Source organism: Ramlibacter sp. WS9 (assembly GCF_003797765.1).
Lineage (GTDB): Bacteria > Pseudomonadota > Gammaproteobacteria > Burkholderiales > Burkholderiaceae_C > Ramlibacter.
Genome location: NZ_RKMB01000038.1, coordinates 1 through 43,782, shown reverse-complemented (window position 1 = coordinate 43,782; position 43,782 = coordinate 1). Strand labels below are relative to the sequence as shown.

Annotated in this window: 36 protein-coding genes and 1 pseudogene; 19 read left to right on the top strand and 18 right to left on the bottom strand. The window is 64.9% G+C overall.

Annotated elements, in window-relative coordinates; genetic code table 11:
• Nucleotides 1–778, bottom strand: a 778-nt coding sequence (locus EEB15_RS30315; protein WP_141513716.1) for a hypothetical protein, incomplete at its 3' end; no start/stop codon positions are given.
• 105 nt (nucleotides 779–883) lie between these two features.
• Between EEB15_RS30315 and EEB15_RS30310 the strand changes: the two genes are divergently transcribed.
• Nucleotides 884–1,249, top strand: coding sequence for an SPW repeat protein (locus EEB15_RS30310; RefSeq protein WP_141513715.1), 366 nt, complete (start codon nucleotides 884–886; stop codon nucleotides 1,247–1,249).
• 31 nt (nucleotides 1,250–1,280) lie between these two features.
• On the opposite strand, the gene murB is transcribed toward EEB15_RS30310, so the two are convergent.
• On the bottom strand, nucleotides 1,281–2,321 hold the full coding sequence (gene murB / locus EEB15_RS30305; RefSeq protein ID WP_141513714.1) for a UDP-N-acetylmuramate dehydrogenase: 1,041 nt from the start codon (nucleotides 2,319–2,321) through the stop codon (nucleotides 1,281–1,283).
• Between the two features lie 110 nt (nucleotides 2,322–2,431).
• On the opposite strand from murB, the gene EEB15_RS30300 reads away from it, so the two are divergent.
• From EEB15_RS30300 to EEB15_RS30285, 4 genes are all read left to right on the top strand, one after another.
• Nucleotides 2,432–2,917, top strand: a complete 486-nt coding sequence (locus EEB15_RS30300) for a YajQ family cyclic di-GMP-binding protein (protein ID WP_141513713.1) — start codon at nucleotides 2,432–2,434, stop codon at nucleotides 2,915–2,917.
• A 161-nt stretch (nucleotides 2,918–3,078) separates the two neighbouring features.
• Nucleotides 3,079–3,642, top strand: coding sequence for a TIGR02281 family clan AA aspartic protease (locus EEB15_RS30295; protein ID WP_141513712.1), 564 nt, complete (start codon nucleotides 3,079–3,081; stop codon nucleotides 3,640–3,642).
• A gap of 89 nt (nucleotides 3,643–3,731) precedes the next feature.
• The gene (locus EEB15_RS30290) at nucleotides 3,732–5,252 is read left to right on the top strand and encodes an MFS transporter (RefSeq protein ID WP_233259687.1); all 1,521 of its coding nucleotides are present in this window, start codon (nucleotides 3,732–3,734) and stop codon (nucleotides 5,250–5,252) included.
• A 156-nt stretch (nucleotides 5,253–5,408) separates the two neighbouring features.
• Nucleotides 5,409–5,708, top strand: coding sequence for a hypothetical protein (locus tag EEB15_RS30285; protein WP_141513710.1), 300 nt, complete (start codon nucleotides 5,409–5,411; stop codon nucleotides 5,706–5,708).
• Between the two features lie 17 nt (nucleotides 5,709–5,725).
• Here EEB15_RS30285 and EEB15_RS30280 read toward each other — a convergent pair whose 3' ends face one another.
• The 5 genes from EEB15_RS30280 to EEB15_RS30260 all read right to left on the bottom strand — a co-directional run bounded on the left by EEB15_RS30280 (nucleotide 5,726) and on the right by EEB15_RS30260 (nucleotide 12,010).
• Nucleotides 5,726–7,246 (bottom strand): ankyrin repeat domain-containing protein, encoded by a 1,521-nt coding sequence (locus EEB15_RS30280; RefSeq protein WP_141513709.1) that lies wholly within the window; start codon nucleotides 7,244–7,246, stop codon nucleotides 5,726–5,728.
• A 22-nt stretch (nucleotides 7,247–7,268) separates the two neighbouring features.
• The gene (plsY, locus tag EEB15_RS30275) at nucleotides 7,269–7,901 is read right to left on the bottom strand and encodes a glycerol-3-phosphate 1-O-acyltransferase PlsY (RefSeq protein ID WP_141513708.1); all 633 of its coding nucleotides are present in this window, start codon (nucleotides 7,899–7,901) and stop codon (nucleotides 7,269–7,271) included.
• A 22-nt stretch (nucleotides 7,902–7,923) separates the two neighbouring features.
• On the bottom strand, nucleotides 7,924–8,415 hold the full coding sequence (locus EEB15_RS30270) for an aminoacyl-tRNA deacylase (RefSeq protein WP_141513707.1): 492 nt from the start codon (nucleotides 8,413–8,415) through the stop codon (nucleotides 7,924–7,926).
• A gap of 5 nt (nucleotides 8,416–8,420) precedes the next feature.
• A complete protein-coding gene (locus EEB15_RS30265) occupies nucleotides 8,421–9,482 on the bottom strand; it encodes an aldo/keto reductase (protein WP_141513706.1) in 1,062 nt (353 codons plus the stop codon).
• 782 nt (nucleotides 9,483–10,264) lie between these two features.
• A complete protein-coding gene (locus EEB15_RS30260) occupies nucleotides 10,265–12,010 on the bottom strand; it encodes an acyl-CoA synthetase (RefSeq protein WP_233259686.1) in 1,746 nt (581 codons plus the stop codon).
• 128 nt (nucleotides 12,011–12,138) lie between these two features.
• Here EEB15_RS30260 and EEB15_RS30255 point away from each other — a divergent pair, with 128 nt between their 5' ends.
• The 6 genes from EEB15_RS30255 (at nucleotide 12,139) to EEB15_RS30230 (ending at nucleotide 19,857) form a co-directional block, all read left to right on the top strand.
• Nucleotides 12,139–13,047 (top strand): alpha/beta fold hydrolase, encoded by a 909-nt coding sequence (locus tag EEB15_RS30255; RefSeq protein ID WP_141513705.1) that lies wholly within the window; start codon nucleotides 12,139–12,141, stop codon nucleotides 13,045–13,047.
• A 114-nt stretch (nucleotides 13,048–13,161) separates the two neighbouring features.
• Nucleotides 13,162–14,079 carry a DUF2927 domain-containing protein gene (locus tag EEB15_RS30250; RefSeq protein WP_141513704.1) on the top strand — a complete coding sequence of 306 codons (918 nt, stop codon included), beginning with the start codon at nucleotides 13,162–13,164 and terminating at the stop codon, nucleotides 14,077–14,079.
• A gap of 54 nt (nucleotides 14,080–14,133) precedes the next feature.
• A protein-coding gene (gene prfB / locus EEB15_RS30245) for a peptide chain release factor 2 (RefSeq protein ID WP_141513703.1) occupies nucleotides 14,134–15,238 on the top strand; the annotation gives its coding sequence in 2 pieces (ribosomal slippage) (nucleotides 14,134–14,214 and nucleotides 14,216–15,238; 1,104 coding nt in all).
• Nucleotides 15,238–15,903 carry an HAD family phosphatase gene (locus EEB15_RS30240; RefSeq protein WP_141513702.1) on the top strand — a complete coding sequence of 222 codons (666 nt, stop codon included), beginning with the start codon at nucleotides 15,238–15,240 and terminating at the stop codon, nucleotides 15,901–15,903. Before prfB ends, EEB15_RS30240 begins: the two co-directional genes overlap by 1 nt.
• Entirely contained in the window at nucleotides 15,896–18,574 is a 2,679-nt protein-coding gene (gene pepN / locus EEB15_RS30235) for an aminopeptidase N (RefSeq protein ID WP_141513701.1), read from the top strand. The genes EEB15_RS30240 and pepN overlap by 8 nt, the downstream gene beginning before the upstream one ends.
• 20 nt (nucleotides 18,575–18,594) lie before the next feature.
• Nucleotides 18,595–19,857, top strand: a complete 1,263-nt coding sequence (locus EEB15_RS30230; RefSeq protein WP_141513700.1) for a 6-phosphofructokinase — start codon at nucleotides 18,595–18,597, stop codon at nucleotides 19,855–19,857.
• 738 nt (nucleotides 19,858–20,595) lie between these two features.
• Here the strand turns inward: EEB15_RS30230 and EEB15_RS30225 are convergent.
• Genes EEB15_RS30225 through EEB15_RS30205 form a run of 5 tightly spaced genes read right to left on the bottom strand, consistent with a single transcriptional unit; the run spans nucleotide 20,596 to nucleotide 27,947 of the window.
• A complete protein-coding gene (locus tag EEB15_RS30225; RefSeq protein WP_141513699.1) occupies nucleotides 20,596–22,386 on the bottom strand; it encodes a DUF885 family protein in 1,791 nt (596 codons plus the stop codon).
• Nucleotides 22,383–24,203, bottom strand: coding sequence for a S8 family serine peptidase (locus EEB15_RS30220; RefSeq protein WP_141513698.1), 1,821 nt, complete (start codon nucleotides 24,201–24,203; stop codon nucleotides 22,383–22,385). Before EEB15_RS30220 ends, EEB15_RS30225 begins: the two co-directional genes overlap by 4 nt.
• 8 nt (nucleotides 24,204–24,211) lie before the next feature.
• A complete protein-coding gene (locus tag EEB15_RS30215; RefSeq protein ID WP_141513697.1) occupies nucleotides 24,212–25,894 on the bottom strand; it encodes an ABC transporter ATP-binding protein in 1,683 nt (560 codons plus the stop codon).
• Nucleotides 25,895–25,908: 14 nt separating this feature from the next.
• Nucleotides 25,909–27,012 (bottom strand): ABC transporter permease, encoded by a 1,104-nt coding sequence (locus tag EEB15_RS30210; protein ID WP_141513696.1) that lies wholly within the window; start codon nucleotides 27,010–27,012, stop codon nucleotides 25,909–25,911.
• On the bottom strand, nucleotides 27,009–27,947 hold the full coding sequence (locus tag EEB15_RS30205; RefSeq protein WP_141513695.1) for an ABC transporter permease: 939 nt from the start codon (nucleotides 27,945–27,947) through the stop codon (nucleotides 27,009–27,011). Before EEB15_RS30205 ends, EEB15_RS30210 begins: the two co-directional genes overlap by 4 nt.
• Before the next feature lie 120 nt (nucleotides 27,948–28,067).
• On the opposite strand from EEB15_RS30205, the gene EEB15_RS30200 reads away from it, so the two are divergent.
• The 7 genes from EEB15_RS30200 (at nucleotide 28,068) to EEB15_RS30170 (ending at nucleotide 37,323) form a co-directional block, all read left to right on the top strand.
• On the top strand, nucleotides 28,068–29,885 hold the full coding sequence (locus EEB15_RS30200; RefSeq protein WP_141513694.1) for an ABC transporter substrate-binding protein: 1,818 nt from the start codon (nucleotides 28,068–28,070) through the stop codon (nucleotides 29,883–29,885).
• A 2-nt stretch (nucleotides 29,886–29,887) separates the two neighbouring features.
• Nucleotides 29,888–31,699 carry an ABC transporter substrate-binding protein gene (locus EEB15_RS30195; RefSeq protein ID WP_141513693.1) on the top strand — a complete coding sequence of 604 codons (1,812 nt, stop codon included), beginning with the start codon at nucleotides 29,888–29,890 and terminating at the stop codon, nucleotides 31,697–31,699.
• 30 nt (nucleotides 31,700–31,729) lie between these two features.
• Complete coding sequence (locus tag EEB15_RS30190) at nucleotides 31,730–33,349, top strand: peptide ABC transporter substrate-binding protein (protein ID WP_141513692.1); 1,620 nt, start codon at nucleotides 31,730–31,732, stop codon at nucleotides 33,347–33,349.
• Nucleotides 33,350–33,358: 9 nt separating this feature from the next.
• Complete coding sequence (gene oppB / locus EEB15_RS30185) at nucleotides 33,359–34,279, top strand: oligopeptide ABC transporter permease OppB (RefSeq protein ID WP_141513691.1); 921 nt, start codon at nucleotides 33,359–33,361, stop codon at nucleotides 34,277–34,279.
• 2 nt (nucleotides 34,280–34,281) lie between these two features.
• A complete protein-coding gene (locus EEB15_RS30180; protein WP_141513690.1) occupies nucleotides 34,282–35,193 on the top strand; it encodes an ABC transporter permease in 912 nt (303 codons plus the stop codon).
• Nucleotides 35,194–35,296: 103 nt separating this feature from the next.
• Nucleotides 35,297–36,307, top strand: a complete 1,011-nt coding sequence (locus EEB15_RS30175) for an oligopeptide/dipeptide ABC transporter ATP-binding protein (protein WP_141513689.1) — start codon at nucleotides 35,297–35,299, stop codon at nucleotides 36,305–36,307.
• Complete coding sequence (locus EEB15_RS30170; RefSeq protein ID WP_141513688.1) at nucleotides 36,304–37,323, top strand: dipeptide ABC transporter ATP-binding protein; 1,020 nt, start codon at nucleotides 36,304–36,306, stop codon at nucleotides 37,321–37,323. The genes EEB15_RS30175 and EEB15_RS30170 overlap by 4 nt, the downstream gene beginning before the upstream one ends.
• Before the next feature lie 45 nt (nucleotides 37,324–37,368).
• Here EEB15_RS30170 and EEB15_RS30165 read toward each other — a convergent pair whose 3' ends face one another.
• Together EEB15_RS30165 and EEB15_RS30160 are read right to left on the bottom strand one after the other, a co-directional pair.
• Nucleotides 37,369–37,776: a type II toxin-antitoxin system VapC family toxin gene (locus EEB15_RS30165; RefSeq protein ID WP_141513687.1), complete on the bottom strand. Its 408-nt coding sequence runs from the start codon at nucleotides 37,774–37,776 to the stop codon at nucleotides 37,369–37,371.
• Nucleotides 37,773–38,024, bottom strand: a complete 252-nt coding sequence (locus tag EEB15_RS30160; RefSeq protein ID WP_141513686.1) for an AbrB/MazE/SpoVT family DNA-binding domain-containing protein — start codon at nucleotides 38,022–38,024, stop codon at nucleotides 37,773–37,775. Before EEB15_RS30160 ends, EEB15_RS30165 begins: the two co-directional genes overlap by 4 nt.
• A 218-nt stretch (nucleotides 38,025–38,242) precedes the next feature.
• Between EEB15_RS30160 and EEB15_RS30155 the strand changes: the two genes are divergently transcribed.
• Entirely contained in the window at nucleotides 38,243–39,490 is a 1,248-nt protein-coding gene (locus tag EEB15_RS30155; protein ID WP_233259685.1) for an MFS transporter, read from the top strand.
• Between the two features lie 39 nt (nucleotides 39,491–39,529).
• Here the strand turns inward: EEB15_RS30155 and EEB15_RS30150 are convergent, their stop codons facing one another.
• From EEB15_RS30150 to EEB15_RS30135, 4 genes and pseudogenes are all read right to left on the bottom strand, one after another.
• Entirely contained in the window at nucleotides 39,530–39,790 is a 261-nt protein-coding gene (locus tag EEB15_RS30150; RefSeq protein ID WP_199236670.1) for a hypothetical protein, read from the bottom strand.
• 5 nt (nucleotides 39,791–39,795) lie between these two features.
• A complete protein-coding gene (locus EEB15_RS30145; protein ID WP_141513683.1) occupies nucleotides 39,796–40,008 on the bottom strand; it encodes a hypothetical protein in 213 nt (70 codons plus the stop codon).
• 240 nt (nucleotides 40,009–40,248) lie between these two features.
• On the bottom strand, nucleotides 40,249–43,161 hold the full coding sequence (locus EEB15_RS30140) for a TonB-dependent receptor (RefSeq protein WP_141513682.1): 2,913 nt from the start codon (nucleotides 43,159–43,161) through the stop codon (nucleotides 40,249–40,251).
• A 317-nt stretch (nucleotides 43,162–43,478) separates the two neighbouring features.
• Nucleotides 43,479–43,782: pseudogene (locus tag EEB15_RS30135) on the bottom strand (energy transducer TonB); the annotation flags it as partial.

The following is a 43,782-nucleotide window of genomic DNA, read 5'->3' as shown; positions in this document are numbered from 1 at the left end:
CGCCACCGCCGTCCCCGCCACCATCGCTTGACGAGGATTCGGCGCCGCCGAAGTCACCGGCATCCCCGCTCGCGGAGCCGTCCGAGAAGCTGGTGCCGCAGTAGGCACCGGCCGTGGCGTCGCCGCCCTGCTCGTTCTTGCGCGCAATGTCGTGGCAGTCGGGCACGTAGCGAAAGCCATTGGCGATCTCCAGCTTGCCGTCCAGCGCGAACAGCAGGGGAAGGCGTGACGGCAAGCGGGGGTTGATGGCCTCGTCCTTACAGCACCAGAACCACGCCCGACGCAGCCCGTCGTTGTGCGTGGCCTTCGTGCCCAGGGCCTCGGCCGGCGTGTGGTGCAGGAAGCGCCCGAGGGCCAGGTCGCACCAGTCACGGTAGGCCTGGGTGTGCAGGATGAACTCGTGCCACATGGCGTCGACGGCGCGGGACGGCATCGCGACGAACCGCCTCGGGCTCCGGTGACACGCCATGAAGAACTGCCGCAGGCCGCGCTCCACCAGTTCGGCGTCCTTGATACTCAACTGGGGATAGGTCTGGCGCAGCTTGCGCTTGAGGAATTGCGGCAGTGGCGCTTCGCGGATGTGGCGGTCGCGCTGCCAGCGCGCCCAGCCCGCGACCAGCAAGGCCGCGACGGCCGACGCAAAGATGAGTCCCAGCCAACTGCCCCGTACCCGCCAGGCACCGGTAAAAGCGCCAGCCAGGGCCACGGCCCAGCCAAGGAACAACAACCACTTGAACCACGCCGCGTGGCGCAGCGCGAAACGGTACCAGGCCGCCATCGGAACCCCTCCTCGTTCGCCAATCCTAGACGACACCCTGGGGCGGCGCGGAACAAAATTTCAGGCCGCCGATCCAACTGACTGTCAACCTGAAAGGAGGTCGATATGAAGCAGTTGAAGCATTGGCAGGACCCGGTCAGCGTGCTGCTCGGCGTCTGGTTGATCGTTTCGCCGTGGCTGCTCGGTTTCCAGAACGAAAGCACGGTCATGTCCAACTTCGTCGTGGTGGGCATCGCGCTTGCCGCCTTGGCACTGGGCGCCGTCTTCCTGCCCCAGGCCTGGGAAGAGTGGACGGAAGTCGCATTGGGCGTGTGGCTGGCCGTGTCGCCCTGGGTGCTGAATTTCGCGGCGCTGGAGGCCGCCAGATCCAACGCGATACTGGTGGGCGCGGCTGTTCTGGTGCTGGCGCTCTGGGTCCTGTTCAGCGACAAGGACTACGGCCTCCTGCGCGACAACGAGCGCCCCGCCTGACGAACGGGCGGCGCCGGCAGCCCGGGGCCGCTCAGACCACCACCGGCTCCGGCTCCAGCCGGATGCCGAAACGCTCGTACACGCTGGTCTGGATCGCGCGGGCCAGCGTCACCACCTCGCCGCCGGTCGCACCACCGCGGTTGACCAACACCAGCGCCTGCTTTTCGTAGACGCCCGCGTTGCCGACCGACTTGCCCTTCCAGCCGCAGGCGTCGATCAGCCAACCGGCCGCGAGCTTCACGGAACCGTCTGGCATGGGGTAGTGCACGATGTTCGGCTCGCGCGCGATGATGTCCTGGCACTGGTCGGGCGAAACCGTGGGGTTCTTGAAGAAGCTGCCCGCGTTGCCGATCACGCGCGGGTCGGGCAGTTTGACGGTGCGCACGGCGCAAACCCAGTCGTAGATCTGCCGTGGGGAAGGGTTGGCAATGCCGGTTTCCTGGATCTTGCGCTGCAAGTCCGCGTAGCCCAGCACCGGCTTCCAGGGTTTGGGCAGGCGAAAGCGCACGCGCAGGATCAACGCGCGGCCGCCCAGGCCGAAATCCCCCTCTTTCGCGGGCACGTGCTTGAACACCGAGTCGCGGTAGCCGAAGGCGCACTGCGCCGCGTCCAGTGTGAAGATTTTGCCGGTGACGAGGTCAATCGCGTCGAGCGACTCGAAGCGATCCTGCAGTTCGACCCCGTAAGCGCCGACGTTCTGCACCGGCGCAGCGCCGACGGTGCCGGGGATGAGCGCCAGGTTTTCCAGGCCGGCGTGGCCCTGGTCGAGCGTCCAGGTGACGAAGTCGTGCCAGTTCTCGCCGGCACCGGCCTCCAGCACGGTGAAGCGCGGGCCGTCTTCGACCACGCGCCGGCCCGGTACCTCGATCTTGAGAACGAGCGGCTTGACGTCGCCAGTCAGGACGATGTTGCTGCCGCCGCCCAGGACGAACTTGGGCACATGGCCGTGTTCAGGGTCGGCCATCAGCTGCAGCACGTCGGCTTCGCCATGCACCCGGACCAGCGCGCGGGCCTTGGCAACGATGCCGAAGGTGTTGTGCGCCTGCAGGGGTACGTTTTGCTCCACGATCATGGGAGAATTGTCGCATCAAGGTCCAGGAATACGAGCCCCCACGCTTCGCTGCCCCCCGAGGGGGCGCTTTTTGCCTAGGGGCGGCCCGTCGCCAAAAAAGGGAAAACACGATGCCGTCTTTCGATACCGTCTGCGAACCGAACATGGTGGAGGTGAAGAATGCCGTTGAGAATGCCGCCAAGGAAATCGGCACGCGCTTCGACTTCAAGGGCACCTCCGCCGCGATCGAGCTGAAGGACAAGGAAATCACGATGTTCGGCGACGCCGAATTCCAGCTCACGCAGGTGGAGGACATCCTCACCAACAAGCTGACCAAGCGCAGCGTCGACGTGCGCTTCCTCGACAAGGGGGACGTGCAGAAGATCGGCGGCGACAAGGTCAAGCAGGTGCTCAAGGTGCGCAACGGCATCGAGACCGAGCAGGCCAAGAAGATCACGCGGCTGGTCAAGGACAGCAAGCTCAAGGTGCAGGCCGCGATCCAGGGCGACGCGGTGCGCATCACCGGCGCCAAGCGCGACGACCTGCAGGCGGCCATGGCGCTGCTGAGAAAAGACATCACGGACGTCCCCATCTCCTTCAACAACTTCAGGGATTGATGATTCCCCCCCGAAGTGGCCTGCGGCCACCTCCCCCCCAGGGGGGCGCCACCAGCGGCCCGGCAAAGCCGGTTCCGCGGTGGCCCACGAATGTCGTGCTGGCGCTCGCTGTTTCGTTGGCTACGACTGCCGCTTTCGCGGATTCCGTCGCGCTGCAAGGCATGCTGGGCAACAGGGCCTTGCTGATCGTGAACGGCTCGGCCCCCAAGTCCGTCGCACCGGGCGAGACGCACCAGGGCGTCAAGGTCGTTTCCACCGCAGGTGACCAGGCAGTGGTCGAGATCGAAGGCAAGCGGCACACCCTGCGGATCGGCGATGCGCCCGCCAGCGTGGGCGGCAATGGCGGCACCGTCCGCAGCAGCCGCATCGTACTGCCGGTGGGCAGCGGCGGGCACTTCATGGCGCAAGGCGCGATCAACGGGCGGGCCGTGAACTTCATGGTCGACACGGGTGCGACGGCTGTGTCGATGGGCGTTTCCGACGCCGAGCGCCTGGGCCTGGACTACAAGACCGGCGAAAGAGGCATGGTGAGTACCGCCAACGGCAACGCGCCGGCCTGGCGCATCCGGCTCGCGTCGGTGCGGGTCGGCGACGTGGAGGTGTTCGATGTCGAAGCCATCGTCGCGCCGCAGCCCATGCCCTTCCTGCTGCTCGGCAACAGCTTTCTCAACCGCTTCCAGATGAAGCGCGACGCCGACCAGATGGTGTTGGAGCGTCGCTACTAGTGCCGGAACGCGACCCCGAAGGCGCCACGGCGCGCCCCTCCGACAACTCCCTCTCGGCCTTCGCGCCTCTGCGCAGCCCGGTGTTTCGCATGCTATGGCTGACCTGGATGGCGGCCAACACGACGATGTGGATGAACGACGTGGCGGCGGCCTGGCTGATGACGTCGCTGGCGCCGTCCCCACTGTGGGTGGCGCTGGTGCAGTCGGCGGGCACGCTGCCGGTGTTCCTGCTGGGCCTGCCCAGCGGGGCGCTCGCGGACATCCTGGACCGGCGCCGCTACTTCATGGTGACGCAGTTCTGGGTCGCGGCCATCGCGACGGTGCTGTGTGTCGTCATCCTGCTGGACTGGATGACCGCGCCCCTCTTGCTGGTGCTGGTCTTCGCCAATGGCGTGGGCCTGGCGATGCGCTGGCCGGTGTTCGCCGCCATCGTGCCCGAGCTGGTGCCGCGCCCGCAGCTGCCCGCCGCGCTGGCGCTGAACGGCGTGGCGATGAACGCGTCGCGCATCATCGGTCCCCTGGTCGCCGGTGCCATCATCGCCAGCGCCGGCAGCGCCTGGGTGTTCGTGCTGAACGCCGTGCTCTCCCTGGCGGCGGGCTTCACCATCATGCGCTGGCGCCGCGTGCACAAGGAAAGCCCGCTGGGCCGGGAGCGGCTGGGCAGTGCGATCCGCGTGGGCGTGCAGTTCGTGTGGCAGTCCAGCCGCATGCGCGCGGTGCTGCTGCGCATCGCCCTCTTCTTCCTGCATTCGACGGCGCTGCTGGCGCTGCTGCCCCTGCTTGCGCGCAGCCTGCCCGGCGGCGCGGCCGGCACGTTTACCGTCCTGCTGGCCGCCATGGGCTCGGGGGCGATCATCGCGGCGCTGCAGATGCCGCGCATCCGCGCGCTGCTGCCGCTGCAACGCCTGCTCTTCACCGGCACCACCGTGCAGGCGGTCGCCGCCGCGGTGGTCGCGTTCGCGCCCAACATCTATGTGGCGGTGCCCGCGATGTTCTTCGCCGGCATGGCATGGATCGCGGTGGCGAACTCGCTCACCGTGGCCGCGCAAATGGCCCTGCCCGATTGGGTGCGGGCCCGCGGCATGTCGATCTACCAGATGGCGCTGATGGGCTCCACCGCCGCGGGCGCCGCGCTGTGGGGCCAGGTGGCCAATTGGACCAACATCCACGAAAGCTTGGCTATCGCCTCGGTATCCAGCGTGGTGCTGATGGCGCTGGCCCAGCGGCTGGTGGCCGACCGCGGCATCGAGGAAGACCTGACGCCCTCGCACGTGTTCAAGGTGCCGCAAGCCGAGGCGCCGCCGGCGTCGGGCCGCATCCAGGTGAACATCGAATACCGCATCGACCCGGCCCGTGCAGACGAGTTCCTGGCGCTGATGCAGGAGAGCCGGCGCAGCCGGATGAGGCAGGGTGCGCTGGATTGGCAGGTGCTGCGCGATCTTTATGATCCCGCGCGATTTGTCGAGCAGATCACGGACGAGTCGTGGACCGAACACCTGCGCCGCTTCGACCGGGTGACCGCCGCCGACGTGCAACTGCGCGACCGCAAGGGGGCCTTTCACATCGGCGAAGAGCCTCCCCTCGTCACTCGGCTACTGATCGAACGGTAGAGCCAGCGGCCCGCAAGACGCCGGGTTGCGGCCGTACAGGCGATGGGGCGCCATTCCTACAGCTGCGCTGCTAGGCCCCGCCCAGAATTTCATTCAGCGCTACCCCAGGCCGAAAGCCGGGACCGCGCATGATCTTCATCAACACGGGAGCACCTCATGCACAAAACCATTCTGGCCACGGCCATCATCTCCATCGGCGCGCTGGGCCTCGCAGGCTGCGACGTCAAGAAGACCCAATCGGGCGATGTGACGGCGCCGAAGTACGAAGTCACCAAGACCCAGGAAGGCAACGTCACCGTGCCGAAGTACGACGTGACCACGCCCGACGTGAAGGTCGGCTCGACCGAGGCCACCGTCAAGGTTCCCACGGTCAAGACCGAAGAAAAGCAGGTTACCGTTCCCACCGTGGACGTGACCACCGGCAAGGAAAAGGCAGCCGCTGAAGGCAAGCGCTGAATAGGCGCCCCGCGGGGCTAGTGGGCGCCCGCGAACGGAACGAGGAGCATGGCCGCGGCGCGGCGTGCTGCTCGGCGAATGACGAAACCGCGATTCACCGTTCCTCCCTTGGATCGCAAGAAAGTCTCCGTTCCGGCATCGTCCCGATCGGAGGCTATCAGCGTGGAAGTGAGCCCGGTTAGCCCGTCTGCCGTGGCTTGTGCGTTGATTTCTGCGCCGCTCTCCACAAGGAAAACAACCATTGGCCTGAACCGTGCGTCAGCCGCCAGGTGTAGGGCAGTCATTCCGTTTGAGTCTGCATGTGACAGTGCCGCGCGCTTGGAAACCAGGAGCTTGGCGATTTCCAAGGCGAGTGCTTCAGCGCCGGGGGATTCGTTGCGCCGCGACAGAAGTTGTAGCGGTGTCAAGCCGTATTCGCCCCGCACATCCGCATTGGCCCCGCGCTCCAACAAGGTCGCGACGGCCTGTACGTTCAAGTGCCGCGTTGCCGCAGCCAGCGGCGTGTTGCCCGATTTGTCTGCCGCATCGATTGCGGCGCCACGCGCAATAAAGCTCTTCAATTCGTCAAGCGCGTCGGGCCTGGAAGCCCAGTAGACGAAATTGTCGGGCGTCAGTTCTTCGGCCATCCTTTCGAACCGCTCGCGCGACTTCACCATCAAGGCGATCTTGGACCGGTGCTCCGGCGCAAATTCCTCGATCGTCCGAGCGGTGAGCAGCGAACGGTTGAGCTTTGCTCGAGGGGACGCGAATCCGATCGCCTCGATCAGGGTCGCCAGACTCTCGTGGCGGTACCGCTCCGCGTTGGGCGAAAGGAAGCGGAGCTCGACCAGCCGGCGTACGGCAGCGTCAAGTGCCGATTGAGTGCCCAAGCCAAGGACGACGGGTGCAACGTTGCGCAACTCCCCAATCGAACTGAGAGACAACCAATCGATGAGCGCGCCCTCTGCCGGGAGGTATCTGCGGCTGACCAGAAACTTCGCGATGCAGCCCCGATGGTGGGGTACCACACGTGAAAGCACGGCAGTCAGCTCGGGCTCGATGTCCGGCAACCGCGTGCGCGTGATTGCACACACTATCTGCAAATAGTTCGACGCGTTCGCCTGGGGCGACGTGCCTGTCGTCATCGACACAGGGTTGGCGATATCGGACAGAAATACATTGAACAACTCCGTGGACTGATAGTCGCGAACGAGGCGCACGACGTCCACGCTGAGCACGGGATGGTTGCGGTTCTTGACGATGATCGGCGCGAGCTGCGCAGTCGTAGGCCCGGTAAAGGCGTTGGTGAAGTTATTGAATAGGAACGGGTCGCCCAATTCGATCAGGAAAGGGATCGCGTCATAGTTGTTCGCAGCCCCAAGTTTTGCGGCTAGACGAATCGCGTCCTGAACGGGTTGCCCGCTTGCGGGCTGGCGGCCCTTGCGCAAGACGTCCTGTTGCTGGACGGACAATGGCTGGGCCAGGGCCGAAGCAAAGGCGCAAGACAAGGCGGTTGCCAGTACGACCAGGCGGCTGTTCCAGGCCGAGCGAAGTTTCATGCGAAGGCCGGTTGCCGATTTTTTAGGCCTTCTTGGCGCCACCCAGCCTCGACTCCGTCCCCTTGAGCAGCCGCGAGATGTTCTCGCGGTGCCGCCATGCGAGCAGCATGCCCATGGCGGCGAGCACGAGGGCGACGCTGGCCTCTGCATACCACTGAATCTTGTCGCCCATCAGGTAGTACGCCGGAGCGAACGCCGCCGAAATGAGGGACGCGAGCGACGAATAGCGGAAGAAGAACGCGATGATCAGCCAGGTGGCGCCGGTCGCCACGCCCAGCAGCAAGTGGATGCCGAACACCACGCCGATGAAGGTGGCCACGCCCTTGCCGCCCTTGAACTTGAAGAACACCGGCCAGAGATGGCCGAGAAACGCGGCCAGGCCTACCAGCGCCATCGTACCGTCCCCGAGCCCGTAGCCTCCCCCGAACCATTTCACGGCCAGCACCGGCAGCAGGCCTTTCAACGCGTCGAGCAGCAGCGTGACGATGGCGGCCGCCTTGCTGCCGGAACGCAGCACGTTCGTCGCGCCGGGGTTCTTGCTGCCGAAGGTGCGCGGGTCCTGCAAGCCCATGGCGCGGCTGACGATCACCGCAAAAGACAACGAGCCGACGAGGTAGGCGGCCACGATGGCCAGGATCGAGTAGAGAGTTTGCAAGGCGGGGCTCCGTGGAGAGCGCCTATTCTGCCAGCGCGCAGTTCACCGGCTTCGCGCCGAGCAACTGGACGCACACCTGCGGGTCGATTCCCACCAGGTAGCCTCGCCGGCCGCCATTGATGGCGATGCGCGGCAACGCCAGGATCGTTCCCTCAACGTAGACTGGCATTTCCTTGCGCGTGCCGAAGGGCGAGGTGCCGCCCACCAGGTAGCCGCTGTGGCGATTCGCCACTTCCGGCTTGCAGGGCTCGACCGACTTCGCGCCGATCTGGCGCGCCAGGTTCTTGGTCGACACCTTGCGGTTGCCGTGCATCAGCACGATGAGCGGGCGGGCCTTTTCATCCTCCATCACCAGCGTCTTCACCACGGTGAACGGGTCGAAGCCGAGCACCTGCGCGCTGTGCTGGGCGCCCCCGTGCTCGAGGTATTCGTACGGATGCTCGGTGAACACCACCCTGTTCGCCTTGAGGAAGGCGGTGGCGGGGGTTTCGCTGATGTGGTCCTTCTTGGCCATCGCCCTTAAATCGCCGGATCCCTGATTTCCCAGCGAATCTTGTCGATTGCCGCCAGCACTTCGGGGGACAGTTTCGTGCCCCACGCGTCCAGGTCCTCGTCGAGCTGGGCGACAGTCGTCACACCGATGATCGTGCTGGCGCACACCCACCGGGTGTAGCACCAAGCCAGCGCCATCTGCGTCGGCGTCATGCCGTTGGCGCGGGCCAGCGCGTTGTAGCGGCGCGCGGCGGCCAGCGACTCGGGGCGGCCCCAGCGCTGTTTGCGCACCGACTCGAACTTGCCGATGCGCGCATCGCGCGGCGTGTTGGGCCCGTCGATGCCCGGCTCGTCGTATTTCCCGGTGAGCAGGCCGAACGCCAGCGGCGAATACGGGATCAGCGATACGTTGAGGCGGTGCATCGTTTCGTCGAGCCCGTTGTCCACCGCGCGGCTGAGCAGGTTGTAGACGTTCTGCACCGTTGCCACGCGCGGGAGTCCGTGCTGCTCGGCCAAGCGCACGAATTCATGCACGCCGAAGGGGCTCTCGTTCGACAAGCCGATGTAGCGAATCTTGCCCTGCTTCACCAGGCCGCCCAGCGCTTCGAGCTGCTCGTGGATCGAAGTCTGTGTGCGCTCGTGGGCCGGGTTGTAGTACATCTGGCCGAACATGGGCACGTTGCGCTCAGGCCAGTGGATCTGGTACAGATCGATCACGTCCGTCTTCAGGCGCTTGAGCGAACCCTCGCACGAGGCCGCGATGTCCTGCGCGGTCAGGCCGCCGCCCTCTCGCACCCAGGGCATGCCCCGCGACGGGCCGGCGACCTTGGTGGCGACCACGAGCTTTTCGCGGGCGCCCGGGTTCTTCGCGAACCAGTTGCCGATGATCGTTTCCGTGGCGCCGAAGGTTTCAGCGCGAGCAGGCACAGCATACATCTCGGCCGTGTCGATGAAGTTCACGCCCCGCTCCATAGAGCGCGACAGGATCGTGTGGGCCGTGGCTTCGCCCACCTGCTCGCCGAACGTCATCGTGCCCAGGCAGATGGGTGTGACGCGCAGGTCGCTATGGCCGAGTTGTACTTTTTGCATGGAAGAAATGACTGCGGGGGCTGAAAGAACTGCGCAGAATAATCGATTTCCCATCGCAGCGCGTCCGCCCCGAGACATGCCTGAAGGCCCGTCGATCGTTGTCCTCGAGGAGCAGGCCACCCCTTTCCTGGAACGCAAGATCGAACGGGTAGGGGGATGCGAGAGCTGCCCAAGTGCGGTACACGTAGAAGTTGCGCTCTGAGACCTCGCGGCAACGCCGTGCATGGCCGGGCCGCGGCGCGATGGCTACGGCGTCCGGCATCGCTTGCTCATCGCAAGCTCCTGCCGGAGTCCCCGCGCTGAACGGTCTTGCGGCCCACCGCGGGCGCCTGTGCTTTATTCGCGCCGCGGCCCGGCCATGCACGGCGTTGCAGTGACAGGGTGGCGTGCCAGCGGTGGCGCGCCGATGTGTTGGTGGACCCGTGAAGCGTTGGCACGCCACCGGTGGCGCGCCTCGATGGTTTGCGAAGCTGTGCGTGGGCGGGCTGCGGCGCGAATAAAGCCCAGGCGCTTGCGGCGGGTGACTCCGCGACCCAGCACGGCTTCAGCCGTGCGACCGTCTCATGCTCGCGAAAACTGTTTGACCGGAGCAAAGCGCAGGAAGTTTTTTCGCGCGGGTCGCGGGGTCTCCCGGCGCAAGGGATTCGGCTGGAGGTGCGAAGCACTGAAGCCGAACGCCGTAGCCATCGCGCCGCAGCCCGCCCACGCACAGCTTTGCCGCGAGGTTCAACGAACGCCTGAATTCGGGGTCATGGATTGCGAGTCAAGCCCGCCATGACAGCCTATTGCAACTTCGCGCGTTCCTCTTCCTGCAACCGCAGAACACGGCGCTGCACCTTGCCCGTGGTCGTCATCGGCAATGCATCGATGAACTCGATCTCTTTCGGGTATTCGTACGGCGCGAGCTTGCCCTTCACGTGCGCCTGCAGCTGCGCGATCAGCTGCGCATCGAAGTCGCCGGGGACGCCGCTCGCGCGCATGGCGACGAAATCCGGCGCCAGCACCACGAACGCCTTGACGAGCGCGCCGCGCTCCTTGTCCGGCTTGGGAACCACGGCAGCGTTGATCACCGCCGGATGCTTGACCAGGCAGTTCTCGATTTCGCTCGGCCCGATGCGGTAACCCGCGGCCTTGAACACATCGTCGGCGCGGCCCTGGTACCAGAGATAGCCGTCTTCGTCGCGCGTGGCGAGGTCGCCGGTGCGGCACCAGTCGCCTGTGTACTTGTTGCGCGTGGCGGCGTCGTTCTTCCAGTAGCCGAGAAAGAAGATCGGGTCGGGATCGCCATGCACGTCGAAACGGTTCACGGCCACGTCACCCGGGACGCCTACTGCGCATTCGTTGCCCTCTTCATCGATCACGGCAACACGATGACCCGGATAGCCCCGCCCCATGCTGCCGGGTTTGGCGGGCCAACCCATGCCGCCACCGGTCCGGCCGTTCATCGAACAGTTGCCGACGACGTAATTTATTTCCGTCTGCCCGAACATCTCGTTCACCGTCACGCCCAGGTGCTCGCGGCAGTATGCGAAGACTGCGTCGCCCACGGCCTCGCCCGCGCTCATCATGGCCTGCAGCTTCAGGGTGAACTGCTTTTCCGGCTCGGGGTAAGCCTTCATCATCGCCTTGAGCGCCGTGGGAAAGAGGAACGTGTGCGTGACGCCATGTTCCTGCATCAGCGTGAAGGCCAGCTCGGGGCTGAAGCGCCCGTTGTACGCGACGATGGAGCGGCCGAAATAGAGCGTCGGCAAGAGCGCGTCCATCAGGCCGCCGGTCCATGCCCAGTCGGCCGGCGACCAAAAGATGGCGCTTGTGTCCTTGTTCTTCTTGCCGTCGAAGCCGAACCAGTTCTGGCTGCACACGAAGCCCGGCAGGTTGCCGATCAACGCGCGGTGCGGGATCAGTGCGCCCTTCGGCGGGCCGGTGGTGCCGCTGGTGTAGATCAGCACCGCGCCTTCGTCGGCCTTTGTCTGCACGGGCGTGAACCCGGTGCGCTGACGCGCCAGTTCGAGCTCATAGCCCAGGTCCGCCTGTGCGGCGGCTTCACCCACGCCGATGAGGATGCGCAGCGCGGGGCATTGCGCGCGCACTGCCTGCACATTGGCAATGGAGCTCTCGTCGCAGATGGCAACGCCGGCTTCGCTGTCTTGCAGGCGGTATTCCAGCGCCTCCGGGCCGAACAGCATCGACAGCGGCATGGCCACCGCCCCCAACTGAAAGATCGCCATGTACGCGACCGCCGTTTCGAAGCGCTGCGGCATGACCACAGCCACGCGATCGCCCCGCTGCACGCCCAGGCCGGCAAGCACATGGCTGAGCGCGTCCGCGCGCATCTGCAGTTCGAGGTACGAGAGGTATTCGGCGCCCGACTTGACGCCGTGCGCCCGAATCGCTGTGCGCTCGATCGCATCGGCCCGCTCGGCCCAGTGCTTGCAGCAGACCTGCGCGATGTTGAAGTACTCGGGAACCTGCCAGCGAAAGCCCGCGTGCATGCGAGGGTAGTTGTCCCTGCCTTGACTGACGGCCATAGCCAAGTCCGCCGACGAGCCGCCTCTAGGCAGACTTGCACCCCCTCGGGGGGCAGCGAACGAATGTGAGCGCGGGGGCTTCATTTTGTTCCTTATGATGGGCCATCAATGTAGCAAGCTGCGCGCCGATGTACCAACCGAAAAGAATCCCCAGCAACCAGTTTGTCCCGATCCGCAACCTCAAGTACCACGTGCTCGTATGGGGCGATCCGGCGCCGGGCAAGGTACCGCTGGTGATGGTGCACGGCTGGATGGACGTGGCCGCTTCGTACCAGTTCGTCGTGGATGCGTTCGCGCACGATCACTACGTCATCGCGCCCGATTGGCGTGGCTATGGGTTGACCGAGACACCCGATACCGACAACTACTGGTTGCCCGACTACCTGGCCGACCTGGACTTTCTGCTCGATCACTATTCGCCCGATGCGCCGGTGCACTTGGTGGGCCACAGCATGGGGGGCAACGTGGCGATGCAGTACGCAGGCTCGCGGCCGGAGCGCGTGAGCAAGCTGGTCAACCTGGAAGGCTTCGGCATGGCCGTCACGCGGCCCAGCATGGCGCCCAAGCGATACGCCAAGTGGATGGACGAGCTCAAGGCCTTTCATCGCGGCGAGATGGAACTCAAGCCCTATGGCTCCGTGGACGGCGTCGCAAGCCGCTTGATGAAGACCAACAAGCGCCTGGGCCGCGACAAAGCCGATTGGCTAGCCCGCCAGTGGGCCCGGGAAGACAGCGACGGCAAGTGGCGCATCCTCGGCGACGCGGCCCACAAGATCACGAACGCCCAGCTCTACCGGGTGGACGAGGTCCTCGAAATCTACAAGGCCATCACCGCCGCCACACTGGCCGTGGAAGCCAGCGACGACAGCCTGGCCCAGTGGTGGCAAGGCAAGTTCACGCTCGACGATTACCACGAACGTTTACGAAGTGTTCCAAATGTTCGCATCGCAAAGATCGAGGATGCCGGCCATATGCTGCACCACGATCAGCCGGAACAATTGGCTCGGCTTGTCGAGGAATTCCTCGCAAGCCCTTGAAAATGCGAAAAATTACCGCTGGACTCAGCGGTAACGAGCCCAACAAGTAACAGCGCTTGAGGTAGGACGCGTCCTACTTCACACTATGGTCACCAAGTGTGTTCGAGGTGACGAATGCGTAGAATTTGTTGGGGACTGTTGCTGGCGGCCATGTGGCCCTTCGGCGCCATGGCCGATGAGTTCGACAACGGGCTCGCGACGCTGTGGGAGGTGCTGTGGCACCAGAGCGGCACGCCGACGCGCATCGTGCGCTGGGAAGGCGACATCCGTGTGCGGCTGCATGGCGTCAATATCGCCGCCCACCGCGAACACACTTTGCAAGCTCTGCGCGCGGTCACATCCGAGGCCGGCCTCAAGCTCATCGACGTGAGCGGCCAGCCCGAAGAGCTTACAGCGAACCTCACTGTCGAGATCACGGCCGACAACGCCCTGGAAGACAACCAGCCCTGCGTCACCTACCTCGACTTCAAGTCCGAGACCAAGATCGATTCCGCTGTCGTCCAGATGCGTTCCAAGGACGCATGGCGCTGCGCCTATCACGAAGCCATGCACGTTATGGGCGTGCGTGGCCACCCGGCCGGCCAGACCGTGCTGAGCTACTTCCCCTGGAAAGTCGACAGCCTGATGGCGCTGGACAAGGTGATGCTGCGCGCCTGGTATTCGCCGCGCATGCGCGGCGGCATGACGCCCTTCGAAGCCCTTCCGGTGCTGGCCGATGAACTCGTCGCCACCGCCCCCAACAAGACCCAGGCGAGCCAGGTCCGTGACCAGTTCTTCGCCATCACGGTGCAGCAGATGCACGCCTACGCCAATGGCCAGGGCGACGTGCCCGCCGTCGTGAAGCGCTCGGGCAAGGCCACGACCGAAGGCATCCGCTACGGCCGCGCCGAGATGAGCTACTTCCTGGGCATTGCCTACATGGAAGGCGTGACGACCCCGCGCGATTCCACGCAGGCCGTCCGCTGGCTGGAGCGCGCCGCCACCATGGGCAGCCGCGGGGCGCAGGCCAAGCTGGGCGCATTCAAGCAGTAGTCCGGCTGTCATCGCGGCTCGTGCGAGAATCTTCGCCTTCTAAGGATTCTCATCATGGAAGCAGAACGCACCAACCAGATCGGCACCCAACTGACCGATCTTTCCGCCCGCACCCAAGCCCTCCGGGGGTATCTTTGACTTCGATGCCAAATCGGAGCGCCTGAGAACCGTCAACGCGTCGCTGGAAGACCCGCAGGTCTGGAACGACCCCAAGAAGGCCCAGGAACTGGGCCGCGAAAAGAAGCAGCTCGACGGCGTGGTCGAAACGCTGTCCAAACTCACGAGTGAGCTGGCGGACAACCTCGAGTTGTTCGAAATGAGCAAGGAAGAAGGCGACGACGCCGGCCTCGCCACCATCGAATCCGAAGCCGCGAAGCTGGCCAAGGACGTGGAGGCACTGGAATTCCGCCGCATGTTCAACAAGCCGGCCGACCCGCTGAACGCCTTCCTGGACATCCAGGCCGGCGCCGGCGGCACGGAAGCCTGCGATTGGGCGTCGATGCTCCTGCGCCAGTACCTCAAGTACGCCGAGCGCAAGGGCTTCAAGACGACGGTCGAAGACGAGACGCCCGGCGACACCGCCGGCATCAAGAGCGCCACCATCAAGCTCGAAGGTGACTACGCCTACGGCCTGTTGCGCACCGAGACCGGTGTGCACCGCCTCGTGCGCAAGTCGCCGTTCGACTCCGCGGGCGGGCGCCACACCAGCTTTGCGAGTGTGTTCGTCTACCCGGAGATCGACGATTCGATCGAGATCGACATCAACCCGGCCGATGTGCGCGTCGACACCTACCGTGCCAGCGGCGCGGGTGGTCAGCACATCAACAAGACCGATTCGGCGGTGCGCCTCACGCACATTCCGACGAACATCGTGGTGCAGTGCCAGGATAGCCGCAGCCAGCACAGCAACCGCGACGTCGCTTGGAAGCGCCTGCGCTCGCGCCTCTATGACCACGAGATGCGCAAGAAGATGGAAGAGCAGCAGAAGCTCGAAGACACCAAGACCGACGTCGGCTGGGGCCACCAGATCCGCAGCTACGTGCTGGACAACAGCCGCATCAAGGACCTGCGCACCGGTGTCGAAATCTCGGCGATCCAGAAGGTGCTGGACGGGGACCTGGACCCGTTCATCGAAGCGTCGCTGAAGCAGGGCGTGTGATGAAGACTTCGGCCCTCATCTTCGACATGGACGGCACGATGATCGATTCGATGCCCTTCCATGCCAAGGCGTGGGTGGAGTTCGGGCTGCGTCGCGGCCTGGAGATCGACATTCCCGACTTCATGCGCCGCACCACGGGCCGCACCGCCTACGAATGCGCCTGTGAACTGATGGGGCGCGAGGTGACGCAGGCGGAGAGCGTGGACATCACTCACGAGAAGGAATCGATCTACCGCGAGTTGTTCGGCGCGCAGTTTCGCGAAGTCGCGGGCTTTGGCGAATTCGCCAAGGCGGCGGCCACGCGCGGCCTCAAGCTCGCCGTCGGCACCGCCGGCGACAAGCACAACATCTCGTTCGTCTTCTCCAACTTGAAGATGGAAACGCCACCGCAAGCCGTGGTGGGTGGCGACGAGGGCCTGCCCGGCAAGCCCGAGCCGGCGATCTTTCTGGAAGCAGCGCGCCGGCTGGGCGTGGAGGCCTCGCAGTGCATCGTGTTCGAGGATGCGCCTTTCGGCATCGAAGCGGCGCGCCGCGCCGGCATGCGCGCCGTCGCAGTGTGCACCAGCCACGAGGCCAGCGAACTGGCCGGACCCCATGTGGTTGCGCAGGTGCGCGACTACCATGAACTTGCAAAAACGAACTTCCTGGAGAGCCTTTATGCGTGAAGGACACAACAACGTCATCTACCGGTCCGACTACCAGGCACCCGCCTTCTGGGTCGACACCGTGGAACTGACCTTCGACCTCGACCCGGCGAAGACCCGTGTCTTGAACAAGATGAAAGTGCGGCGCAACGCGGACGTGGTGCCGCAGGCACTGCGGCTGGACGGCGAGGAGCTGAATCTGGCACGCGTGCTGGTCAACGGCCAGGGCACCAGCTTCAAGCTGGAGAACAACCAGTTGGTGCTGGAGAACCTGCCGGAGGGCTACGAGGCCTTCGACCTGGAGATCTTCACCACCTGCTGCCCCGCCAAGAACACCAAGCTGATGGGCCTGTACGTCAGCAACGATTCGTTCTTCACGCAGTGCGAGGCCGAGGGCTTTCGCCGCATCACGTATTTCCTGGACCGTCCGGATGTGATGGCCAGCTACTCGGTGCTGCTGCGCGCCGACAAGGCGGCGTATCCCGTGCTGCTGTCCAACGGCAACCTGGTGGAACAAGGCGCGCTGGAAGAAGGCCGCCACTACGCGCGCTGGATCGATCCGTTCAAGAAGCCCAGCTACCTGTTCGCGCTGGTCGCGGGCCAGTTGGTCGCGCGCGAGCAGCGCATCACCTCGCGCGCCGGCAAGGAACACCTGCTGCAGGTCTACGTGCGCCCCGGCGACCTGGACAAGACCGAGCACGCGATGAACTCGCTGATGGCCTCCGTGGCGTGGGACGAAGCACGCTTTGGCCTCTCGCTGGACCTGGAGCGCTTCATGATCGTCGCCACCAGCGACTTCAACATGGGCGCCATGGAGAACAAGGGCCTGAACATCTTCAACACGAAGTACGTTCTTGCCAGCCAGGCCACGGCCACTGACACCGACTTCGGCAACATTGAATCGGTGGTGGGCCACGAGTACTTCCACAACTGGACGGGCAACCGAATCACCTGCCGCGACTGGTTCCAGCTGTCGCTGAAGGAAGGCCTCACGGTCTTCCGCGACCAGGAGTTCAGCATGGACCTGGCCGGTGCGCCCTCGGCGCGCGCCGTCAAGCGCATCGAGGACGTGCGTGTGCTGCGTACCGCGCAGTTCCCGGAAGACGCAGGCCCGATGGCGCACCCGGTGCGGCCCGACCAGTACCTGGAGATCAACAATTTCTACACCGTGACGGTGTACGAAAAAGGCGCCGAGGTCGTGCGCATGATGCAGACCTTGGTCTCTACGAGACCATCCGATCCTTTGGGGCGTGAAGGTTTTGCTCGGGGCATGAAACTCTACTTCGACCGGCACGACGGCAGCGCCGTGACCTGCGACGATTTCGCGCAGGCCATCGCCGACGCCAATCCCGATTCCAAGCTCGCGCAGCTGCTGCCGCAATTCAAGCGCTGGTACAGCCAGGCCGGCACGCCGCGCGTCAAGGCGCAGGGCCACTACGACGCGGCGTCGAGCATCTACAACCTCACGCTGACGCAAAGCTGCCTGGCCACGACCGGCCAGGCCGAGAAGGAACCCTTCGTCATCCCGATTGGCCTGGGTCTCTTGGGGCTGGACGGCCGCGAGCTTACCAACGGGATGCACGTGCTCACCCAAGCGAGCGAGACGCTGAGCTTCCCCGGCCTGCAAGACGAACCGGTGCCGTCCATCCTGCGGGCTTTTAGCGCGCCGGTGATCCTGGAGTTCGACTACACCGACGCGCAGTTGCTCACGCTGCTGGCGCACGACAGCGACCCGTTCAACATGTGGGAGGCGGGCCAACGCCTGGCCGTCAATCGCGCGCTGTCCTTCATCGCGCAAGAAGGCTTGACCGCTGGCGACATCCGCCTCGATGCGCCGTACGTCGAAGCGATGCGCACCATCCTACGCCATCCCACGCTGGACGCGGCCTTCAAGGAGCTGGTGCTGACGTTGCCCGCGGAAACGTACCTGGCCGAACAGCTCGACGTGGTCGACCCGCAGCGCATCCATGCCGTGCGCGAAGGCATGCGCCAGCAGCTGGCAGAAGCGCTGTACGAAGATTGGCAATGGGTTTTCGAGGCGCATCGCGAGAGTGGCGCCTACCGGCCTGACTCAGTGTCGTCGGGCCGCCGCGCATTGACAGGCCTTGCACTCACGCACCTGTGCCTGGCGTCGCGTACGAGCGGCGACACGGTGTGGCCCGGCAAGGCCTACCAGCGGTTCAAGGATGCCGGCAACATGACCGACCGTTTCAACGCGTTGGCCGCCCTGGTGACCAGCGGCCACGCGCTGGCCGGCGACGCGTTGCAGCGCTTCCACGCGATGTTCAAGGACGAAGCGCTGGTGCTCGACAAGTGGTTCGCACTGCAAGCCGGGGCGCCGGACCGCGGCGGCAACGTGCTGCCCGCCGTCAAGCAGCTGATGAAGCACGCCGACTTCAACATCCGCAACCCGAACCGTGCGCGCAGCGTGATCTTCAGTTACTGCAGCGCCAACCCCGGCGGCTTCCACCGCGCCGATGCGGCCGGCTACGTATTCTGGAGCGATCGCGTGATCGAGCTTGACGGCATGAACCCGCAGGTCGCCGCGCGCCTCGCGCGTGCGCTGGACCGCTGGAAGAAGCTGGTGGAGCCGATGCGCAGCGCCGCGCGCGAGGCGATTGCCCGCGTCGCCGCCAAGCCGGACCTGAGCAACGACGTGCGCGAAGTCGTCACGCGCGCGCTGGCTGACTGACAACCTCACTTCATTCGAACATGGCCACCAAACCCAAGAACGCCTTCTACGCCCAGTCCGGCGGCGTCACCGCCGTCATCAACGCATCGGCCTGCGGTGTCATCGAAACCGCGCGCGCCCAGAAGGGCAAGATCGGCAAGGTCTACGCCGGCCGCAACGGCATCATCGGCGCGCTGACCGAGGACTTGATCGACACCACCAAGGAGTCGGCCGCCGCCATCGCGCTGCTGCGCTACACGCCGTCGGGCGCGTTCGGCTCCTGCCGCTTCAAGCTCAAGTCCCTGGAAGCCAACAAGCGCGAGTACGAGCGCTTGATCGAAGTCTTCAAGGCGCACGACATCGGCTACTTCTTCTACAACGGCGGCGGCGACTCGGCCGACACCTGCTACAAGGTGAGCCAGTTGTCCGAGAGCATGGGCTACCCGATCCAGGCGATCCACGTGCCCAAGACCGTCGACAACGACCTGCCCATCACCGATTGCTGTCCCGGGTTCGGGTCTGTCGCCAAGTACGTTGCCGTGTCGGCACTGGAAGCATCCTTCGACGTCCGCTCCATGGCCAAGACCTCGACCAAGGTCTTCGTACTGGAAGTGATGGGCCGTCACGCAGGGTGGATCGCCGCTGCGGGCGGGCTGATCGCCGACCACGGCATCCCGGTCGTGGTGCTTTTCCCCGAGATCGAGTTCGACCAGAAGAAATTCCTGGCGCGCGTGGACAAGCTGGTCAAAGAACATGGCTATTGCACGGTGGTCGTCTCCGAAGGCTGCCACTACCCCGACGGCAAATTCCTCGCCGAGCAAGGCACACGCGATGCGTTCGGCCATGCACAGCTGGGCGGCGCGGCGCCTGTCGTTGCCAACATGGTCAAGGACGCGCTGGGCCACAAGTTCCATTGGGCCGTGGCGGACTACCTGCAGCGCGCCGCGCGCCACATCGCATCGAAGACCGACGTGAAGCAAGCCTATGAGCTGGGCAAGGCTGCGGTGCAGTTGGCGATCAAGGGCCACAACGCCGTGATGCCGACGGTGGACCGCCTGAGCGACACGCCCTACAAGTACAAGATTGGCATGGCTCCGCTCTCGAAAGTGGCGAACGTCGAGAAGTTCATGCCGCGCAACTTCATCACGGCCGACGGCTTCGGCATCACCGAGCCGTGCAAGCGCTACCTGAAGCCGCTGATCCAGGGCGAGGACTATCCGAAGTACAAGGATGGGATGCCGGTGTTCGCGACGTTGAAGAATGTTGCGGTTGCGAAGAAGTTGCCGAAGTTCGACTTGAAGTAAGGGCTGTCATGCCGGACTCGATTCGGCATCCATGACCCAGAATTCATTCTTTGTGTTCTGAGGCCGCGCGGCAACGCCGTGCACGGCCGGGCCGCGGCGCGATGGCTACGGCGTCCGGCATCGCTTGCTTTCGCAAGCTCCTGCCGGATTCCCCGCGCTGAACGGTCTTGCGGCCCGCGCGGCACAACTCACCGCGCCTTGCGCGGTTCAAACAAGTGCCGCGAGCATGAGACGGTCGTGTCGCAAGCGACGTTGGGCCGCAAGACCGTCCACCGCGGGCGCCTGGGCTTTATTCGCGCCGCGGCCCGGCCATGCACGGCGTTGCAGTGACAGGGTGGCGTGCCAGCGGTGGTGCGCCGATGTGTTGGCGGACCCGTGAAGCGGTGGCACTCCACCGGTGGCGCGCCAACAATGTCTCTGCGAAGCTGTGCGTGGGCGGGCTGCGGCGCGAATAAAGCCCAGGCGCTTGCGCTGGGTGGCCCCGCGACCCAGCACGGCTTGCCGTGCGACCGTTTCATGCTCGCGAAAACTGTTTGACCGGAGCGAAGCGCAGGGAGTTTTTTCGCGCGGGTCGCGGGGTCTCCCGGCGCAAGGAATTCGGCAGGAGGTGCGAAGCACCGATGTCGAACGCCGTAGCCATCGCGCCGCAGCCCGCCCACGCACAGCTTTGCCGCGCGGCCTCAGAACACAACGAGAGGAGTCATGGATTGCGGGTCGAGCCCGCAATGACAGACCTGCCTACTTCACCGCTTCCGCGGCGATCCACTCGTCGATCACTCTTTCGAGCACGTCGAGCGGCAGGGATCCCTGATCGATCACGGCGTTGTGGAAGCGCCGGATGTCGAAGCGCGCACCCAGCTTCGCCTTGGCACGGTCACGCAGCTCGGCGATTTTCAGCGCGCCGATCATGTAGCCCAGCGCCTGGCCCGGCTGCGACACGTAGCGGTCCACCTCCGACGTGACGAAGGCGCGGTCCATGCCCGTGCGCTCCACCATGTAGTCGATCGATTGCTGGCGCGTCCAGCCCATGCTATGGATGCCGGTATCCACCACCAGCCGCGCCGCGCGGAAGATCTGCCACTGCAGGTGGCCGAACAGGCTGTAAGGATCGTCGTAGATGCCGACATCGCGGCCCAGCGTTTCGGCATACACGGCCCAGCCTTCGGCGAAAGCGACGTAACCGTCCTGCCGGCGGAAATTCGGCAGCGCACGCAACTCCGTGGCACGCGCGATCTGCAGGTGATGGCCGGGCACAGCCTCGTGCGCGGTGAGCGTGGCCATGCGCCAGATGGGCCGCGTTTTCCAGCCCAGGGCGTTTGCGTTGAAGTAGCCCGGGCGGCTCCCGTCCATCGCGGGGCCGTTGTAGTACTCGGCCGCATCGGGGCCGCGGAATGCGGGCATGGCGCGCACGCCGTAGGGGGCGCGCGGCAGTTCCGCGAACAGCCGTGGCATCTCGGCATCGATGCGCTTGGAAATGGCGCGGTAGCCGGCCAGCAGTGCGTCGCCGCTGGTGTGGAAGAACTTCGGATCAGTGTTGAGATGGTGGATGAACTGCGCGAAGTTGCCGGTCCACTTCACCTCATTCATCACGCCTTCCATCTCGGCGCGGATGCGCGCGACCTCGCGCTGCCCGATCGCATGAATCTGCGCGGCGGACAGGTTGGTGGTGGTCTGGTTCCGCACCAGCATCTCGTAGACGCGTGCGCCGTCCGGGTATCCGTGCAGTGCACCGTTCGCGGGCGCGCGCGGCAGGTATTCGTCGGCCACGAAAGCCCTGAGCTTGCGCATGGCGGGCACGACATGCCGTTCGATGGCGGCGCGGCCCGCGGCTTGCAGCGCCGCCTGTTCGGCCGATGGAATGCCGCTGCCCAGGCGCTTGAAGGGCACGTAGTACGGGCCGGCTTCCACGTCCGCGGGCAGTTGCGTGTCGATCTGCTTGAGCACGCGGTCCAGCACGTCACGTGACGAAACCCAGCCCAGCGCCATGCCCCGGCGCATCGCATCGATCTGCTGGTCCATCTGACGGGGGTAGGCCGCCATTCGCGACAGCATCTGCTCGACCTGCGCGCGGTTTTGCACCGGGCTGTTCTGCATCAGGTCCGCGAAATCGCTTTGCGCGCCGCCCAGTGCGCCCAGGTACAGGCTGCGGTAGCCCGGGAACGCTTGCTTGGCGACCCGCCGCTCGTGGTTGCCGATGAAAAGGTCCAGCGACAGGCGGACTTGCGCACTGAGCCGGTCACGCCGGAGCGTTTTCGCTTCGGCCAGCCAACTGCGGTTCTGCGCGTCGATGGCGGCGATGGCTTCAGCCGACTCGTCGGTCAGCCGGTCGTTGTAGCGCAAGTCGCCGCGGTAGGTGCTGCCTTCGGGGAAGCGGCGAGAGATATCTTCCCACTGCCGCTCGAACAACGCATGCAACGCCGCCGCCTCCTGCGCATCCGGGTCGGCCGCTCGTGCACCGACGCCGGCGCAACCCGTCGCGCCCAAGGCCAGGCACGCGGCCAGCGCGGGAACCAGCGTCCGGCGCTTCACGGCTGATAACCGGCCGCTGCGAGCGCCTTGGCCGGATGGATCAGCGTGCGGCGACCGTCCTCCGTGCGCTCGGCGGTACTGCGGATGATGGAGATGACCTCGGCCGGTTTGAGCGACGGCTTCACGGCCAGCATTTTTGCAGCGAGGTTCGCCACCTGCGGCGACGCCATCGAGGTGCCGGAGAAAGCAATGCGCCGGCCGCCCGGCACGAAACTGTCGACCTGATAGCCGTTGGCGTGCAGCAGCACCGTGGGGCCGTAGCTGGTGAACGACGCTTCGTCGCCGGCCTTGTCGACCGCGCCCACGGTCACCAGGTTGGGCAGCACGATGCTCGAGGGGTAGACGTCGTTGAAGGTCGCGTCGTTGCCCGAGTTGCCCGCCGCCGTGACGAACAGCACTTCCGGTGCCGATGCGATCGCGCGGGTCAGCGCCTTCAGGTGCAGATCGAAGTAGCCGCGCGCCAGCGTCTTGCGCTCCGCGGTGTCCTTGCCGATGCCGCATTGCTCCATCTCGACTTCGTATGAACGGAGGTCACCACCCCAGCTCATGTTGACTACACGCGCGCCGCTCTTGCGGATGAAGTCCACATACGCGCCGAACGATTCGGCGGCGCGCTGGTGCAGCTCGGGCGTCGGGCACGGGTCGGGCAGCAGGGTGTGGCCAAATTCGATGCGGGCGTTCGCGACGCGTGCATACGGATTGCCTGCCATCGCGATGCCGGCCACGTGCGTCCCGTGGCTGTACGAGCCGACCAGCCGCAGTTCTTCCACCGTGCCCTTGTACTGCGCGGGCGGCAGGTTCGACAGCAAGGCCTTGACCTCGGTGGCCTCGGCGCTCTCGATGTTCGACTGCAGGTCCGACATGCCCTTGCTGCGCGCCTGCAGGATCGGCATCTTCGACTGCAGATCGGCGGGCAGCGCCTTCAGCGCGTAGGGCGAGGGACGATTGTGCAAGTCGAACGCGATCATCGCGGGCTTGTCGCCCGTGGTGACCACGCGGCCGGGGAAGAGCTGCGTGTCCACGCCGCTGTCCCAGATGACCACGCCCACCGTGGCGTAATTGCGGCCGGCCGGCAGCGCGACGTCGCGCGCGGCCCAGATGTCGGGCTTGTCGACCTTGTTCGCGGCCAGGTAGCGGCTGTACGTCTCGACCAGGGTGGCCTTGAGCGGCAGCACGAACTCGAGCGCGTAGCGCGCGGAGATCATGTTGGGCACCAGGTCCGAGCTCAGTGCGCCGGTCTGCGTCGCAACCGGCTGCAGCACATTGCGCACGCGTCCCAGCGCGAGCGCTTCGCCGAAGGTTTCCATACCGCCCTTCGCGCTCTGGATGTCGTTGCGAATGACGAGGTAAGGATGCCTTGCCAGCTCTTCGGCGACGAGGCGGCCCACTTCGGATGTGTAGGCCGGCGAATTGCGTCCACCCGACCTCTTCGCCACGGCGGTGACGGCGCGCACAGTCAACCCGGAAAGCAGCTTGTCCGCCGGCTTTTCCTGCAGCTGCTGGACCTGCGCCGCACGCCGCAACGCGTCGTCGTAGCGGCCCTCCAGCATGTCCAGCTGCACCAATTGCCCCAGCAACTGACGGCGCGTCGCCGGATCGGTGATTTCGTAGCCGGCCAGCGTGGCCTCGATGTCGCGGCGCACCGACACGGCGAGCGCGTTGAAGCGTTGACCGTCCCGCACGATCGATTCGAGCTCGCCCTGCACGGGATAGCTGAAGCGCGGCAAGTCGTCGGCCTTGTCCACGCGCTTGGGGGTCTGCGCGAACGCGGCGGCAACGGCCAGGGCCGCCACCAGGGCGCAAATCGTCTTCTTCATTGTTGTTCTCACGTTTGCAGGGACGGCGCCGCGTAACCGCGCGGAATCGCGGCCAGCAACTGCTGCGTGTAGGGATGCTGCGGGCTCGAATAGATTTCGTCGGACGTTCCACGTTCGACGATCTCGCCGCGGTTCATCACGAGGATGTCGTCGGCCATGTACTTCACCACCGCGAGGTCGTGGCTGATGAACACGTACGTCAGGCCGAATTCTTCCTGCAGGTCCAGCAGCAGGTTGAGCACCGTGGCCTGCACGCTCACGTCGAGCGCGCTCACGCTTTCGTCGCAGACGATGATCTCCGGCTGCATGGTCAGGCAGCGCGCGATGGCGATGCGCTGGCGCTGCCCGCCGGAAAATTCGTGCGGGTACTTGCCGAAGGCCAGCGCCGGCAAGCCCACGCGCTCCAGCCAGCCCAGCGCGAGCCGCGCACGCGCATCGTCGTTCGCGCCGATGCTGTGGATGCGCATCGGCTCCATCAGGATCTGCCCGATGGTGAAGCGTGGATTCAGGCTGGCGTACGGATTCTGGAAGATGATCTGGATGCGCGGCCGATAGGGGCGCAGCTCGCCGGGCTTGAGCGCGGCCAGGTCTTTGCCTTCGAACATGATGGTGCCGCCGGTGGCGTCGGTCAGGCGCGTGAGCATCATGCCCAGCGTGGTCTTGCCGGAGCCCGACTCGCCCACCACGCCCAGCGTACGGCCCTTGTGCAGCGTGAAGTCCGCCAGCTTGACCGCGTCGATCACCTTGCGCTTGAACAAGCCGTCCTTCAGGCTGTACGCCTTGCGCAGGCCCTTGACTTCGATCAGCGCCGGGCCCTCGGCCGCGATGGGCTGGCGCTGCTCGGTGCTGACGGGGCGGTTGTTGACGACGTCGTCGATCACCGGAAGCCGGCGCGGGCGCGCATCCAAGCGCGGTCGGCAGGCCAGCAGGGCCTTGGTGTACGAATCCTGCGGGTCGTTGAAGATCTGGCCGACACGCCCCGCCTCGCGCACTTCGCCTTGCCGCATCACGATCACGCGGCTGGCCACTTCGCCGACCAGCCCGAGATCGTGGCTGATGAACAGCATGCTCATCTTGTGGCGCTCCTGCATGCGCGCGAGCAGGTCGACGATCTGCCGCTGCACCGTGACGTCCAGCGCGGTGGTCGGCTCGTCGGCGATCAGCAGCTTGGGCTCGCAGGCGATCGCCATCGCGATCATCACGCGCTGCTGCTGCCCGCCGGAAAGCTCGTGCGGGTACGCGTTCAGGCGCGCGCGCGGCTCGGGGATGCCGACTTCGTTCAGCAGTTCCAGCGTGCGATCTTGCACCGCGCGCCCGCTCATGGGCGTATGCACGCGCAGCACTTCAGCGATCTGGTTGCCCACGGTCAGCACCGGGTTGAGCGAGCTCATCGGCTCCTGGAAGATGACCGACATCTCCTTGCCACGCAGGCGGCGCATGTCCTCCTGGGGCAACTGCAACAGGTCGACGCCGTTGTAGAGGACGCGGCTGGCCGCATCGACCACGGCGTTGGGCGGCAGCAGCCGCACGATGCTCATGGCACTGACGCTCTTGCCGCTGCCCGATTCGCCGACCAGGGCGACGGTGGTGTTGGCGGGAATGTCGAAGCTCACGCCGCGCACGGCCTCGAATGTTTCCTTGCCCATGCGAAAACCCACGCGCAAGTTCTGCACTTCAATGAGTGAAGTCATTGTTTTGTTCCTGCTCAGCGGAGTTTCGGGTCCATCGCGTCGCGCAGAGCGTCGGTCAGGAGGGCAAAGGCGGTGACGAACGTGGCCATGAAGGCCGTTGCGGCGGCGAGCTGCCACCACTTGCCGAGGACCAGTTCGGTTTGCGCCTCGGCCAGCATGGTGCCCCAGCTGACCATGTCGATCGGCACGCCCAGGCCCAGGAACGACAGGATCACTTCGGCCTTGATGAAACTCACCACATGCAGGCTCAGTTGCACGAGCACCACGTGGCTGACGTTGGGCAGGATATGCCCGAACATGCGCGCCATGTTGCCGGCGCCGATCGCTTCCGCGGCTCGCACGTACTCGCGCGAACGGTGCTTGATGTACTCGGCGCGCACCAGGCGGTAAATGCCCGTCCAGCCGACGACGCCCAGGATGATGACGACGGGCGCGATGCTGCTGGAGAACACTTTGCCGAGCGGCCCGTACTTGAATACCGCGGCGAGCGCGAAGATCAGAAGGATGTACGGGATCGAAGTAAAAACGTTGTACAGCCACTCGAGGAAATCGTCGATCACGCCGCCGAAGTAGCCCGCGAAGGCGCCAAGCATGGTACCGATCAAGGTGGCCAGGAATGCCGCCGCGATGCCGACGAGGATCGACACCTGCGCGCCCTTCACGGCCTTGTCCAGCACGTCGCGCCCGATGCGGTCTCCGCCGACCGGCAAGGTTGTCGCGCGGACCGTGTCGACGGTCTTCACCTGCGCGGCCTTGGCCTCCCAATCCTTGTAGTAGGGTGCGAGTGGATCGATGTCGGAGAGGTCGACGTTCGGCAGCTTCGGCGCCTGTACTTCGGCCACCTGTTTTTCGTCCGCGCCAACGATGTGCGGCGGCGCGAACGGCACGCCGACTTCGCGCTGCCAGCCGTTGGCCAGCAGGCCGAGCTGGGCCAATGCGACCATCACGAGGAACACGCCGACGATCCAGAGCGAAATCATGCCGACGCGGTCGCCGCGCAGCCGGCTCCAGGCCTGGGCCCACACGCCGGGCGACTTGGGAATGGCGGCGAGAATCGGTGCCGCTGCCTCGGCGCCCGCGGCTTCGACGGGCGTGACGGTGGTGGAGGCCGCGGTCATTTCAGCACCACGCGGGGGTCGACGAACTTGTACAGCACATCGGTGATGAGATTGATGACCATGGTCAGCACGGCCAGGTAGATGGTCACGGCCTGGATCACCGGGAAGTCGCCGCGGCCGACGGCGGTGTAGACCTCGCGGCCGAGGCCGGGAATGGAGAAGAACACCTCGATGAGAAATGAGCCGATGAACACGCCGGGCAACTGCGTGGCCACGTTCGTGAGGATCGGGATCAGCGCGTTGCGCAGCACGTGCTTGAACAGGATGGTGTTTTCGGGCACCCCTTTGGCGCGCGCGGTGCGCACGTAATCGTGGCCGATCTCATCCAGGAAGAAGCTGCGGTAAAGACGGGTGTGCGGCGCCAGGCTCACCAGCACCGCCAGCATCACCGGGAGCGGCGCATACACCAGCAGGTTGGTGAGCGTGCTGTTGGTCCAGCCTTGCACCGGGAACCAGCCCAGCTGGAAAGCAAAGACGTACTGGCCGATGATCACGTAGACCAGGAAGCTGATCGACAGTGCCACGGTGCTGATGATCATCACCACGCGGTCCGTCAGGCTGCCCCGTACGTACGCCACGGCCATGCCGGCAACGATGGCCAGGCCGACCTCTAGCACCAGGATCGGCACCATGATGGTCAGCGTGGCGGGCAGGCGGGTCGCGAAGATGTTGGAAATCGTCTCTTTGGTGGTCCAGCTGGCGCCCCAGTCGAAGGTGACCACCTTCTTGACGAAGAGCCACAGCTGTTCGAGTACGGGCTTGTCGAGGCCGAGCTGCCTGCGGATCGAATCGATCTGCTCCTGCGTCGCCTGGAGCCCGCCCAGAATCTCCGCCGGGTCGTCGCCGAAGTACTTGAAGAGGAAGAATACGAGCAGGATGACCCCGGCCAGGGTCGGGATCATCTGCCAGATCCGTCGCAGGATGTATGAAATCATCGGTGGTAATCGCGTGTCGCGGTGGCGACTCGGGTTCTACTTGGGGAAACCGCTCGTGGCGGAAGGCTCGGCGCGCATTATGCTTGTGCACCGCGTTACCCCCACTAGGTGTTTCCTATCATGAACTTCCGAACCTGGGTACGGGCCATCAGCCTGTGCCTGGCGGTCGGTGCCCTCTTACCCGTTGGCGCCCTCGCAGCAAACCCTGAAAAAACCTTGCGCTATGCATTTCTCGGGCCCGAAACCGGGTTCGATCCAGCGCAAATCAACGACCTGTATTCGGCCGCCGTCATCGCGCACGTGCTCGATGCGCCGTACGAGTACGACTATCTCGCGAGGCCCGCGAAGATCAGGCCGAACCTCGCCGAGGCGATGCCGGAGGTTTCGCCGGATTTCCGCACCTGGACCTTTCGCATCCGACCGGGCATCTACTTCACGGACGATCCCGCGTTCGCCGGCAAGCCACGCGAAGTGACCGCCAAGGACGTGGTCTACACGTTCAAGCGCTTCTTCGACCCGAAGAACAAGAGTCCCAAGGTTGCCGGGTTCATCGAGGAGAAGATGATCGGCATGGAGGAACTGCGCAGGCAAGCGGAGGCTTCCGGCAAGTTCGACTATGACAGCGAAGTGGAAGGACTGCGCGCGCTAGATCGCTACACCGTGCAGATAAAGCTCGCCATTCCCAGGCCCCGCTTCCTTTACAACCTGGCCGACCCGGCCACGCTCGGCATCGTCGCGCGCGAAGTGGTGGAGAAATATGGCGAGGCCATCATGGAACACCCCGTGGGCACGGGGCCTTTCATGCTGCACGAGTGGAAGCGCGCATCGCAAATCACCCTGGTGCGCAACCCGACATACCGCGAAAAGATCTTTGATTCCGAGGGCGTCGACCCGTCCGGCGAAGCCATCGCCAAGCACTTGAAGGGCAAGAAGCTGCCGCTGGTGGACAAGGTGGTGGTTTCCATCATCGAGGAGCCCCAGCCCCGCTGGCTTTCGTTCCTGAACGGCGAGCATGACTTCATGGAACGCCTGCCGTTCAACTTTGCGAATTACGCCATCCCCAACAACAAGCTGGCTCCGAACCTGGCCAAGCGCGGTATTCAGATGGAACGCGTGCCGTTGTCGGACTTCACTGTCCTCTACTTCAGCATGGTCAACCCGATCCTCGGCGGGTATACGCCGGATAAGGTGGCATTGCGCCGGGCTATCGCGATGGCGATGAACAGCGGTGAGGAAGTGCGCCTGCCGCGGCGCAACCAGGCCATCGTGGCGCAGGGCTTCGTCATGCCCAACACCACGCTGTATGACCCCAACTACCGCTCCGAGATGGGAACGCATGACCGCGCCAAGGCGATCGCGTTGCTCGACATGTTCGGCTATACCGACAAGAACGGTGACGGCTGGCGCGACATGCCCGATGGCAAGCCGCTGGTGCTGGAGTACGACACACTCTCGCGCGCCGACTATCGCGAACTCGACGAGGTGTTGAAGAAGAACCTCGACGCGGTAGGAATCAAGATGGTCATGCGCGTCGGGCAATGGCCCGAGCAGCTGCGGATGTCCCGCAGCGGCAAGCTGATGATGTGGAACTTCGGCCAGTCGGCCACCACGCCAGACAGCGGCAGTCCCCTCGACATGGGGTACAGCAAGTCCGCAGGCCAGCAGAACCACTCGCGCTTTTCCAACAAGCGTTTCGACGAGCTGTACGAAAAGCAGCTCGTCATGGGCGACGGGCCCGAGCGCCGGGCCGCTATCAACGAGGCCCAACGCATCCTCATTGCCTACATGCCCTACAAGGTCAAGACGCATCGCATCGCGACGGACCTGTGGCAGCCGTGGGTGGTGGGCTACAAGCGGCACCCGTTCCGCCGCGACTTCTGGCAATACATCGACATCGATGCCGACAAGGCGCGCAAGAACGGCGCGCCGGCGATGTAGCCATGGCATTCTCACGCAGAATTTTGGCGCGATTCGCGCTGCTCGCGGCCGCGCTGTGCGCCCTCGCTCCGGCCGCCGCCCTCGCCGCGACCGAGAAGGTGCTGCGCTACGCCTTCCCCGTCGCCGAAACCGGGTTCGACCCGCCGCAGCTGTCGGACCTGTACTCGCGCATCATCACCGCGAACATCTTCGAGAACCTCTACGGCTATGACTACCTGGCCCGGCCCGCCAAGGTCCGTCCCGTGCTCGCCGCGGCCTTGCCCGAGGTCTCGGGCGACTTCCGCACGTTCACGATCAAGGTCCGGCCCGGCGTGCGCTTCGCGGCCGACGCCGCGTTCGAAGGCAAGGGCCGCGAAGTGACGGCTGCGGATTTCGTCTACTCGCTCAAGCGGGTGATGGATCCGAAGACCAAGAGCCCGCAGGTCTCGAGCTACGAAGAGGAAGGCATCCTCGGCTTCTCCGAGCTGCGCAAGAAGGCGCTGGCCTCCGGCAAGTTCGACTACGACACCGAGATCGAGGGCCTGCGCGTGCTCGACAAGTACACGCTGCAGTTCAAGCTGGCGCAACCGCGTCCGCGCTTCATCCTCACGCTGGCCGATCCCGGCATCGGCGGCGTGGTCGCGCGCGAAGTGGTCGAGAAGTACGGCGAAGCCATCATGGAACACCCGGTGGGTACCGGACCCTTCATGCTCAAGGAATGGCGGCGCTCCTCCAAGATCACGCTGGTGCGCAACCCGGATTACCGGGAGGTGCGCTTCGAGTCCGAGCCGAACCCGAAGGACCCGGAGTCCGTACGCATCGCCGCGATGATGAAGGGCAAGCGCCTGCCGATGATCGACCGCGTCGAGATCGCGATCATCGACGACCCGCAGCCGCGCTGGCTCTCGTTCCTCAACCGGGAATACGACCTGATGGAGCGGCTGCCGGAGAACCTGGCCACGCATGCCATCCCGAACAACAAGCTCGCGCCCAATCTCGCCAAGCAGGGCCTGCAGATGGATCGGGTGCCGCTGTCGGACATCCGCATGCTGTACTTCAGCATGACGCACCCCATCGTGGGCGGCTACACCCCCGAAAAGGTGGCGCTGCGCCGGGCGATTGCGCTGGCGATGAACGGCAACGAGGAAGCGCGGCTCGCCATGCGCGGCCAGGCAATGGTGGCGCAGGGCTTCATCATGCCCAACACCGCGAGCTTCGACCCGGACTACCGCTCGGAGATGGGCACTTTCGACCGGAAGAAGGCGGTCGCCCTGCTCGACATGTTCGGCTACGTGGACAAGAACGGCGACGGCTGGCGCGAGATGCCCGACGGCAGCCCGCTCGTGCTGGTTTACGACACGCTCTCCGCCGCCGACTACCGCGAGCGCGACGAGGTGATGAAGAAAAATCTCGACGCCATCGGCGTCAAGCTCGAGCTGCGCATCGGCAAGTGGCCAGAACAGCTGCGCAACTCGCGCGCGGGCAAGCTCATGATGTGGGGCTACGGCCTCTCGGCGAGCTCGCCCAACAGCGGCCCCGTGCTCGCCCTGGGCTACAGCAAGCAGGTCGGGGGCCAGAACCACTCACGTTTCAGCAATGCAAAGTTCGACGAGCTGTACGACAAGGTGCAGCTGATGCCGGACGGGCCGGAGCGCGATGCCGTGATGCGCGAAGCCCAGCGCATCCTGATCGCCTACATGCCCATCAAGGTGCGGGTTCACCGCATCGGCACCGACCTGATGCAGCCCTGGCTGGTGGGCTATAAACGCCACCCGAACGCTCGAGAGTTCTGGCAATACGTCGACATCGACCTCGCCAAGTTTCCGAAGAAGTAACCACCCTCCTCCAAGAAAGGGACTTATCCCATGACCGGTCAACCTCCATTCTCCAGACAGCTCGCGTTCACCGTGCTTGCCGCCGCTCTCGCTTTCCCCGCGGCCGCCGCCGTTGTCCCGCCGGGCACGCAACTCCACTCCACCCAGACACTGATCCGCAACAACGGCTCCGAAGCGGAAACGCTGGACCCGGCGGTCGCTGAATCCGTCGGCGCCAACAACATCACGCGCGATCTGTTCGAAGGGCTCACGGCCAACGACGCCGACGGCAACATCATCCCCGGCGTGGCCGAAAGCTGGAAGCAGACCAACGCGCTCACGTGGGTCTTCAAGCTGCGGCCGAACGCCAAGTGGTCCAACGGCGACCCGGTGACGGCGCAGGATTGCGTCTATGGCATCCGCCGCTTCCTCGACCCGAAGACGGCATCGACCTACTCGGCGACGTATGGGGTGTTCATCCTCAACGGCAAGGACGTGGCCACCGGCAAGAAGCCGCCTTCGGAAGTAGGCGTGAAGGCACTCGACAAGCACACGCTGGAAGTGAAGACGCCTTTCCCCGTGGCCTTCCTGCCCAGCCTGATGTCCAACAACAACCTGGGCCCGCTGCACCAGGCTTCGGTGGAGAAATTCGGCCGCGAGTGGACCAAGCCCGGCAACATGGTGAGCAACGGCGCCTTCGTGCTCAAGGAGTGGCTGGTCAACAGCCGCGTGGTGATCGAGAAGAACCCACAGTACTGGGACGCGGCCAACGTGCAGCTCTCGCGCGTGACCTACCTGCCGGTCGAGGACGGCAACGCCGACGTGAAGCTGTTCGAATCCGGCCAGAACGAAATGGTCTACCAGCTGCCGCCCGGCACCTACGAAGAGGCGAAGAAGAAGTTCCCGAAGGATGTGCGCAACGCCCCGATGCTCGGCTTGCGCTACTACTCGTTCCAGACCCAGAACCCGGCCTTCAAGGACGTGCGCGTGCGCAAGGCGCTCACCATGGTGATCGACCGCGACATCCTGTCGCAGCGCATCACCGCCGACGGCCAGACGCCCGCGTATGGGCTGATGGTCAAGGGCCTGCAAGGCGCCGACATGGCCGAGTACGAATGGGCCAAGTGGCCGATGGCCAAACGCATCGAGGAAGCCAAGAAGCTGCTGGCCGAAGCGGGCGTGAAGCCGGGCACCAAATACACCTTCTCGTACAACACCAGCGAATACCACAAGAAGATGGCCATCTTCGCGCAGTCGGAGTGGAAGACCAAGCTGGGTATCGCTATCGAGCTGGAGGCGATGGAGTTCAAGGTGCTGCTCAAGAAGCGCCATGACGGCTCCTTCCAGATCGCCCGCAACGGCTTCATCGCCGACTACAACGACGCCACCAACTTCCTGGCGCTGGTGCGCTGCGACTCGGACCAGAACAACAACTTCAACTGCAACCGCAAGGCCGAAGACGTGATCAATCAGGCCGAGCAGAGCGACGACACCGGCAAGCGCAAGGCGCTGCTGACCCAGGCCACGCAGATGATCATGGAAGACTACCCCATCATTCCGTTGGTGCAGTATTCGCTGCCCCGGCTGGTGAAGTCGTATGTCGGCGGTTACTCGCTGCTAAACGCGCAAGACCGCTTCCGCAGCAAAGACCTCTACATCATCAAGCACTGATCACACCTCATGTGGTCTTACACGTTGCGTCGCCTGCTGGCGACCATTCCTACGCTGCTGGCCGTCATCACGGTCAGCTACATCCTGGTCCACGCGGCACCCGGCGGTCCCTTCGACAGCGAGAAGCAAGTGTCGGCCGCGGTGCTTGCCAATCTGCAGGCGAAGTATCACCTCGATCTGCCGCCCTGGCAGCAGTACCTGCATTACCTCAACAACCTGATTCACGGCGACCTGGGCGCGTCGTTCCGATACGCCGACTGGTCCGTCAATGACCTGGTGGCCGCGGCGCTGCCGGTATCGCTGGCGATTGGCGGCCTGTCCCTGCTGATTTCATTCTTCGTCGGTGTCGCCATGGGTATCGCCGCCGCGCTGCGCCAGAACAGCACCGCCGACTACAGCGTGATGCTGGTGGGCACCATCGGCAGCGTCGTGCCCTCTTTCGTGATCGGCCCGGTGCTGGTGCTGGTGTTCGCGCTGTGGCTGCGCTGGCTGCCCGCCGGCGGTTGGGACAACTTTGCGCCGCAGTTCATGATCATGCCGATCGCCCTGCTCACCTTCATCAACGTCGCCACCATCGCGCGCGTGATGCGCGGCAGCCTGATCGAGGTGATGCACAGCAACTTCATCCGCACCGCGCGGGCCAAGGGCCTGCCGACGCGTGTGGTGGTGCTGCGGCATGCGCTCAAGCCCGCGCTGCTGCCGGTGATCTCGGTGCTGAGCCCGCTGGCGATCTCTTCGATCACCGCGGCCCTGGTGACTGAGACCGTATTCTCGCTGCCCGGCATCGGCAAGCTGATCGTCAACGGCGCCGGCAACCGCGACTACACGCTGGTGCTGGGCCTGGTGGTGCTGATCACGGTGCTGGCGGTGCTGCTCAACCTCGTGGTCGATCTCGCCTACGCGGCACTCGACCCCAAGATCCGATATTGAGCATGCTGTTCTTTACCCGACGCAAAGCGCTGGTCGACGAGCTGGTCCTGGCCGCTACAGCCCCACCCGGCCGCAGCCCGTGGGCCGACGCCCGCACACGCTTTGTGCGCAACAAGGCGGCGGTCGCGAGCCTGATCGCGCTCTTGATCATCGGCGCGCTGTGCGTCTTCGGCCCGTTCGTGCTGCCGCACGACTTCGACACCGCCGACTGGGACGCGATGAAATTGCCGCCCACGCTCAAGAACATGCACTGGTGGGGCACCGACGAATCCGGTCGGGACCTGCTGGTGCGCTGCCTGATCGGAGGCCGCATCTCGCTGATGGTGGGCCTGCTCGCCACCTTGTGTTCCGTTGCCGTGGGCATCGCCTGGGGCGCAACCGCCGGCTTCCTGGGCGGCAAAGTCGACAACTTCATGATGCGCGTCGTTGACATGATGTACGCCATCCCCTACCTGCTGATCGCGATCCTGCTGGTCACCATCCTGGGCCGCGAGTTCTATCTGGTGGTGCTGGCGATCACGGCGTTCTCGTGGATGGACATGGCGCGCGTGGTGCGAGGCCAGACGCTGTCTCTGCGGACGATGGAATTCGTCGAAGCGGCGCGCGCCATCGGCGTGCCCACGCGGCGCATCATCTTCAGCCACATCGTGCCCAACCTGCTGGGCGTGGTCGTGATCTACACCACCGTGACGGTGCCTTCGGTGATCCTGACCGAATCCGTGCTGTCGTTCCTGGGCCTGGGCATCCAGGAGCCGATGACCAGCTGGGGCGTGCTGATCCACGACGGCACCAACATCATGGAAGTGGCGCCATGGATGATCCTGTTCCCGGGTGCGCTGCTGTCGATCACGCTGTATTGCTTCAACTTCATCGGCGACGGCCTGCGCGACGCGCTCGACCCCAAAGAGAGATGACCCACCCCCGAAGCGGCCTGCGGCCGCCTCCCCCTCAAGGGGGCGCCGCCAGCGGCCCGGCAAAGCCGGTTCCGCGGCGGCCCCGCGAAGGCATTCCACCCTTATGAATCACGCCAAGAAGCTGATCGAGATCGACGACCTCTCCGTCAAGTTCAAGACGCCTGACGGCGAAGTGACCGCCGTCAACGGCCTGGGCTTCTCGCTGGAGCGCGGGCAGACTTTCGGCATCGTCGGCGAGAGCGGTTCGGGCAAGAGCCAGAGCATGCTGGCGCTGATGGGCCTGCTCGCGGCCAACGGCCGCGCAACGGGCCGCGCCCTGTTCAACGGCGAAGACCTGCTTTCCATGCCCGCGAACGAGCTGAACCGCATTCGCGGCAACCGCATCGCGATGATCTTCCAGGACCCGATGACGTCGCTCAACCCGTATCTCACAGTGGAGCGGCAGATGACGGAGGTGCTGGAGCTGCACAAGGGCTTGACGCGCAAGAGCGCGCTGACGCTGGCCATCTCCACACTGGAGCAAGTGCGCATCCCCGACGCCGCGCGCCGCATCCGCATGTACCCGCACGAGTTCTCCGGCGGCATGCGCCAGCGCATCATGATCGCCATGGCTCTGTTGTGCCAACCCGACCTGCTGATCGCCGACGAACCGACCACGGCGCTGGATGTGACGGTGCAGGCGCAGACCATGGCGCTGCTGCGCGACCTGCAACGCGACTTCGGCACCGCCATCATCCTCATCACGCACGATCTCGGCGTCGTCGCGGGCCTGTGCGACCGGGTGATGGTTCTGTATGGCGGCCGCATCATGGAACAGGGCAGCGCCGAAAGCATCTTCTACCGCCCGACCCATCCCTACACCTTGGGCCTGCTCGGCGCGGTGCCGCGGCTGGACCATGAAGGCGACCGCCTGCTGGCGATCCCCGGTGTGCCGCCGAACATGGCGCACCTGCCGCCCGGCTGCCCGTTCAGCGAGCGCTGCACCTTCGTGATGGATCGTTGCGCCACGCAGCGGCCGCCGCTCGCGCGTGCGCCGAACGATCCGCTGGTGCTGCGGGCGTGCCATCGGGAGGTGGCTGAAGTCGTCCGGGTGGCAGAGGGGGTGCTCTCATGAGTGAAGCCGCCCTCACCCCAGCCCTCTCCCAAAGGGAGAGGGAGCGGGATCCCTTGCTTTCCGTACGCGACTTGCATGTGCATTTCAAGGTGCGCGGTGAAGGGTTCCTGGCCAAGCACCGCACGCTCAAAGCGGTCAACGGCGTGAGCTTCGACCTGTACCCCGGCGAAACGCTCGGCATCGTCGGCGAATCGGGCTGCGGCAAGTCGACGCTGGCCCGCGCCGTGCTCAATCTGATCCCGCCCACCGCCGGCAAGGTGGTCTGGCTGGGCCGCGACATGTCGGGCGCCACGCCGGGCGACTGGCAACAGGTGCGCAAGAACGTGCAGATGGTGTTCCAGGATCCGCTGGCATCGCTCAACCCACGCATGAACGTGGCGCAGATCATCAGCGAACCGCTGCGCACACACCGCCCCGACCTGAGCGCTGCCGACGTACTCGCGCGCGTCAAGGCGATGATGGTGAAGGTGGGGCTGAACGAGGCGCAGTTGTACCGCTACCCGCATGAATTTTCCGGCGGGCAATGCCAACGCATCGGCATCGCCCGCGCCCTGATCCTCGAACCCAAGCTGATCGTTTGCGACGAGCCGGTCTCGGCTCTGGACGTATCGATCCAGGCCCAGATCATCAACCTGCTGCGCGACCTGCAAAAAGAAATGCATCTGGCGCTGGTGTTCATCGCGCACGACCTGGCCGTGGTCAAGCACGTGAGCCAGCGCATCCTGGTGATGTACCTGGGCCGCGTGATGGAGCTATCGCACAAGCACGAGCTGTACGCCGACCCCAAGCACCCCTACACGCGCGCGCTGCTGTCCGCGGTGCCGCTGGCCGACCCGCAGCTGGAACGCGGCAAAGTGATCCAGATGCTGCAGGGCGACCTGCCCTCGCCGATCGACCCGCCTTCGGGCTGCGTGTTCCGCACGCGGTGCCCGCATGCGTTCGACCGCTGCGCTGCCGAAGTACCGCCGCTGAAGGCGATCAACCCCCACACGCAGGCGGCCTGCTGGTTGTATTGATGGAGGTTGCCGGGCCGACCGCGCGAAGGGGAAGATACGAAGGAGTCACTGGCCACCTCGCAAAAGACGTGCTGGTTGGCCCTGTGCCATGAGCAGCGTAACAGCCTTCTTGTCGAAGGAGACAAAGGTTTCTCCACCGAGCCAGGTCCCCTCATAGGCAATGATGCCGTCCGCGAAATCCCCGCCCGCTTCGAGTATCGACAGGCCTGCCTCCACGGCGGGCCTGTTCACTTCCACGTTTGCAGCGGCGAGCAGTGCGCGGATCGCGGTCGCCGCGTCAGAGGGTTGAAAGCCGTAGACCTTGCGGAGGACCCACACAAACTCACACAGGCACGGCAGTGCTACTGCGATCAATTCGGCATCGGTCAAGACCTTGGCGGCGGCGCGTGCCTGCGGCAGGTCGTCGCGGACGACAGCGCGAACAAGAACGTTGGTGTCGACAGCAACCCTCATTCCTTGGCGGCCCAACCACGCGCACTTGCCTCGTTGATTTCCTCGATGGTTGCGACTTTCTTTGTCCGACCTGCCAGCAACCCGATGAAGCCGTCAATCGTGCCGGCAGGCCGGGCTGCTTTGAGCATGCCCCGGCCATCTGGCAGCAAATCCAACTCGATCTTTTCCCCCGGCTTGATGCCGAGGTGTTGCAGCACATCTTTTCTAAACGTCACTTGTCCCCGTGCGGTCACTGTCAATGTTGCCATGGCATCGTCCTCGCAGTCTTTCAAATGGACACCAACACTATAAGGCAAAACTGCATTACAAGAGCGGGGCCCCGATCTTCGAGCATTGCGAAGCTTCTACGGGGTGTCAAAATGCCTGACACAGCAGATCAACGAGTTCAATGATGGCAGAGCCCACCGGGGAAACGTCCGTTCGGGCAGAGCCTGTCGAAGCCTCGGCAAGAGGTTGGTTCGCGCGCTTGGCCCTCGCGCCTGGCGACCTGCTTCGCGACAAGCAGTACCGCCCGTTGTGGCTGTCGATTTTGACCAGTTCCTTCGGCAGCCAGATCACCATGCTGGCGATCCCGCTCACGGCGGCGGTGCTGCTGCACGCGACGCCGACGCAGATGGGTCTGCTCACCGCCATGGAGATCGCGCCGTTCGTGCTGTTCTCATTGCCCAGCGGCGTCTGGCTCGATCGTGTGCGCAAGCTCCCGGTTTACGTCGCCGGCGAACTGGCCATCGCGCTCGTTCTGGCGAGCGTGCCCGCCGTGTGGGCGCTGGGCTGGCTGGGCATCGGCTACCTGTACGTCGTCGCTTTCGTCATCGGCACGGTGGCCACGACAGCGGGCACCGCCGCCCAGATCGTGCTGACCCAGGTGGTGCCGCGTTCGCGCCTCGTGGAGGCGCACGCCAAGAACGCACTGGCCAGCTCGGCCGCGGAGGTGGCGGGGCCCGGCGTCGCGGGCGCTTTGATCCGGCTCGTGGGCGCGCCGGTGGCGTTGCTCGCCGACGCGGTGTTGCTGCTGTTCAGCGTGGTGATCCTGCGCGGGCTGCGCATTCACGAAACGCCGGGCGCCAAGGTGCCCGGCCAGTTCTGGGACGCGCTCAAGGAAGGCCTGAACTTCGTGCGAGGTTCGCGGCTTCTGGTGGTGCTGGCGCTGACGGTAGGCCTCTGGCAGATGTGCTACCACGCCACGATGGTGGTGCAGATCCTGTTCGCCACGCGCGAACTGGGGCTCAACGAGCGGCAGGTGGGCCTTTGCTACGTGGGGCTGGGCATCGGCACCGTGGTGGCCGGCATGCTCGGTCACCGGATCTCGGCGCGCATCGGCACCGGTCCGAGCTTGCTGTGGGGCTGCGCGATCTGCGGCGCCGGCTGGCTGCAGCTCGCCGCGGCGCCGGCCAATGCGTGGGGCGTCGCGTCATTCGTTTTCATGCTGGTGTGCTTCGGCTTGGGGGCGGTGCTGATCTTCATCAACTTCCTGGCGCTGCGCCAGGCCGTGACACCCGAGCCGCTGCTGGCACGCATGACCAGCACCATGCGTTGGTTGATTTTGATCCCGGCTTTGCCTGGCGCATTGTTGGGCGGGTGGTTGGGGGAGCACTTGGGGCTGCGCTGGGCTTTGGCGGCGGGTGGTGTGGGCGCGCTGGCCCTTGCCGTATGCGGTTGGAAGATGACCCTCCTGCGTGACCTAAGGGGCTTGCCTTCGGCAGCGAAAGAATAGCAAGGCAAGTGCGCCAGCCTGCGCCCGTGAAACCGGGCATCACAGTGACCTGAGCAACGCCTCGTATTGCGGATGCGGGCCTACCCAGAACCAGACGAGCGTATCGTCTTGAAGCACGCCGACCGCTCGCCAGTCAAGATCAACGCGAACCGAGTAGATGGGCAAACGCGCATGAATCTTCTTGAACCGGAGTGACGGATGCGCCGGATTGTCTTTCCACAATCGGTAGGCATCCTTGATGCGCATTTGACGTTCGGACGGCGCCGAAGCGAACAACAACCGAAACTTTTCGGTCGTCACAGACTTCATAAATTGTCGAGCGGCTTCGTCTTGCCGGCCACAAAGTCTGCCAGCGCTTCCGATGCTAGGGCCTCAAGCACGGTTTCCGATCTGGCGAACGAAACCGACCAGCGCTGCTCCGAGGCAATTTCTTCGAGCAAAATAGCCGCGAGAACGTCCTGCTCCTCGGGAGGAAGTTTTGTAGCCACTGCCACTGCGGAGGTGAGTGCCTGGGTCATGCCTGAACCTTAAGAAGGTGACCTCGATTTTACCGCGACCCGTACTGCTATGGCGGGCCCCATCCCGCCAAGCCTTAAGGACCTCCTATTCGATGGTTGTGGCACAGGATGCGGCGCCACAACTCGAATTCACGCGCAATGAAAAGGCGGGGCCAAATAGAAAGCCACCGCCGAAGCGGTGGCTTTCTTGTTCTGGAGTTGGTCAGGCAGAGGCGAACCCCTGCCCTAGCCGTCGCGCGATCAGAACGCGTGACGCACGCCGACGCTGTAGAAGCGGCCCACGGCACCGCTGTAGTCCAGCGGGTTGTAGCTGACGGCACCGTAGGTGGTCTGGTCCAGCGGCGGCTTCTTGTCGAGCAGGTTGCGGATGCCACCGAAGATCTCGGTCTTGTCGTTCAGCTTGTAGCGAGCGGTGACGTCCAACGTGGTGAACGAACCGACCCTGCAAACCGGGGTGTCATCGGCCAGGTGGCTGGCGCAGTCTTCGTCGCCTTTGGCGAACTTGTTGCTCAGCTTGCCACGGTAGTTGATGACGCTGGCGACACGCCACGGGCCCATTTCCCAGGCCGCAGCCAGGTTGATACGGTCCTTGGGCGTGCCGATGCAGTTGGTCACGTCGCAGTTGCCGTGCGTGCCGGCGAACTCCAGTTCCGTGCCGTCCGGCTCGACGCGCAGCCACTTGACCAGGTGGGTCCAGGTCATGCCGACAGTAACCTTGCCGTTACCGCCGGACAGGTCCCAGCGATGCTTGAAGTCCAGGTCGATGCCGCGGATCGTCGACGACGAGGAGTTGATGTAGTTGGTCAGCACAGCGGTAATGGGACCGGGATCGCCGGGGTACGCAGGCAAGGCACCTGCCGGGTCACGAGCAACGTGGCCCGCCGCGATGGCCGCAGCGCTGGTTTCCTGGTTGATCTCGGCCTTGCGTTTGATCTGCCACAGGTCGACCGCGATGCTGGTCTTGGGCGTGATGTCCCACACGGTGCCCAGGGTCAGGCTGGTGGCCTTCTCCGGCTCGAGGTTGGGGTTGGGCGACGTGATGATGGCGACGTTAGCCGCGCTGCACCCGATCGTTTGCGCTGTGGCGGCGCAACGTGCCGGGTCAGCCGCCGTCGTGAAGGCAGCCAGACCGCCGACGCCGTTCTCAGCCGCGCCCGGTGCGCGGAATGCCTTGGCATAGGTGCCGCGAACCGCCAGGCTGTCCAGCGGACGCCACTTGGCACCCAGCTTCGGGGTGACGGAGGTGCCGACATCGCTGTAATGGTCGGCACGTGCGGCGGCGCTCAGTTCCAGGCGCTTGGTCACCGGGAAGTTGGCTTCGCCGAACAGTGCCATCACGGTGCGCGAGCCGGAATAGGCAGAGTAGCCCAGGCCGATGATGTTGCCGCGGTCGGTGCCGGTCGTCGGGTTCAGGCTGACCGATTCACGGCGGGCTTCAGCGCCCAATGCGATGCCGATCGGGCCGCCCTGGAGCTGGCCGATTTCGCGCGAAACCTTCAGGTCGATCTGCGTGGTCTTCGCGCCCGCGTCGTTGCCGATCTCGGGCGCCAGCGCTGCGTACAGCGCAGCCGAGTTCAAATTGGCGTTCTCGCCGATGCGCCAGAACGAGCCCGCGGGCAGCGCTGCGTAAGCCGCGTTGTTGGCGGCCGCCACTGCGGCGTTGGTTTGCGTCGTGGAGAGCTGCGTGGCGCCCTGGCCCAGCGGGTTCAGCAACGCGAACGCAACGTCCCGCTGCAGGAAGCCGCCGCGCGTGTTCGACACCTTGTTCTCGGAATACAGGAAGGCAGTGTCGTAGTCCCATGCATTCCACGTGCCCTTCACGCCAACCACGAAACGGGAGAAATCCCCGTCGACGTGGCTGGTGCGCGGGCCAACGTCGGCCGCCAGGTAGCGCAGGCGGGCAGCCGTGCCGAAGTACGGGTTGTCGGGGTGGTTCGATCCGAGGCGCTGGTCGGCGTTGTTGACCGGGCCGCCAGGGTAGCCGGTCGAACCGTGAACGCCGGACGGCGTGCCCGAAGAGTCGGACTCGTTCTTGTACAGGTTCAGTTCGGCGTACAGCTCGGTCTGCGCATTGAGCTGCTTGGCAAAGCGGCCGAAGAAATTGATGGTCTTGGCCGAGGGCTGAACCTGCGAGTACTGCTGGGACGCGTCGGTCAAGCAGCCGCCGCCCGGGTCGCCCTGCGGAAACCCGCCGGCCATTGCCGCGCAAGCACCAGGGAACTCTCGCGTATGGTTGGCGGCCGCGGACGTGTCGTGGCGGCTGAAGTAGAGGTTTTGGGTTTCCGAACCGGGCGTGGGGTTGCGCACGTTGCCGATGACGGAGCTGACGGCCGCGCCGCCGCCGGCGATGATGGCACCGGTACCGCCGTTGACACCACCGGTCGAGTCGGCGCTGTAGCCTTCCGGACGCAGGTCGGAACGGCCCACTGCGCCGCGGCCTGAGCGGTCGCGGTTCCAGATCTCGCCCTTCTTGCTCAATTCAAGGTTCAACAGCACGTTGAAGCCTTGCGTTTCCATGTCGCCGAAGCCGTGCGTGATGGTGGCGCGCGCCTCGGTGCCGTCGTGATAGCGCGATGTTCCGCCACTCGCCGTAACGACGGTGCCCTTGAAGCTCTTGCGCAGGATGATGTTGACCACACCGGCCATGGCGTCCGAACCGTAGATGGCGGAGCCGCCGTCTTTCACGATTTCGACGCGTTCAACGGCTTCCAGCGGGATGACGTTCAGGTCGGTGAAGACCTTTTGGCCGTCGTCGGCAAGGCCGTACGGGGCGATGCGGCGGCCATTGATGAGCACCAGGGTCGACGCGGCGCCCATGCCGCGCAGCGAGATGCCCGATGCACCCGGCGCGAAGCCGTTGCCGAACGTGGTGGGCACGGAGCCCTGGTTGTCCACTGACAGCGTCTGCAGGTACTCGGCGACTGACGCCTTGCCTGAGTTCTGGATTTCTTCGCGCGTGATGGTCTGGACCGGCGATGCCGTCTCAGTATCGGTCCGCCGGATGTTGGACCCGGTGATTTCGACGCGTTGCAAGGAAGATGCGGGTTGAGCAAGGGTCTCCTGCGCAATCATCATCGACGCGGTGCCGCACAACGCCGTGATGATGGCGCGTGAGACAACCGTTTTTCTAAACCTTTGTGTACCGGTTTTCATGAATTCTCCAGACTTGTTCCTACCGAAAGAGTTAGGGCTTTGCCCTCCCTCGCAATTTGGATGGGCAGCCACGGGTACGGCTCCGTGGTACTGCACAGTCCAGCTGGTGTTTTTACACAACTGACACAGCGCCGTCACCCGGCTAATACCCGGGTTTGGCCGGTTTGTTGCCCAAATACATCGGCCTGATTTCACCGTCCGCTTGGCGACACCGCGCTATAGATGAGCATCGACCTTGGTTGGTGCATCCTCCGCACTACGCCCACCAATAAGAAAGGGCCCTGACGGGCCCTTTCTTTAGTGAGGCCGAAGGCCCATCACTCGATCTTGAAGTTGAATTCCTGCGTGGCGATGATGTCGCCCGAACCGCTGACGCAGCGGTACTGCATCATGGCGGTGCGCACCGCACCATGAAATACGCGCGGACCCGAAAGAATGGTCACTTCACGCACCGCGCCGTCACGGATGACCGCTTGCGCCTTCACGACGCCTTCAGCGCCTTCCTTGATGGCCTGGCGGGGCATGTCGGGCTTCACCTGTGTGGGACACGCCACGCCCATTTCCTGCCGGCCTGCCGGGGCAGCAGGCGGCGCGGGCGGGGGCGGCGGCGCGATCACAGCC

Excerpts from the sequence above, each read along its gene's own strand:
- EEB15_RS30260 (WP_233259686.1), bottom strand. The coding sequence starts at position 12,010 with ATGGCCGTCAGTCAAGGCAGGGACAACTACCCTCGCATGCACGCGGGC.
- EEB15_RS30290 (WP_233259687.1), top strand. The coding sequence starts at position 3,732 with ATGCTATGGCTGACCTGGATGGCGGCCAACACGACGATGTGGATGAAC.
- oppB (WP_141513691.1), top strand. The coding sequence starts at position 33,359 with ATGTGGTCTTACACGTTGCGTCGCCTGCTGGCGACCATTCCTACGCTG.
- EEB15_RS30230 (WP_141513700.1), top strand. The coding sequence starts at position 18,595 with ATGGCCACCAAACCCAAGAACGCCTTCTACGCCCAGTCCGGCGGCGTC.
- EEB15_RS30255 (WP_141513705.1), top strand. The coding sequence starts at position 12,139 with ATGTACCAACCGAAAAGAATCCCCAGCAACCAGTTTGTCCCGATCCGC.
- EEB15_RS30165 (WP_141513687.1), bottom strand. The coding sequence starts at position 37,776 with ATGAGGGTTGCTGTCGACACCAACGTTCTTGTTCGCGCTGTCGTCCGC.
- EEB15_RS30180 (WP_141513690.1), top strand. The coding sequence starts at position 34,282 with ATGCTGTTCTTTACCCGACGCAAAGCGCTGGTCGACGAGCTGGTCCTG.
- EEB15_RS30265 (WP_141513706.1), bottom strand. The coding sequence starts at position 9,482 with ATGCAAAAAGTACAACTCGGCCATAGCGACCTGCGCGTCACACCCATC.
- EEB15_RS30145 (WP_141513683.1), bottom strand. The coding sequence starts at position 40,008 with ATGACCCAGGCACTCACCTCCGCAGTGGCAGTGGCTACAAAACTTCCT.
- EEB15_RS30195 (WP_141513693.1), top strand. The coding sequence starts at position 29,888 with ATGGCATTCTCACGCAGAATTTTGGCGCGATTCGCGCTGCTCGCGGCC.
- pepN (WP_141513701.1), top strand. The coding sequence starts at position 15,896 with ATGCGTGAAGGACACAACAACGTCATCTACCGGTCCGACTACCAGGCA.
- EEB15_RS30280 (WP_141513709.1), bottom strand. The coding sequence starts at position 7,246 with ATGAAACTTCGCTCGGCCTGGAACAGCCGCCTGGTCGTACTGGCAACC.
- murB (WP_141513714.1), bottom strand. The coding sequence starts at position 2,321 with ATGATCGTGGAGCAAAACGTACCCCTGCAGGCGCACAACACCTTCGGC.
- EEB15_RS30160 (WP_141513686.1), bottom strand. The coding sequence starts at position 38,024 with ATGGCAACATTGACAGTGACCGCACGGGGACAAGTGACGTTTAGAAAA.
- EEB15_RS30140 (WP_141513682.1), bottom strand. The coding sequence starts at position 43,161 with ATGAAAACCGGTACACAAAGGTTTAGAAAAACGGTTGTCTCACGCGCC.
- EEB15_RS30285 (WP_141513710.1), top strand. The coding sequence starts at position 5,409 with ATGCACAAAACCATTCTGGCCACGGCCATCATCTCCATCGGCGCGCTG.
- EEB15_RS30250 (WP_141513704.1), top strand. The coding sequence starts at position 13,162 with ATGCGTAGAATTTGTTGGGGACTGTTGCTGGCGGCCATGTGGCCCTTC.
- EEB15_RS30300 (WP_141513713.1), top strand. The coding sequence starts at position 2,432 with ATGCCGTCTTTCGATACCGTCTGCGAACCGAACATGGTGGAGGTGAAG.
- EEB15_RS30240 (WP_141513702.1), top strand. The coding sequence starts at position 15,238 with ATGAAGACTTCGGCCCTCATCTTCGACATGGACGGCACGATGATCGAT.
- EEB15_RS30175 (WP_141513689.1), top strand. The coding sequence starts at position 35,297 with ATGAATCACGCCAAGAAGCTGATCGAGATCGACGACCTCTCCGTCAAG.
- EEB15_RS30270 (WP_141513707.1), bottom strand. The coding sequence starts at position 8,415 with ATGGCCAAGAAGGACCACATCAGCGAAACCCCCGCCACCGCCTTCCTC.
- EEB15_RS30170 (WP_141513688.1), top strand. The coding sequence starts at position 36,304 with ATGAGTGAAGCCGCCCTCACCCCAGCCCTCTCCCAAAGGGAGAGGGAG.
- EEB15_RS30190 (WP_141513692.1), top strand. The coding sequence starts at position 31,730 with ATGACCGGTCAACCTCCATTCTCCAGACAGCTCGCGTTCACCGTGCTT.
- EEB15_RS30310 (WP_141513715.1), top strand. The coding sequence starts at position 884 with ATGAAGCAGTTGAAGCATTGGCAGGACCCGGTCAGCGTGCTGCTCGGC.
- EEB15_RS30200 (WP_141513694.1), top strand. The coding sequence starts at position 28,068 with ATGAACTTCCGAACCTGGGTACGGGCCATCAGCCTGTGCCTGGCGGTC.
- EEB15_RS30210 (WP_141513696.1), bottom strand. The coding sequence starts at position 27,012 with ATGACCGCGGCCTCCACCACCGTCACGCCCGTCGAAGCCGCGGGCGCC.
- EEB15_RS30295 (WP_141513712.1), top strand. The coding sequence starts at position 3,079 with ATGCTGGGCAACAGGGCCTTGCTGATCGTGAACGGCTCGGCCCCCAAG.
- EEB15_RS30220 (WP_141513698.1), bottom strand. The coding sequence starts at position 24,203 with ATGAAGAAGACGATTTGCGCCCTGGTGGCGGCCCTGGCCGTTGCCGCC.
- EEB15_RS30205 (WP_141513695.1), bottom strand. The coding sequence starts at position 27,947 with ATGATTTCATACATCCTGCGACGGATCTGGCAGATGATCCCGACCCTG.
- EEB15_RS30215 (WP_141513697.1), bottom strand. The coding sequence starts at position 25,894 with ATGACTTCACTCATTGAAGTGCAGAACTTGCGCGTGGGTTTTCGCATG.